The organism is Kitasatospora sp. GP82, from assembly GCF_029892105.1.
Taxonomy (GTDB): Bacteria; Actinomycetota; Actinomycetes; order Streptomycetales; family Streptomycetaceae; genus Kitasatospora.
Genome location: NZ_JARZAJ010000016.1, coordinates 1 through 56389 on the forward strand (window position 1 = coordinate 1; position 56389 = coordinate 56389).

Annotated in this window: 50 protein-coding genes, 1 tRNA gene and 3 pseudogenes (1 of these 54 cut by a window edge); 30 read left to right on the forward strand and 24 right to left on the reverse strand. The window is 70.8% G+C overall.

Translation table 11 applies throughout. The features are described from left to right. Positions 1 to 322: 322 nt before the first annotated feature. Complete coding sequence (locus tag P3T39_RS18290; protein WP_280698975.1) at positions 323 to 898, forward strand: TerD family protein; 576 nt, start codon at positions 323 to 325, stop codon at positions 896 to 898. Positions 899 to 937: 39 nt separating this feature from the next. After that, positions 938 to 2017: a DUF475 domain-containing protein gene (locus tag P3T39_RS18295; protein ID WP_280698976.1), complete on the forward strand. Its 1080-nt coding sequence runs from the start codon at positions 938 to 940 to the stop codon at positions 2015 to 2017. Positions 2018 to 2113: 96 nt separating this feature from the next. Here P3T39_RS18295 and P3T39_RS18300 read toward each other — a convergent pair whose 3' ends face one another. Continuing rightward, complete coding sequence (locus tag P3T39_RS18300; RefSeq protein WP_280698977.1) at positions 2114 to 3193, reverse strand: DUF2637 domain-containing protein; 1080 nt, start codon at positions 3191 to 3193, stop codon at positions 2114 to 2116. A 286-nt stretch (positions 3194 to 3479) separates the two neighbouring features. Between P3T39_RS18300 and P3T39_RS18305 the strand changes: the two genes are divergently transcribed. Next, entirely contained in the window at positions 3480 to 4235 is a 756-nt protein-coding gene (locus tag P3T39_RS18305) for a Tellurium resistance (RefSeq protein WP_280698978.1), read from the forward strand. 9 nt (positions 4236 to 4244) lie between these two features. Here P3T39_RS18305 and P3T39_RS18310 read toward each other — a convergent pair whose 3' ends face one another. Then, positions 4245 to 5312, reverse strand: a complete 1068-nt coding sequence (locus P3T39_RS18310; RefSeq protein WP_280698979.1) for a TerD family protein — start codon at positions 5310 to 5312, stop codon at positions 4245 to 4247. Between the two features lie 319 nt (positions 5313 to 5631). Between P3T39_RS18310 and P3T39_RS18315 the strand changes: the two genes are divergently transcribed. The 3 genes and pseudogenes from P3T39_RS18315 to P3T39_RS18330 all read left to right on the forward strand — a co-directional run bounded on the left by P3T39_RS18315 (position 5632) and on the right by P3T39_RS18330 (position 10405). Beyond that, complete coding sequence (locus P3T39_RS18315) at positions 5632 to 6804, forward strand: HpcH/HpaI aldolase/citrate lyase family protein (protein WP_280699339.1); 1173 nt, start codon at positions 5632 to 5634, stop codon at positions 6802 to 6804. A gap of 18 nt (positions 6805 to 6822) precedes the next feature. Next, positions 6823 to 9554: pseudogene (locus P3T39_RS37580) on the forward strand (phosphoribosyltransferase domain-containing protein). Beyond that, a complete protein-coding gene (locus P3T39_RS18330; protein WP_280698982.1) occupies positions 9554 to 10405 on the forward strand; it encodes an HAD family hydrolase in 852 nt (283 codons plus the stop codon). The pseudogene P3T39_RS37580 and the gene P3T39_RS18330 overlap by 1 nt, the downstream one beginning before the upstream one ends. A 54-nt stretch (positions 10406 to 10459) precedes the next feature. Here the strand turns inward: P3T39_RS18330 and P3T39_RS18335 are convergent, their stop codons facing one another. Together P3T39_RS18335 and P3T39_RS18340 are read right to left on the reverse strand one after the other, a co-directional pair. After that, positions 10460 to 10684: a zinc ribbon domain-containing protein gene (locus P3T39_RS18335; protein ID WP_280698983.1), complete on the reverse strand. Its 225-nt coding sequence runs from the start codon at positions 10682 to 10684 to the stop codon at positions 10460 to 10462. A 267-nt stretch (positions 10685 to 10951) separates the two neighbouring features. Continuing rightward, on the reverse strand, positions 10952 to 12205 hold the full coding sequence (locus P3T39_RS18340) for a hypothetical protein (RefSeq protein WP_280698985.1): 1254 nt from the start codon (positions 12203 to 12205) through the stop codon (positions 10952 to 10954). Between the two features lie 201 nt (positions 12206 to 12406). Between P3T39_RS18340 and P3T39_RS18345 the strand changes: the two genes are divergently transcribed. Then, a tRNA-Val gene (locus tag P3T39_RS18345) sits at positions 12407 to 12478 on the forward strand. Between the two features lie 97 nt (positions 12479 to 12575). Here P3T39_RS18345 and P3T39_RS18350 read toward each other — a convergent pair. Further along, positions 12576 to 13295: a site-specific integrase gene (locus P3T39_RS18350; RefSeq protein WP_280698987.1), complete on the reverse strand. Its 720-nt coding sequence runs from the start codon at positions 13293 to 13295 to the stop codon at positions 12576 to 12578. 716 nt (positions 13296 to 14011) lie between these two features. On the opposite strand from P3T39_RS18350, the gene P3T39_RS18355 reads away from it, so the two are divergent. The 3 genes from P3T39_RS18355 (at position 14012) to P3T39_RS18365 (ending at position 15858) form a co-directional block, all read left to right on the forward strand. After that, entirely contained in the window at positions 14012 to 14338 is a 327-nt protein-coding gene (locus tag P3T39_RS18355; RefSeq protein WP_280698989.1) for a hypothetical protein, read from the forward strand. Next, on the forward strand, positions 14335 to 15048 hold the full coding sequence (locus P3T39_RS18360) for a terminase family protein (RefSeq protein WP_280698991.1): 714 nt from the start codon (positions 14335 to 14337) through the stop codon (positions 15046 to 15048). The genes P3T39_RS18355 and P3T39_RS18360 overlap by 4 nt, the downstream gene beginning before the upstream one ends. Before the next feature lie 63 nt (positions 15049 to 15111). Beyond that, positions 15112 to 15858, forward strand: a complete 747-nt coding sequence (locus P3T39_RS18365; RefSeq protein WP_280698993.1) for a hypothetical protein — start codon at positions 15112 to 15114, stop codon at positions 15856 to 15858. A gap of 24 nt (positions 15859 to 15882) precedes the next feature. Here P3T39_RS18365 and P3T39_RS18370 read toward each other — a convergent pair whose 3' ends face one another. Together P3T39_RS18370 and P3T39_RS18375 are read right to left on the reverse strand one after the other, a co-directional pair. Continuing rightward, positions 15883 to 16536, reverse strand: a complete 654-nt coding sequence (locus tag P3T39_RS18370) for a hypothetical protein (RefSeq protein WP_280698995.1) — start codon at positions 16534 to 16536, stop codon at positions 15883 to 15885. 36 nt (positions 16537 to 16572) lie between these two features. Next, on the reverse strand, positions 16573 to 17787 hold the full coding sequence (locus P3T39_RS18375) for a Dyp-type peroxidase (protein ID WP_280698996.1): 1215 nt from the start codon (positions 17785 to 17787) through the stop codon (positions 16573 to 16575). A 67-nt stretch (positions 17788 to 17854) separates the two neighbouring features. Between P3T39_RS18375 and P3T39_RS18380 the strand changes: the two genes are divergently transcribed. Then, positions 17855 to 19192, forward strand: coding sequence for a right-handed parallel beta-helix repeat-containing protein (locus P3T39_RS18380; RefSeq protein WP_280698998.1), 1338 nt, complete (start codon positions 17855 to 17857; stop codon positions 19190 to 19192). 18 nt (positions 19193 to 19210) lie between these two features. On the opposite strand, the gene P3T39_RS18385 is transcribed toward P3T39_RS18380, so the two are convergent. Both P3T39_RS18385 and P3T39_RS18390 read right to left on the reverse strand, forming a co-directional pair. Then, positions 19211 to 20023, reverse strand: a complete 813-nt coding sequence (locus P3T39_RS18385; protein ID WP_280699000.1) for a hypothetical protein — start codon at positions 20021 to 20023, stop codon at positions 19211 to 19213. Positions 20024 to 20151: 128 nt separating this feature from the next. After that, positions 20152 to 22899 (reverse strand): SdrD B-like domain-containing protein, encoded by a 2748-nt coding sequence (locus tag P3T39_RS18390; protein ID WP_280699002.1) that lies wholly within the window; start codon positions 22897 to 22899, stop codon positions 20152 to 20154. 306 nt (positions 22900 to 23205) lie between these two features. On the opposite strand from P3T39_RS18390, the gene P3T39_RS18395 reads away from it, so the two are divergent. The 4 genes from P3T39_RS18395 (at position 23206) to P3T39_RS18410 (ending at position 25503) form a co-directional block, all read left to right on the forward strand. Next, the gene (locus tag P3T39_RS18395; RefSeq protein ID WP_280699004.1) at positions 23206 to 24081 is read left to right on the forward strand and encodes an IS3 family transposase; all 876 of its coding nucleotides are present in this window, start codon (positions 23206 to 23208) and stop codon (positions 24079 to 24081) included. Positions 24082 to 24522: 441 nt separating this feature from the next. Continuing rightward, on the forward strand, positions 24523 to 24834 hold the full coding sequence (locus tag P3T39_RS18400; RefSeq protein WP_280699006.1) for a hypothetical protein: 312 nt from the start codon (positions 24523 to 24525) through the stop codon (positions 24832 to 24834). Between the two features lie 40 nt (positions 24835 to 24874). After that, complete coding sequence (locus P3T39_RS18405) at positions 24875 to 25132, forward strand: hypothetical protein (protein ID WP_280699008.1); 258 nt, start codon at positions 24875 to 24877, stop codon at positions 25130 to 25132. A 176-nt stretch (positions 25133 to 25308) separates the two neighbouring features. Beyond that, positions 25309 to 25503: a MerR family transcriptional regulator gene (locus P3T39_RS18410; protein WP_280699010.1), complete on the forward strand. Its 195-nt coding sequence runs from the start codon at positions 25309 to 25311 to the stop codon at positions 25501 to 25503. Between the two features lie 28 nt (positions 25504 to 25531). Here P3T39_RS18410 and P3T39_RS18415 read toward each other — a convergent pair whose 3' ends face one another. Beyond that, positions 25532 to 25891, reverse strand: a complete 360-nt coding sequence (locus P3T39_RS18415) for a hypothetical protein (RefSeq protein WP_280699012.1) — start codon at positions 25889 to 25891, stop codon at positions 25532 to 25534. Between the two features lie 151 nt (positions 25892 to 26042). On the opposite strand from P3T39_RS18415, the gene P3T39_RS18420 reads away from it, so the two are divergent. Continuing rightward, positions 26043 to 26393, forward strand: coding sequence for a holin (locus tag P3T39_RS18420; protein ID WP_280699016.1), 351 nt, complete (start codon positions 26043 to 26045; stop codon positions 26391 to 26393). A 216-nt stretch (positions 26394 to 26609) separates the two neighbouring features. Beyond that, positions 26610 to 26819, forward strand: coding sequence for a hypothetical protein (locus tag P3T39_RS18425; RefSeq protein ID WP_280699018.1), 210 nt, complete (start codon positions 26610 to 26612; stop codon positions 26817 to 26819). A gap of 213 nt (positions 26820 to 27032) precedes the next feature. On the opposite strand, the gene P3T39_RS18430 is transcribed toward P3T39_RS18425, so the two are convergent. After that, entirely contained in the window at positions 27033 to 27299 is a 267-nt protein-coding gene (locus P3T39_RS18430) for a hypothetical protein (RefSeq protein ID WP_280699020.1), read from the reverse strand. 709 nt (positions 27300 to 28008) lie between these two features. On the opposite strand from P3T39_RS18430, the gene P3T39_RS18435 reads away from it, so the two are divergent. Beyond that, positions 28009 to 29481: a hypothetical protein gene (locus tag P3T39_RS18435; RefSeq protein ID WP_280699022.1), complete on the forward strand. Its 1473-nt coding sequence runs from the start codon at positions 28009 to 28011 to the stop codon at positions 29479 to 29481. 348 nt (positions 29482 to 29829) lie between these two features. On the opposite strand, the gene P3T39_RS18440 is transcribed toward P3T39_RS18435, so the two are convergent. The 3 genes from P3T39_RS18440 to P3T39_RS18450 all read right to left on the reverse strand — a co-directional run bounded on the left by P3T39_RS18440 (position 29830) and on the right by P3T39_RS18450 (position 31945). After that, a complete protein-coding gene (locus P3T39_RS18440; RefSeq protein ID WP_280699024.1) occupies positions 29830 to 30186 on the reverse strand; it encodes a DUF805 domain-containing protein in 357 nt (118 codons plus the stop codon). 701 nt (positions 30187 to 30887) lie between these two features. Then, on the reverse strand, positions 30888 to 31160 hold the full coding sequence (locus P3T39_RS18445) for a hypothetical protein (RefSeq protein ID WP_280699026.1): 273 nt from the start codon (positions 31158 to 31160) through the stop codon (positions 30888 to 30890). A 23-nt stretch (positions 31161 to 31183) separates the two neighbouring features. After that, positions 31184 to 31945: a peptidoglycan-binding domain-containing protein gene (locus P3T39_RS18450; RefSeq protein ID WP_280699028.1), complete on the reverse strand. Its 762-nt coding sequence runs from the start codon at positions 31943 to 31945 to the stop codon at positions 31184 to 31186. A 512-nt stretch (positions 31946 to 32457) separates the two neighbouring features. Here P3T39_RS18450 and cutA point away from each other — a divergent pair. Further along, positions 32458 to 32781 (forward strand): divalent-cation tolerance protein CutA, encoded by a 324-nt coding sequence (gene cutA, locus P3T39_RS18455; protein WP_280699029.1) that lies wholly within the window; start codon positions 32458 to 32460, stop codon positions 32779 to 32781. Positions 32782 to 32872: 91 nt separating this feature from the next. On the opposite strand, the pseudogene P3T39_RS18460 reads toward cutA, so the two are convergent. From P3T39_RS18460 to P3T39_RS18475, 4 genes and pseudogenes are all read right to left on the reverse strand, one after another. Then, positions 32873 to 33525, reverse strand: a pseudogene (locus tag P3T39_RS18460) (carboxylesterase family protein); the annotation flags it as partial. Between the two features lie 170 nt (positions 33526 to 33695). Then, positions 33696 to 36197, reverse strand: a complete 2502-nt coding sequence (locus P3T39_RS18465) for an ATP-dependent Clp protease ATP-binding subunit (protein ID WP_280699031.1) — start codon at positions 36195 to 36197, stop codon at positions 33696 to 33698. 176 nt (positions 36198 to 36373) lie between these two features. Further along, positions 36374 to 36698 (reverse strand): annotated as a pseudogene (locus tag P3T39_RS18470) (NAD(P)-dependent oxidoreductase); the annotation flags it as partial. A gap of 71 nt (positions 36699 to 36769) precedes the next feature. Continuing rightward, positions 36770 to 37984, reverse strand: a complete 1215-nt coding sequence (locus P3T39_RS18475; RefSeq protein ID WP_280699033.1) for a lactate 2-monooxygenase — start codon at positions 37982 to 37984, stop codon at positions 36770 to 36772. A 282-nt stretch (positions 37985 to 38266) separates the two neighbouring features. On the opposite strand from P3T39_RS18475, the gene gcl reads away from it, so the two are divergent. Next, complete coding sequence (gcl, locus tag P3T39_RS18480; protein WP_280699035.1) at positions 38267 to 40045, forward strand: glyoxylate carboligase; 1779 nt, start codon at positions 38267 to 38269, stop codon at positions 40043 to 40045. Here the strand turns inward: gcl and P3T39_RS18485 are convergent. The 3 genes from P3T39_RS18485 to P3T39_RS18495 all read right to left on the reverse strand — a co-directional run bounded on the left by P3T39_RS18485 (position 40029) and on the right by P3T39_RS18495 (position 42012). Continuing rightward, positions 40029 to 41186 carry a chitinase gene (locus tag P3T39_RS18485; RefSeq protein ID WP_280699037.1) on the reverse strand — a complete coding sequence of 386 codons (1158 nt, stop codon included), beginning with the start codon at positions 41184 to 41186 and terminating at the stop codon, positions 40029 to 40031. The two genes, gcl and P3T39_RS18485, sit on opposite strands and share 17 nt — an antisense overlap. A 241-nt stretch (positions 41187 to 41427) precedes the next feature. After that, entirely contained in the window at positions 41428 to 41745 is a 318-nt protein-coding gene (locus tag P3T39_RS18490; protein ID WP_280699039.1) for a DUF4190 domain-containing protein, read from the reverse strand. Between the two features lie 30 nt (positions 41746 to 41775). Next, the gene (locus P3T39_RS18495; protein ID WP_280699041.1) at positions 41776 to 42012 is read right to left on the reverse strand and encodes a hypothetical protein; all 237 of its coding nucleotides are present in this window, start codon (positions 42010 to 42012) and stop codon (positions 41776 to 41778) included. Positions 42013 to 42075: 63 nt separating this feature from the next. On the opposite strand from P3T39_RS18495, the gene P3T39_RS18500 reads away from it, so the two are divergent. The 5 genes from P3T39_RS18500 to P3T39_RS18520 all read left to right on the forward strand — a co-directional run bounded on the left by P3T39_RS18500 (position 42076) and on the right by P3T39_RS18520 (position 46989). Next, positions 42076 to 42699, forward strand: a complete 624-nt coding sequence (locus tag P3T39_RS18500) for a TetR family transcriptional regulator (RefSeq protein ID WP_280699043.1) — start codon at positions 42076 to 42078, stop codon at positions 42697 to 42699. Positions 42700 to 42819: 120 nt separating this feature from the next. After that, positions 42820 to 43662, forward strand: a complete 843-nt coding sequence (locus P3T39_RS18505; RefSeq protein WP_280699045.1) for a serine protease — start codon at positions 42820 to 42822, stop codon at positions 43660 to 43662. A gap of 108 nt (positions 43663 to 43770) precedes the next feature. Then, on the forward strand, positions 43771 to 44439 hold the full coding sequence (locus tag P3T39_RS18510; RefSeq protein ID WP_280699047.1) for a TetR/AcrR family transcriptional regulator: 669 nt from the start codon (positions 43771 to 43773) through the stop codon (positions 44437 to 44439). Between the two features lie 47 nt (positions 44440 to 44486). Next, positions 44487 to 46115 (forward strand): acyl-CoA dehydrogenase family protein, encoded by a 1629-nt coding sequence (locus P3T39_RS18515; protein ID WP_280699049.1) that lies wholly within the window; start codon positions 44487 to 44489, stop codon positions 46113 to 46115. Beyond that, positions 46108 to 46989, forward strand: coding sequence for an amidohydrolase family protein (locus tag P3T39_RS18520; RefSeq protein WP_280699051.1), 882 nt, complete (start codon positions 46108 to 46110; stop codon positions 46987 to 46989). Before P3T39_RS18515 ends, P3T39_RS18520 begins: the two co-directional genes overlap by 8 nt. A gap of 102 nt (positions 46990 to 47091) precedes the next feature. On the opposite strand, the gene P3T39_RS18525 is transcribed toward P3T39_RS18520, so the two are convergent. Beyond that, positions 47092 to 47574 (reverse strand): DUF2269 family protein, encoded by a 483-nt coding sequence (locus P3T39_RS18525; RefSeq protein ID WP_280699053.1) that lies wholly within the window; start codon positions 47572 to 47574, stop codon positions 47092 to 47094. A 601-nt stretch (positions 47575 to 48175) separates the two neighbouring features. Between P3T39_RS18525 and P3T39_RS18530 the strand changes: the two genes are divergently transcribed. From P3T39_RS18530 to P3T39_RS18545, 4 genes are read left to right on the forward strand one after another with little or no spacing between them, the layout of a single operon-like run. Then, complete coding sequence (locus P3T39_RS18530) at positions 48176 to 48550, forward strand: CU044_2847 family protein (protein WP_280699056.1); 375 nt, start codon at positions 48176 to 48178, stop codon at positions 48548 to 48550. Between the two features lie 29 nt (positions 48551 to 48579). Beyond that, the gene (locus tag P3T39_RS18535; protein WP_280699058.1) at positions 48580 to 50586 is read left to right on the forward strand and encodes a trypsin-like peptidase domain-containing protein; all 2007 of its coding nucleotides are present in this window, start codon (positions 48580 to 48582) and stop codon (positions 50584 to 50586) included. 21 nt (positions 50587 to 50607) lie between these two features. Further along, the gene (locus tag P3T39_RS18540) at positions 50608 to 51627 is read left to right on the forward strand and encodes a MoxR family ATPase (protein WP_280699060.1); all 1020 of its coding nucleotides are present in this window, start codon (positions 50608 to 50610) and stop codon (positions 51625 to 51627) included. Continuing rightward, positions 51617 to 54628: a TIR-like protein FxsC gene (locus tag P3T39_RS18545; RefSeq protein ID WP_280699061.1), complete on the forward strand. Its 3012-nt coding sequence runs from the start codon at positions 51617 to 51619 to the stop codon at positions 54626 to 54628. The genes P3T39_RS18540 and P3T39_RS18545 overlap by 11 nt, the downstream gene beginning before the upstream one ends. Before the next feature lie 7 nt (positions 54629 to 54635). Here P3T39_RS18545 and P3T39_RS18550 read toward each other — a convergent pair whose 3' ends face one another. After that, positions 54636 to 55466: a tryptophan 2,3-dioxygenase family protein gene (locus tag P3T39_RS18550; RefSeq protein ID WP_280699063.1), complete on the reverse strand. Its 831-nt coding sequence runs from the start codon at positions 55464 to 55466 to the stop codon at positions 54636 to 54638. A 186-nt stretch (positions 55467 to 55652) separates the two neighbouring features. On the opposite strand from P3T39_RS18550, the gene P3T39_RS18555 reads away from it, so the two are divergent. Beyond that, positions 55653 to 56087: an Lrp/AsnC family transcriptional regulator gene (locus P3T39_RS18555; protein WP_280699066.1), complete on the forward strand. Its 435-nt coding sequence runs from the start codon at positions 55653 to 55655 to the stop codon at positions 56085 to 56087. A gap of 7 nt (positions 56088 to 56094) precedes the next feature. Here P3T39_RS18555 and P3T39_RS18560 read toward each other — a convergent pair whose 3' ends face one another. Then, positions 56095 to 56389: the final stretch of a MarC family protein gene (locus P3T39_RS18560; RefSeq protein ID WP_280699068.1), read on the reverse strand. It continues 338 nt past the right edge of the window; only the last 295 of its 633 coding nucleotides appear in the window; its start codon lies beyond the right edge, outside the window; it ends in the stop codon at positions 56095 to 56097.

The window sequence follows — 56389 nt, forward strand, 5'->3', positions numbered from 1 at the left end:
CCTGGTCCCCCCCCGGGGGGGGGCCCTTCCCCCGGGCGGGGGGGGGGGGGGGGGGGGCCCGGGGGGGGGGGGCCCGCGGGGGGGGGGGGGGGGGGGGGGGGGGCCCCCCCCCCCCCCCCCGGCCTCTGCTGTTCCCCGGTCCGGTGCCCCGCTCGGGCGCCGGGCTCGGAGTTCAGCAAGTTCAGCGGGTTGGAGGCACCCGCTGAGGGCTGCGAGGGCGTACACCTGAGAGGCGCCCTGCTGCGGCCCTTTGCGCTGTGCGAAAGACGTACAGCGCGCCGGACGGAGCCCCGGGGACGGGGACGAGGGAGGAAGAACAGCCATGAGCGTCACGCTCGCCAAGGGTGGCAACGTCTCGCTGACCAAGGCCGCGCCGAATCTGACGCAGGTGCAGGTCGGCCTGGGCTGGGATGCCCGCTCGACCACCGGCGCGCCCTTCGACCTGGACGCGAGCGCCCTGCTCTGCGCCAACGGCCGGGTGATGGGCGACGAGTACTTCGTGTTCTACAACAACCTCCGGAGCCCCGAGGGCTCGGTCGAGCACCAGGGCGACAACCTGACCGGTGAGGGCGAGGGCGACGACGAGGTGGTCGTGGTCAACCTCGACCTCGTACCGCCGCAGGTGGACAAGGTCGTCTTCCCGGTCTCGATCTACGACGCCGAAGCCCGGTTGCAGAACTTCGGCCAGGTCTCCAACGCGTACATCCGGGTCGTCAACGTGACGGACGGCCAGGAGATCGCCCGTTACGACCTGACCGAGGACGCCTCCACGGAGACGGCCATGATCTTCGGCGAGCTCTACCGCTACCAGGGCGAGTGGAAGTTCCGCGCCGTGGGCCAGGGCTATGCCTCCGGCCTGCGCGGCATTGCTCTCGATTTCGGCGTAAACGTAGAGTAAAACCCGCTACGTACATGCATTTGAAAGGTAACTGACCTCGTGTTCCTCCGCACATTCGGATGGTCATTCGCCATCACGATCGCCGGTCTGATCGCTGCCGGCCTGATCTGGGGAGCCGAGGGGTTCGGCGTCGTGCTGATCCTCTCGATCCTGGAGATCTCGCTGTCCTTCGACAACGCGGTCGTCAACGCCACCGTCCTGAAGCGGATGAACCCCTTCTGGCAGAAGATCTTCCTCACCGTCGGCGTGCTGATCGCCGTCTTCGGTATGCGACTGGTCTTCCCGCTGGCGGTGGTTGCGTTGACCGCGCATCTCAACCCCGCCACCGTCGTCGAGCTGGCGCTGGACTCCGGCAAGACCTACGACGGCCACACCTACGGTCAGTTCCTGGAGTTGGCCAACCCGGCCATCGCGGCCTTCGGCGGCATCTTCCTGTTGATGATCTTCCTCGGCTTCATCCTGGAGGAGAAGGAGTTCAACTGGCTGCACTGGATCGAGAAGCCGCTGGAGAAGATCGGCAAGCTGGACGCGCTCTCCTCGGTGATAGCCCTGGTCGCGCTTGCCCTGGCTGCCAACTTCTTCGCCGGTGACCGCGCCGAGACGGTGCTGCTGGCCGGTCTGCTGGGCCTCGCCACCTACCTGGCCGTCAACGGGCTCTCCGGGGTCTTCGAGTCCGGGCTCGAGGAGCAGGAGGAGGCCGAGGAGAGCGCCCAGCGCAGCGGCAAGTCGATCGTCCAGGTCGGCGGCAAGGCCGCGTTCTTCCTCTTCCTCTACCTGGAGGTGCTGGACGCCTCGTTCTCCTTCGACGGTGTGGTCGGCGCCTTCGCCATCTCCCAGGACATCTTCCAGATCACCCTGGGTCTGGGCATCGGCGCGATGTACATCCGCTCGCTGACGGTCTACCTGGTCCGCAAGGGCACCCTGGACGACTACGTCTACCTGGAGCACGGCGCGCACTACGCGATCGGTGCGCTGGCGCTGATCCTGCTGGCCTCGATCCGGTACCACATCCCGGAGATCGTCACCGGCCTGATCGGCGTTGCCTTCATCGGCGCAGCGCTCGCCTCCTCGATGGTCCGCAACCGGCGTGAGCAGGCTCTGGAGGGCAGTTCCGCCTGACGGACTGCCGACCCGGGCGATGTGCGAACGGCCCCCGCGCCTCGGGCGCGGGGGCCGTCGTGCAGTTCGGAGCACAGTGTCCGGCTGTGGGCCGGATCAGCCGAGCTGCTTCTCGATGGCGCGCAGCTTGCGCTCCAGCGAGTCCAGCTTCGGCATGGCCAGGGTGTCGTCCTCCGCCGTCAGGTCGACGGTGGAGGCTGCGAAGCCCGAGGCGCTCTCGACGGCCGCGCGCGGGCGGCGGGCCGCGCCCAGCGCGGCGGGCTCGGGCGAGGAGTGGGCGGCGGCCCTGGCGAACGGGTCCCCCGCTGGCGCAGGCTCCGTAGCGGACTGGCCGTCTCCGGCACCGGCGGCGGCGATGGCGGGCACCTGGCGGCCGCCCCGGGGGCGACCGAGCAGGCTGCCCTGGCGGGCAATGGCCTTGAGCTCGGCCCGCTCACGGCGATCGGCGCTGCGGGCACGCGACTTGGCGTCCAGCCTGGCCTGCCGCTCCTCGCGGACCTCCTCGACCGCCTCGTCCAGGCTGCGGACGTTCTCCAGCAGCATCAACGACCAGGCCGCATAGGTCTCGCGCGGTGCGCGCAGCCAGCGGACGATGCGGATCTGCGGCAGCGGGCGCGGAATGAGACCCTGCTCGCGCAGCGCGGCCCGGCGGGTCTGCTTGAGCGCGCGGTCGAAGAGTACGGCTGCCGAGATCGACATACCGGCGAAGAACTGCGGAGCGCCGTCGTGTGCGCTGCCGCGCGGGGCGTGCACCCAGTTGAACCAGGCCGAGGCGATGGCGAACAGCCAGACCAGCAGCCGCGAACCGAGCGCCGCGTCACCGTGGCTGGCCTCGCGCACCGCCAGCACCGAACAGAACATGGCCGCACCGTCCAGACCGAACGGGACGAGGTACTCCCAGCCGCCGGAGAGCCCGAGGTTCTGCTGACCGAAGCCGACCAGGCCGTGGAAGGAGAGCGCGGCCGCGACACCCGCACAGCAGAACAGCAGCACGTACGAGGCGATCCCGTACACCGCCTCCTTGCGGCGGCGGCGCTCCTCGCTGCGCTCCCAGGAGTCGTTGTTCCCGCCGGACTTGGTGCCCCTGAAGCGCAGGACGCCCACCAGGACGGCGGTGAACAGCAGGGCTGCGCCGCCGATCACGGACCAGGCTAACTGTATGGAGGAGAGGTTCATCGCGGCGTGGGCCTCGGCTTTCCGCAGTTCGGTACAGCGGTGGGGAAGGGACAGGGAAGGTACACCTGTGCGGAGAGACGATATCGCGTCCTGGGAGTGCGCATGGTACGGGAGATGACTTCCCGTCCGATGTCGTGACACGCCGTACTTCTGACTGTGACTCCGGGATGACGCGGCGGGGTAGGGGTGTATGGCACGGCGGGGTCCGCTTCGGGCACGATGGGGCCCGTGCGTGGCGGATCGTTCAGCTGAGTCCGGGCTTTGCCGGGGTGTGGGGGAGGACGCGATGGTCTCGGTCTGGGAGTTTCTGCGCGGGGAGCGCGGGGCCTTCGACTCCGGTGTTCAGAACAAGGTCACGCTGACCAAGTCCCAGCCGCAGCACGCGATCACCGGCTCCGCCGCCACCACCGGGTACCTCTACGTCAACCTGCACTGGACGGCCAGGTCCGCCGACCGTGCCGCCAGCGCGAGGGGCGCGCTGCGCAGGCTCTTCGACCCCCGCATCCTGCGCCCGATGGAGCCCACCAGCAACCAGGGCCAGCAGGTCAACGTGGACCTGGACCTCGCCTGCATGTACGAACTCACCGATGGCACCCGGGGCGTGGTCCAGCCGCTCGGCAAGTACTTCGGCGATCTCCAGCACCCGCCGTACATCAAGCTGAGCGGTGACGACGTCTACGGGGCGCCGTCCGGCGAGACGATGTACGTCAACCTGGAGAAGAAGGACCAGTTCCGGCGGTTGCTGATCTTCGTCTACATCTACGACGACACGCCCGCCTTCGACCGTACGCATGCGACGCTCACCATCGTGCCGCAGAGTGGGCCGCGGATCGAGATCAGCCTCGACGAGCGGGCGCCGCAGGCCCGTTCGTGTGCGGTGGTGCTGATCGAGAACGCCGGGGACGGACAGCTGACGGTCCGTCGGGAAGTGCGCTATGTGCACGGCTTCCAGTCGGACCTGGACCGGCTGTACGGCTTCGGGATGCAGTGGCAGCGCGGCTACAAGACGCCGAGCGCGCCGGGCTCCGGCGGGGCGGAGTAGCGGATCGGATCAGCGGGGCTGGAACTGCGGCCCCTGGGGCGGCAGCGCGAACGACTGGGGCGGGGCGGGTGGTTGCGGCTGGTACGGAACCTGCTGAGGCGGCTGGGTGGGGGCCTGCGGGTGGCCGTACGCGTTCGGGTGGGGCGGCTGGGGCTGGGGTTGCGGGGGGTAGCCGTACCCGGGCTGCGGTTGCGCCTGGGGCGGGTAGCTGTAACCGGTGGCCGTAGGGGCGGCGTAGGGCTGCTGCTGATAGCCGTATGTGGGCTGGGGGGCGTGCGGCGGTGGCGGCGGGTAGCCGTAGCCCGGCTGCTGCTGCGGTGCCTGCTGCTGGGGTGACTGCTGAGGCGGCAGGGGCGGCATCGGGGGCGCGGTGGGCGGCACCGGGGGCGCGGCCTGCGGGAGGGGGGTGGCGGGGGCCAGCGTGTAGGTGCCCGGTTCGTCGCGCGGGTCGGGCCGGGTGGTGGCCGGGGAAGCCTCGGGTGCGGCTGGTGCGGTGTGCTGCTGATCGGGCTGTGCGGCGTCGTCGTCCTCCACGGTGACGCCGTACTCGGTGGCCAGTGCGCCGAGGCCGGTCGCATAGCCCTGGCCGATCGCGCGGAACTTCCAGGCGCCGTTCCGGCGGTACAGCTCGGCGGCGATCAGTGCGGTGACGTCCCCGGTGTCGGTGACGGTGAACTCCGCGATCGGCGGCACCGCGTCGCCGGCCCCGGTCCCGGCCTCGTACAGCACCACGCGCAGGTCGCGTACGGCCGGGAAGGAGCCGCCCTCGGCCGATCCGGCCAGTACCACCCGGTCCACCTCGGGCGGCAGCTGGGCGAGATCGACCTCGACGGTGTCCCAGACCTCCCCGCCGTCCGGTGTCTGTTGCTTGGGCTGGTGCCGCACCGTCCCCGAGGGGTGGAGCGGCTGGTTGTAGAAGACGAAGTCGACATCCGAACGGACTTTGCCGGCGGAGCCGAGCAGCAGTGCGGAGGCGTCCACGTCGGGAGTCCCCGGAGCCGCGCTCCAGCGCAGCACGGCGCGCACGGCGGCGGCCGTCAGCGAGATGTTGGCGCCCTTGGCCATCACGTGCGTCATAGCGCACCATCCTGCCGCTTCGCCGCCGCTTCGGACAACGCGGCTGCGGCGCGCCGCCGGATCGCCGGGTTCCCCGAGCGGGGCAGCCCGGGCGAGGGCCGGGTCGTGTGACGATCACGGTAAGGTCCCGAGAACTCGAGGTTTCCCAGCCGGATCTGGCCGAATCCGTCCATACGATGGGCCGCTGTCCGGGCTCCGGCCGATCTGCGATCGCCGACCCGCAGTCGCGAACTTTCCGGACGGGTGGACCGTCTATTAGATGCCAGTACCACTACCGCCCTCGGCGCCGTCGCCGCTTTACCAACCGATGGAGAGCACTTTGCGCCATTTCGGCCACCTCGCTGACGACGTACGCAGTCGGCTCTTTCTGGAGCAGCCGGTCGCTTTCGACCTGCACAGCGACGCGTCCGTGCTCGCCACCGCGCTGGGCGCGACCCTGTACAGCCCGGCCACCAGGCCCACGCTGGCGGCCGACATCCGCAAGCAGGCGGCCGGCGGGGTGGTCTCGATGGTGCTCTGCCTGGAAGATGCGATAGCCGACCACGAGGTGGCGGGCGCCGAGGCCAACCTCGTACGGCAGCTCACCGATCTGTGGGCGAGCGGACCGTCGGACCTCCCGCTGCTCTTCGTGCGCGTTCGCACCCCCGGGCAGATCACCGACCTCACCCGAAGACTCGGCCCGGCGGCCGGACTGCTCGCCGGCTATGTGCTGCCCAAGTTCACCGAGGAGTGCGGCGGCGCCTTCCTGGAAGCGCTCGACGAGGCGGAGGAGCACTCCGGACGGCGACTGTTCGCGATGCCGGTCCTGGAGTCCCCCGAACTGGCCCACCTGGAGACCAGGCGTGGCCAACTCTTCGACATCGCAGCCCTGTTGGACAAACACCGGGAAAGGATCCTGGCCGTCCGGCTAGGGGTCACCGACCTGTGCTCCGCCTACGGGCTGCGCCGCTCGCCCGACCTGACCGCCTACGACGTGGCGCTGGTGGCGGGCGTGATCGCCGACGTGGTCAACGTCCTCGGCAGGGCCGACGGTACCGGATTCACCGTGACCGGGCCGGTCTGGGAGTACTTCCCCGTCCAGGAGCGGATGTTCAAGCCGCAGCTGCGCCGCACCCCCTTCCTGGCGGCGGACCCACCGGCTGTCGGCGTCCGTCGGCGGATCATCGAACACGACCTGGACGGGCTGATCCGCGAGATCGAACTCGACCGCGCCAACGGCCTGTTGGGCAAGACCTGCATCCACCCCAGCCATGTCCCCGCCGTCCACGCGCTCTCGGTGGTCACGCACGAGGAGTACTCCGACGCCCTCGACATCCTCGACCGCCACCGGGGAGGCGGCGGAGTCTCCCGCTCGGCGTACACCAACAAGATGAACGAGGCCAAGCCGCACCGCGCCTGGGCGGAGCGGATCCTGCTGCGCGCCGAGGTCTTCGGCGTGGCCCGGGACGACGTCAGCTTCGCCGAGCTGCTGGGCGCCTCGCTCTGCGGCTGAGCCGGAGTCGCCGCCTCAATGCTCGACGCACCATCGAAAGTAGGAGTCTTGACCGCAGTACCGCATGTCGCACCCGCCCCCTGGACCGGCCAGTGGGTCACCGACCGGCTCGGCCTCGGACTCACCGGCTCGCCGGCGCTCCCCGAGCTGATCGGGCTCGCACTGCGGGCGAACAACCCCAAGCGTGCCCACCTGCTGGTCTCCCAGGTGCTCGGCAAGCACATACCGCAGCGCCCGGCGGTGGTTCACCGGGTCGGCGTCGAACTCGGGCAACGGGTACGGGAGTTGCTCGGTCAGGACGATGCCGGCCGGGCGGTCGTGCTCGGCTACGCCGAGACCGCCACCGCCCTCGGGCACAGTGTCGCCGACGGGCTCGACGCGCCCTACCTGCACTCCACCCGCCGCCCGGTCGCGGGAGTGACCCCGGTCGGCGGATTCGAGGAGGAGCACTCCCACGCCACCTCGCACCTGCTGCTCCCCGAGCACCCAGCCTTCCTGGCCGGTGACGGCCCGCTGGTGCTGGTGGACGACGAGTTCTCCACCGGCACCACCGTGCTCAACACCATCCGTGCCCTGCACGCCGACCACCCGCGTTCGCGGTACGTGGTGGTCGCCCTGGTCGATCTGCGGACCGACGCAGACCGGGACCGGCTGGCCGAGGCAGCAGCCGAACTCGGCGCCCGGGTGGACCTGGTGGCCACCGCGGTCGGTGGCGTCGAGCTGCCCGCCGACCTGCTGCCCCGGGCCCAGGCCCTGATCGCGGCCGCCGAGCCGAGCCCCCTGCTGTCGGACTCCGTGTTGTCGGACTCGGGGGTGCCGAACTCCGGTTCTGTGCTGTCCGGTTCTGCGCTGCCGGGTTCTCCGCCGTCCGGTCCGGCGTTGTCCGGTTCTGCGCTGCCGGGTTCTCCGCCGTCCGGTCCGGCGTTGCCCGGTTCTGCGCCGGTCGTGCGGGTCGAGCCGGACTGGCCCGAGGACCTTCCGGACGGTGGTCGCCACGGCTTCACCCGAGCGCACCGGCAGGTGCTGGAAGCGCTGCTGCCCGAACTGGCCGCCGACCTGGCACCCGTGGTGAGCGGGCGCAACCGGGTTCTGGTGCTCGGCTTCGAGGAGCTGATGTACGTCCCGCTGCGGCTGGCGGGCGCGCTGGCCGAGCTGCTGGAGCGGGAGCCGGGGCGGGAGACGGTCGGCGCGGCCGAGCCTCGCGTACGCTTCTCCACGACCACCCGCTCGCCGGTCCTGGCCGTGGACGATCCCGGCTACCCGATCCGCACCCGGCTCGCCTTCCCGGCCCACGACGCCCCGGCGGACGGTTCCGCCGAGCGCTTCGCCTACAACGTCGCCCCCGGTGCCGACCCGGACCGCCGCTTCGACGCCATCGTCCTGGTGGTGGACGGACCGGCCGACACCCCGGCCCTGCACGAGGGCGAACGGGCCCTGATCCAGCAACTGCGCCGGGTCACCGACCAGGTGGTGCTCGTCGTTCTCCCCTCGTACCGCCCCCGGACACCGCGATGACGTCCCACCGTCCGACGATCAGCCGTACACCCCGTTCGAAGGCCGCCATGTCTACTGCCAGCGCCCCATCCGCCGCCCGTCCGCTCTCCGGCCCCGGGTTCTCCTCGTACCCGGCCGAGGAGGTCACCTGGCTGCTCAAGGACCTCTCCGACGTCGAGCTGGAGGCACCCATCGAGGAGCGGGAGGAGGCCGTCCAGTCGGGCGGCGCGCACTACGCGGAGTCACTGCCGGTCGAGTACCAGCCGAGCCCCGAGTACCAGGAGCTGTTCCGGCAGGCGCTGGCGGTGTCCGCCGGGCGGGTCGCGCTGGCCGTCGGCACGGTCGCCGAGACCCTGGTGCGCGAGCGAGGCCGGGACCTGGTCCTCGCCTCGCTCGCGCGGGCCGGGACGCCCGTCGGCATCCTGATCCGCCGCTGGCTCGCCTTCGCCCATGGCCTGGACACCAGGCACTACACGCTCTCCATCGTGCGCGGCCGGGGCATCGACCAGGTCGCCCTGCGCCACCTCGCCGCCCACCACGACCCGGCGGCGGTCGTCTTCGTGGACGGCTGGACCGGCAAGGGCGCCATCACCCGTGAACTCGCCGACGCGCTGGCGGGTACGCCGTTCGACCCGGAGCTCGCCGTACTCGCCGACCCGGGGCGCTGCGTCGGCACCTACGGCACCCGGGAGGACTACCTGATCCCCTCCGCCTGCCTCAACTCCACGGTCTCCGGCCTGGTTTCGCGCACCGTACTGCGCGCCGACCTGATCGGCCCGGACGAGTTCCACGGTGCGAAGTTCTACCGGGAGCTGGCCGGTGCCGACGTCTCCAATGCCTTCCTGGCCACCGTGGCCGGGCACTTCACCGCCGTCCGGGCCGAGGCCGAGGCTGCGGCGGCGGGGCTCTCGGCCACCGACCGCACACCGGACTGGGCCGGCTGGGCCGCCGTGGAGCGGATCAGCACCGAGTACGGCATCGACAACGTCAACCTGGTCAAGCCCGGCGTCGGCGAGACCACCCGGGTCATGCTGCGGCGCGTCCCCTGGCGGGTCCTCGCGCGGCGCGGCGCCGGGGCCGACCTCGACCACGTACGGTTGCTCGCGGACCAGCGCGGCGTTCCCGTCGAGGAGGTGGACGAACTGCCCTACAGCTGCGTCGGCCTGATCCACCCCCGATACAGCCGCGGCGCAACCGGCGCCGACGGCACGGCGGTCAAGGCCGGCTGCGCGTCGGTCGATGCGGAGCGCGCGTGATGAAACTGATGAACAGTCAATTCCTCGTCGCCAGCGACCTCGACCGCACCCTGATCTACTCCAATCGGGCGCTCGCCCTGGATGTCCCCGACCACCTGGCGCCCCGACTGCTCTCGGTCGAGGTGTACGACGGCCACGTGCTCTCCTTCATGACCGAGCAGGCCGCCCGACTCCTCGCCGAACTGGCCGGGTCGGCTCGCTTCGTACCGGCGACGACCCGCACCAGGGCCCAGTACGAGCGGATCAACCTGCCAGGCCCGACGCCCGGTTGGATCCCCTCGTACGCAATCTGCGCCAACGGCGGGCAGTTGCTGGTGGACGGCGTACCCGATCCCGACTGGCAGGCCGAGGTGCACGCCCGACTCGCCTCCGGCAGCGCACCGCTCGACGAGATCGTGGAGCACCTCGCGATTGCCGCCGACCCCGAATGGACCCACAAGCGCCGCACCGCCGACGGCCTGTTCGCATACCTGGTGATCGAACGGGCCCAACTGCCGGACGGCTGGCTGGCGGAGCTCACCGGCTGGTGCGCCGAACTCGGCTGGACGGTCTCCCTCCAGGGCCGCAAGGTGTACGCCGTCCCCGCCCCGCTCACCAAGAGCGCCGCCCTCGCCGAGGTCGAGCGGCGGACGGGCGCCACGACGGTCCTCGCCGCCGGCGACTCGCTGCTGGACCTCGACCTGCTGCTCGCCGCCGACCACGCCTGGCGCCCCGGCCACGGCGAGCTCGCGGACACCGGCTGGACGGCCCCCGGTGTCACCGCACTCACCCAGGCCGGGGTGGCGGCGGGGGAGGAGATCGTCCGTCAGTTCCTTCACCACGTGCGGGCGGGAGTGTCCGGCAGGGCCTGAGCCTCGCCCGTGGTGCGGGGTGCGGGACGCTGTGGTGCTGTGGTGCTGAGGGCGTCAGCCGCAGCAGCCACCGCCGCAGCAGCCACCGCCTCCGCCCCCGGCGGACGGCCTGGGGGCTACGGCGGCGGCCGAACCGCCCGTCATCGCAACGGTGGAGAGCAGCTTGACGGTGTCGGTGTGCCCGTCCGGGCACGTAGCAGGGTCGTTGGCCTGCGCCATGGCACGGCGGAGCTCGAAGGTGGCTCCACAGGAGCGGCAGCGGAAGTCGTAGCGTGGCATACCCCGCAGCGTACCCAGCCCACCGTTCAGGTTGAAGGCAAGTCCGCCACCGCGCCGGACGTCTGCCGTGCCCGCACGCTCCCTGTACCTGTACCTGTACCTGTACCTGTACCTGTACCTGTACCTGTACCTGTACCTGTACCTGTACCTGTACCTGTACCTGTACCTGCTTCCGTACCCGCGCGTCTGTCCCACGCCCGCAGCGTCCGTCCCATGTCCGTCCGTCCGGGCGGGTGCCGCGTCGGCCGTTCACGGCCGGGCCCTGGGTCAGTGGCTGCCCCGGATCATCGCCACCACCTGCGCGGCAGTCTCCCGCACCCCCGCCATCTCGGTGAGGAAGAGCCAGTAGTCGGGGTGCCGCCCGGACGCCTCCAGCCTCTCGACTGCACCGTCCAGCCGCGTGACCGCCGCGTCCAGCGGCCCGGCGTGCCGGGGATCCGGCGCCTTGCGTCCGGCCATCGCCAGCCGCTGGGCGTCGCGGAGCGCGAAGCGGGTCCGTTCGATCTCCTGCTGCGGATTGACCGCCACCTCGTTCAGCTGCCGCAGCCGCTCGTGCACCACCGCCACCGAACCGTCCGCCGTCTCCAGCAGGGCCCGCACCGTGCCGATGGCGCCAGTGGCATCCGCCCAGCGCTGCTCGTCCCGGGCCCGGGCGGCCTCGTTCAGCTTCTGCTGCGCCGTCCGGACCGCCTCGGCGGTCTGGGCCGGAACCCGCTGAAGGTCCTGCCAGCACGCCGTGCTGAACCGTCGCCGCAACTCGCTCAGCACCGGCTCGACCGTACCCGCCCTGGTCTCCAGCGCCTCGATCCTGGTGCGCAGACTGGCCACCCGCCGGTCGATCTCCCGTGCCTTCTCCGGTCGCTGCTCCGCCGAGGTCCGGATCACGTCCGCGCGCTGCGCCACGTCCTCCGCCCGCCGCAGCGTCGCCGCCACACCGTGCCGCGCCGCACCCTCGTTGAGCCGGGTCAGCTCCGGAGCCAGCTCGGCGAGGTGCGCCGCCAGATCGTCCGCCCGCAGCCCGGCCGCCCGTACGGCCTCCAGCGCGGTGGTCGCCCCCAGCAGCGCCCGCTTCGCCTTCTCGACGGCCGGGGTGACGCGGATCAGCTGCGATTCGGCGTGCTGGAGCAGCGGCTGCAGTCGTTCGAGGAACCGGCCCAGCTCGGTCTGCTCGGCCGTCAGGCGGCGCTGCGCCTGCTCCAGCTCCTGCCGGGCCCGCGCTGCGGTGCCGGCGTCCAGCTCCTCGGCGTCCAGATCGTGCGCGTCCAGCGCGGCCAGATATCCGACGCTCGCCTCGTCGACCCGGGCGGAGATCTGCTGGTAGTCGGCGAGTGCCTGCCGCGCGGCCGGGCCGTCCTCCGCCGCCCGCACGGTCTCGACTGCCAGCTCGGCCTCACGCTGGGCCGAGTCCAACTCGTAGAACGCCTGCTGAGCTGCGTCGCGGGCAGCCTTGGCCTCCTCGCGCAGGTTCTCGCTCCGCCGCCACCAGCCGCCCCGCCCGCCGCCACCGCCGGCCACCCTCACGCCACCGCTCCCTGCTCAGCACCGAACGCCCGATCCCACCCATTCTTACGGATCACCACTCCTCCCCGGCACCCCTCCCGATCCCCGCCCGATCCCACCCATTCACCCACCCACCGGAAGCATGCGGCGAACCACCCCCAGGACCAGGTAGTGTTGTCCCTCGTCGTACGCCACCGGGCCTCCCGGCAGGCGCCACGATGGGGGCGCATAGCTCAGTGGTAGAGCGCTGCTCTTACAAAGCAGATGTCGGCGGTTCGAAACCGTCTGCGCCCACCCCCTCTGACCAGCATCAGAGCATGAAGAAGGGGCCCTCCAGTGATCCACTGGAGGGCCCCTTCTCGTCTGTTGGGGACATTTTGGGGACGCTGCGTCAGGTTGCCGATTCTCCGGGGACACGGCCGGGGACACCCGACTCCGCCATGCCCTGATCGGAGGTCTCGGGGGCAAGCTCGCGTGCCACTGCGGTGGCACGCGGAACGAGCAGCAGGGGAGCTTCGGCCTGAGCCTGCTCGAACTGCGGGAGAACCGAGGTGTAGGTGTCGGCGGTCAGCCCGTAGGAGGAGTGCCCGAGCATGACCTGGATCGCCTTCATGTGGATGCCGGCGGCCAGGGAGAGCGTCGCGGCGCAGTGCCGCAGATCATGCAGGCGGACAGGGAGAAGCCCGTGCTTGTCCAGGAGGCGGCTGAAGACCTGCGAGAGGTAGTTGGGGTGGTAGGAGGTCCCGTTCTCCCAGGTGAAGACGAGGCCGCTGTTGGTCCAGGCGTGGGCCTGCTCCTTCTCCCATTCCCCGCGCTCCACCTGCTGACGGGCTTGCCACAGCTCCAGGAGCTTCTTCGTCTCCGAGTCCAGCACGATGGTGCGGGCGCCGCTGTCGCTCTTGGGCGTGTCCTCCCAGACCTCGTAGTCGGAGGTGACCAGCTGCTCGGAGATGTGCGCGACCCCCAATTCCAGATCCGTTTCGGCCCACGGCAGGCCGGCGGCTTCGCCACGCCGAAGGCCGCGGAAGACCATCAGGTGGAACATCGGGTAGAGCCGGTGCTTGGCCACACAGTCCAGGAACCTCCCGGTTTGCTCGGGAGTCCACACCATCACCTTGCCCGGCTTCACACCGGGTCTCGCGGTACGCCTTCACCCGGGCTGGCGTCCAGACGAGCGGCTTCGGCGGCGTGTATTTGGGAAGGGTGACCTGCTTGGTCCAGTTCTCCGAGATGATCTTTTCGGTGACGGCGTCCTCAAGAGCTCCGCTGAGGGTGTTCCTGAACTTCAACTGGGTGCCGGGGCCGGTGATGTTCCGGGGCATCGCGCGAGCTTCGCGCAGGGCTGCCTTGGCTGCGTTCCAGGCGGCGCGCAGTGCAGGGTCCTTGCGGCTGCGGTCGGCTTCCTTCCACGCCTTGTGGGCGACGCGTTCGGCGGCGTACGCCTGTGCCGCCAACACCCGGTTCTGCGCGTGGAGTTCGTTGTTCTCCCAGATCTTGGCGAACATCTCCTGGATATGCCGAGCCCGGAGGTCGATGAGCTTGAGATGCCCCAGCGTGGGGATGAAGACACGCTTGAAGTTTCCCCTCGAGGTTGGACACCCGGATCTGGCCTGACCGTGCCAGCGCCCGCGCGGAGGTCTTCGCGTTCATCGAGACCTTCTACAACCGCAGGCGCCTACGCAGGCACCCCGAGTGGGGCTACCTCACGCCACTCGAGATCCGACAGCGACACCAGCAAGGTCACGCCTTGGCGGCGTAGACGGACAGTGTCCAACCGCAGGGTGGAACTTCACCCGTGCCACCGCCTGGGACCGCGAGCAGGACCGCGTGTTCCTCGCCGAGCAGCGCCAGGCCCGCCGGGACCTGGCCCGCCGGCACGCCCGCCTCGCCCAAGCCTTCCTCTCCAAGGCCGTCGCCCGCCTCCAGACACTCGACCCCCGCGAGCTGTCGCCCGGTGACCTCCTGCGCTGCTTCCAGGTGGCCACCGACATCGAGCGCCGAGCCGTCGGCGACGAACCCATCTGGACCCCTGGCGACCAGGACCCCGAGGCCATCGACATCGCCGAGCTCACCGACGAGGAGCGTCGCGCCCGCATGGAGCAGCTGCGCCGAGAACTCGAACGCCGAATCGCAGCAGAGGAGACCGCCTCGTGAGCGCCCGCCCCGGCAAGCCCAGCAGTGGACGGGCAGGCTGGTCTCGTCGGCGCGGCATCGAGGCGTTCACCAGCCCATCGGTGATGAGCTTTCAGCAGCTGCAGGCCGAGGTCGCCGCGCTCGTACGAGCCGACGAGATATCCCGGCGCCGGTGGGCGTGCGATCGCCCCGACTGCGACGGCCTGCCGCACACTGGCTGGCTGCACAACCACGCCCGCGCCGCCCAGCGAACCCCATCGTGGGCGTGGACGGTGTGGATGCCGCTCACCGGCCGAGGCTGGGGCAAGACGAGGACCGCAGCGGAGACCGTCAGGGAGTGGGCCAAGGCACCCGGCCTGCAGATCGCCGTCGTCGCCAAGAACGCCACCCTGGTCCGGGACATCTGCTTCGACTCCCCGAAGTCCGGGCTGCTCGCGGTCATCCCGCCCGAGGACATCGCCCGGTACAACTCCAGCCTCGGCGAGACCAGCATCCGGCTGCGCAACGGCACGATCATCAGGGGCTTCGGCGCGGAGACCCCCGACAACCTGCGCGGCTGGGCGTTCGACAAGGCGTGGTGCGACGAGTACGCCGCCTGGTCCCGGAACACCGCGCAGGACGTCTACGACATGCTGTGGTTCTGCCTGCGCGAGGCCGACACCCCACAGATGCTGATCTCCACCACGCCCAAGCCGCTGCCGCACATCAAGCGACTGGTCGAGCGCGGCTGACGCCAGGAGCAGCGCCAAACGGAAGGCGGAGACAAGCCGCGCGTCGTGCTAACCCGAGGGCACATGCGCGACAACGACGCCAACCTGTCCCCGGCTGCCCGAGCGGAACTGGACGAGCAGTACGCCGGCACGCGGCTCGGCCGCCAGGAGCTGTCCGGCGAGCTGCTCGAAGACGTCGAGGGCGCGCTGTGGCAGGGCTGGATGCTGGAGGTCGAAGGCTTCCGCCAGCACCGGGAGAACCTGCCCGACATGGAACGGGTCGTCGTCGCCGTGGACCCGGCCACCAAGAGCCACGAGAACGCCGACCACACGGCGTTCACCGTGGCCGGCCGGGGCTGGCCGCTCACCACCGCCTACGGGGATAACCGGCCCCGCGGGTACGTCCTGCACGCCGAGCAGGACCGGTTCACGCCGACCGCCGCGATGCGCCGCGCCGCCGAGCTGTACCACGAGTACCAGGCCGACTGCGTCGTGATCGAGGCCAACAACGGCGGCGACTACCTGCCCGCCCTCCTCCAGGAAGTCGACCCGCGGGTCAGCTGGCGGATCGTTCACGCCACCCGAGGCAAGCGAGCCCGAGCTGCTCCGGTGGCGCAGCTGTACGAGCAGTCCCGCGTCCACCACGTCGGCCCCGCCCAGCTGTTCGCCGAACTCGAAGAGCAGATGACCACCTTCGTCGGCCAAGGGGAGACCGAGGACTCGCCAGACCAGCTCGACTCGATGGTCTGGGCGCTGTGGGACCTGTTCCTCGACCCGACCATGCCGGTACCACGCAGGGGCGACGACCAGCGGCTGTCGGGGCGGCGATGAGCGCGATCAACCGAGCAAGGCACTTCAGCGTTTCGGACAGTCAGGGAGAGACTCCGCTTGCTCGCACAGGGCGCGAATCGCGGCGCTGCTCCAGAGCTGGCCCAGCGAGCTTCTATCTCGCAGGAGTTCACGCGCAGCGTTGACCTGCGAGGGCACCACGCAAGCTTGGCGCATCAGTGCTTGCGGGTCATTGTTGGCCACGGCGTATGCGCGGTAACCGTGTTGGAGATCCTCTTCAAGCTGCTCCAGGTTTACCGGACCGATCGGGTCGCATGCCGGGAGGAGCGGCCTCTCAAGGTGTTCGGCCTGCCAGAGCACCCGGCCGGTTGAGAGTTCCACAGCCTCCAGCCACTCGGCTTTGGGTATCGCTCGGGCCACGATGTACCAGGTAGCCGGGTCCGAGGCTCCAGCTTGCTCAAGCGGTGCCGAGATCCCGTCGCTGGCCCCGGTCTCATATTTGTGCAACGCCCAGGGGACCACCCCGCGCTCCAGCCGGATGGTCAGCCGGATCGTGGTTCTCGTTGCCAGGAGCCCGGTGGTGACGCTGTGCCCTTGGCCGTGTCCCATCCGGCGCCGTCCGCATCGCCCTGCGGCATGGCGAACTCCGGCTTGCCGTCTGCACCCACCCTGGCCGCACTGCTGCACCGCCATGTCGAGGCGGGCGATGTCGGTCCGCACCGCCGTCCCGCGGTACTCCCGCCGCAGCCGGCGGCTTCATTCCCAGAGTTTCTCACCGAGGGTGCCGCCCTGGGTGGCGCCGGGCAGTACGTAGACCACGGCTGAGGCCCGGTGCTCCAGGAAGGGGGTCAGCGCGTCGCGGGTGGCCAGACGGTTCTGGACGCGGGTGAAGGCGGCGGGATCGCGCATGAAGGCGCAGAACAACAGGCCGCGGTCGTCTGGTCCGTCGTCGTAGCTGTAGCTGCGGCGGAGCATGCGCGCGCCGCCATCGAGGCGGGGGCTGGTGAGGCGGACGTGGGCCGTGGCGGGGATGACGTAGGAGCCGTCCGGATTCTTGGCGTAGATGTCCGGGTCGTCGTGCTCGGCGGTGCCGGTGAGCGGAACGCCGTTGTCGGCTTGGCGGCCGATCACCAGGTTCTGCCGCTCCTTGGGGAGAGCCGCGAAGCCGGCGACGTCCATCCGGATCCTGCGGTAGACCAGGACGGTTCCGTTGTGGTGGGGGCCCGGTGGGCCCCAGACCCACTGTTCGGCGGCCGCATCGTCGGGGTTAGCGGTGCCGTCCTTGAAGCCGAACAGGTTGCGCGGGGTGGTGTCCGGGGCCGTGTGGGGCAGGAGGCCGGACTGGGTCCAGCGGGGGACGGCGCCGGCGGCGTGGGCGGCCGTGCCGGCGAGCTCGGCGACGACGGTAGCAGTCCAGCGGTCGGAGGCGCACAGCTGGATGAGCAGGTCCCCGTTGCTGCGTGCCGGGTCGAGGCGGTCGCCGTGGAAGGGCGGCAGATCGGCCAGTTCGGCGGGAACGTTGAGGCCGAGCCGGGCTGCGAGTGCGGGGCCGACGCCGACCAGGGAGGTGAGCCGGGTGGTGCCGGCGCCCTGTAGACGCGGGTCGGGCGGCGTCTCGGAGGCTGCGGTGGACAGGACGCGGGTCAGGGCGCCGAGGACCTTGCGCAGCGTCTCCCGGTCGGTGGCGGCGGAGGTTTGCGGGAGGTCGAAGGAGATCAGCTGCGTGGCGGGTTGCTGGGAGAACATCGCGCCTGCCTGCCGGGCGCCGTGGAAGGGGATCGCGGGCGCGGGCGGCAGGGCGTTGGAGGCGGTGCTCCGGCTGGACGCCCGGTCGCCGTTCGTCAGTTCGTCGGCTGCCGCGCCGATCCCGGCGGCGAGCACCGCCCCGGCCGCGAGCAGTGCCCTGCGCCGCCCGAACCCGGTTGCGGCGAGTCCCGCCGGCTGCTGCGTATTTCCCGGTTCGGTAGACATGGACGCTATTGGAGACGATAGAACACTTGCCATGCAAATCATGCTTCCTGACGATCCATTGGCCCGGTTGGCAGCTCCACCGGCGGTGTTCCGGGCCGCGGCGCTGCGGCGCTTGTCGGTGCTGGTCGTCTCGGTCGCGATGGCGGTCGCCGGGTGCTCCTCGGCCGCTTCGAAGTCCGCTGACGCGCGGCATCCGGCTGGGAGCGTGCTGCGCGTGCCGGAGGACTTCCCCACGGTGCAGAAGGCGCTGGACGTCGCCCGCGAGGGCGAGACGGTGCTGATCGGCCCGGGTGTCTACCGCGAGAGCGTGTACGTCGCCAAACCCCGTGTGGTGGTGCGCGGAACGGACCGCAACGCGGTGGTCTTCGACGGCGGTGTGCGCCTGGTCAACGGCATCACCGTGACCGGTGCCGGTTCGGTGGTGGAGAACCTCACCGTGCACGGTTACCTGGCCAACGGCGTGCTGTTCACCGGCGTCACCGACGAGCGGCTGCAGCAGCACGGCGCCGGCGGCTCCGCGTACAACCCGCTGGATACCGCCCGTTTCCCGGCCGTCCAGGGCTTCCGTGCGACCCGGGTGACGGCCTACGACAACGGCCTGTACGGCATCTACGCGTTCGATGCGCGTGGCGGTGTGATCGAGGACTCCTACACCTCCGGGCAGGCCGATTCGGGCATCTACGTCGGCCAGTGCCGGCCTTGCGACACCGTCGTGCGCGGGAACACCATGGAGCACAACGCAGTCGGCATCGAACTGACCAACGCCTCCGAGGGCCTGTTGGTGCTGGGCAACCGGGTCGCCGGCAACCGGGTCGGCGTCACGGTCAACTCCAACGACCAGGAGGCGCTCGCGCCGCAGCACGGCGCGGTGATCGCGGGCAACGTGGTCGCCGACAACAACGCCGCCGACACGCCCGAGCAGGCTGACGGGGGCTTCGGGATCGGGATCGGCATCGGCGGCGGCACCGGGAACCGCGTCCAGCGCAACCTGGTCCAGGGCAACAAGGCGGCCGGAGTGATCGTCACGGATCCGCCAGGGCACCCGGCGAGCGGCAACCGCGTCGAGGGCAACCGGGTCACTGGCAACGGCGCCGACCTGGTACTAGCCGCGGCCGATCCCAGCAACTGCTTCAGCGGCAACCAGCCCGCAACCCAGAGCCCGGACGGTCTGGAGGGCCTCGCGGGCTGCGGGGCCGGCGGCCGGAGCGCACTGCCGCCGGGCCAGCCGGCGCTGGTGCAGGCTCCGCCCGGCGTTCCCTTCAGCCAGGTGCCAGCTCCGTCCACCCAGCCGTCCATGCCGGACCCGGCGGTCCCGGCCAGCGCGGCAACCGGCCTGCCGGGGGCCGTCGACCCGGACGCGTACCCGCTCCCGACGGACGCCGGTGCTGTGCCACAGCCGCACTGAAGACATGCCGTGCGGCGGTCAGTCCGTGGCCCATGGCGCCTCGGGGAGCTTGGCGCCGCCGTCGTGTCCGGAGAACTCCAGGGTGGTGGGGGTCCCCAGGCCCGGCATCCGCATCGTCACCCGGAGCAGGCCGCCGTTGCTGTCGAGCCAGTACGTCAGGGGCGACCGCCCGCCATCGGGTCCCGTACCGGGCGTGGTGCCCTCGGCGCGCGGTCCGGCTATCCGGTCGTAGTCGCGGCCGTCGATCCGGTCGCGGCCCAGCCAGCGGGCTCCTGACTGGGCGAGCAGCATTGGGTTGTCGGGCCGGTCCGCGCCGAGCTCGATCAGCAACTGGAGCCCGGCATCCAGGGGATCGGTCGTGTAGGAGCGCGGTGACCAGCCCGAGCGCGGGATGTGTTCGGCCTGCTGCCAGGGAGGGCTGTTGTCCAGCGCGGGAGCCAGGCCGAGGCCGTCGCTGTCCCAGACGACCAGGCCGTGGTCGAGCTGCCACGCGGGGAACGCGGATGACCTGGCGGGCCCGGTGGTCTGGTAGCTCCCCACGGCCCGGTGGGTTCGGTAGTCCACGACTCCGCTGACCCGCAGCACCACGCCGCCGCCCTCGGTGGCCGTGAGGGTCAACGCCACGGGGCTGGCCTGGTACAGGTTCAGCCGCGACAGGGCTAGCCTTGATGCCTCGTCCATCGTCACCGGCCGCTCGGTGCTGTGGCCGGAGAGGGTCCGGTAGGCGGCTACGCCGCCCACCGCGGTGCCGCCCACCGTGATCGCGACCAGTGTTCTGAGCCAGCGGGTCCGACGCGGCGTACGGCCGTCGGTCCTGGCCTTCGTAGCCATGCAGTCGCCTTCTCTCGTTGGTCTCTCTCGTCGATCGGTCATGCAGTCGGGCGGGTTCGCGGACTGCCGGTCCGCGAACCCGCCCGTTCCGGCCCGGGGTCACCGGTGCCGGCTGCCCCGCTCGGGAGCTAGCGGTGCTGTGCCCTGCGCCTGCGCATCAGCACGAGCAGCGCCGCGCCGAGGGCGGTGAGCACGGCACCACCGGCCAGTGCCATCGGGACCAGCTGGTTCATGCCGGTGAACGCCAGGTGTGAGCCGGGCGCGGAGCCCGGCGCGGCAGGCGTCGGCGGTGCCGCCGTCGGCGGCGGTGCGGTCGGTGTCGGCGTGGGCGTGGGCAGCAGCCGGTTGACCGCCGTCACCGAGACCCCGGCGTCGAGGTTGTCGGAGGTCAGCTCCAGCGGGCCGAACACCGTCGCATCCGGTACGGCGTAGCCAGCGGGCGGGCTGATCTCCTGCCAGTAGTACGTCCCCGGCAGGCCACTGCCCTGGCAGATGCCGTCGGCCCCGGTCGTGCAGGGGCCGCCGATCGCCGTGTCCGGCTTCGTCCCGGCGGTCTGCAGGCCGTCGGTGCCGTTCGTCTCCTTCCACAGCTGGAACTTCGCCCCCGCCAGTGGCTTGCCGTCCTGGTCGTGCTTGACCAGGCGCAGCGCGCCGTCCTGCTGGCGGAACCCGAAGTCGTAGGTGTGGTTGTTTTCGCCCGGTCCGCCGGTGGTCAGCGCCCGCTCGGGGAACTTGGCGTCGGGCGGGACGATGCCCTTGGAGTCGATGAAGTGGTTGTCACCGACGTCGTGATCGGTGGGCACCCAGTGGTACAGCGGGCCGCCCTTGGCGTAGTCGGCCGGGTTGTCGATGCGGATGGTGTACTTGGTCTTCGGCTTGAGGCCGCCGGTGACGTTGGAGTCGTCGAAGTAGTACTCGCCGCGTGCGGTCGTCTTCGTCGTGCCGACGATCTTCCCCGACTCGTCGTACAGGTGGACGGTGGCGCCCTCGACCGGGCGCTGGCCCGGGTTCTGGATGCCCTTGCGCTCGGGGTCGTACCAGACCCGATTGCCGATCTGCAGCGGCGCCTGGTCGCAGAGCACCTCCAGGTCGCCCATCGAGGCGCCCTTGCCGAACGGGGCGCTGGTGCCCTTCGGGGTGAGGCGCAGGCCGAACATCGGGTCCTGCTTGCCGTCGACACGCTGGAGGAACGACGTGCCGTAGCCGACGGGGGTGTGGTCGGGGTCGAAGGCGGAGACCGCGATGGTGTTCTCGACCTTGGAGAGCGCCATGCCGGCGAACGCCGTGTTGTGGTGACCCACCCCGGCCCAGGCGGTGTCGAAGAACCGGGTGCCCCGGGGGGACAGCCCGCAGCCGTTGTTGGTGTCCATCACGTACATGCCGTTCGACGGGCAGGCCTTGTTCAGGTCACCGCCGGACATGACGTTGGAGACCGAGCCCGGCGCGGGGGCGCCCGGCCCGCGGTCGGCGAAGCGGTCGCGGAAGGCCAGCAGCATCGAGCCGTCGGTCTCGAAGGCGACCTCGCCCAACTCCGGTTCCGGATTGGCGATGGTGCTGTTGCCGCACACCCGGCCGTTCTGCGTGGTCGGGTAGGTGCTCGTCCACGGGAACCAGCCCGCGCCGTCGCACGGGCCACTACCGACGGTGGACTGGCGCGGGTAGTCCAGCGGCTGGTCCAGCACGGCTTTGCCGAACACGCCGGTGGCGAGGTCGAACGGCAGGACCACGGCGAGCATGTCCGCGGGCTTGCCCGTGGACTGGCCGGAGCAGACACCGCCGAGGTAGCCGGTGCCGTCCTGGAGGCCGAGGCCGAACGGCCGCCAGTCCTCGGCCGCCGGGCAGCCCGGGTCGGGGATGGCGTAGGCGGCCTTCGGCGCCGAGGCCGTCGGCACGGAGGCGTCGTAGCGGTAGAGCTTGCGGTCGTTCAGGTTGACGACGAAGAGGTCCTTGCCGTCGTCTGTGACCTTGATGCCACCGAGGCTCTCCTTGCCGGGCACGTCGAGGAAGGCGTCGTCCGTCCCCGACCCGTGCACCGTGCTGCCCGCGTTCGGCACGGCGGTGAAGAGCGTCGTCTTCTTCTGCGCGAGGTCGGTGACGTAGACCGCCCCCGCGCCGCCAGGGCCGTAGTCGGTGCCGCGCTTGGCCACCGCCGAGGAGAAGACCCGCTTGTCGGCCTTGTTCCACGCGATGCCGTACAGCGTGCCGGTCTCGGCGTTGGTGGCGATGTTCGTGACGTTGACGTCCAGGCCGTCCTGGCCGCGTGCGCTGTACGGGAAGGACACCAGCGTGCGCTGGGCCCCGCCCTCGCGCGTGGTGGGCTGACAGGTCGTCACCAGCGGCGCGTTCTTCTGGCAGTAGTCACCGGGGTTCCACAGCCCGGTGGTGTACGCCACGTTCTTGCCGCCGGAGAGGTCGACGAACTCCTCGTTGCTGCTCAGCTGGTTCGGCGCGCCGTCCAGGCCCTGGCGCGAGGCGAACGCCGGGAACAGCACACCCGGCTTCGGATTCACCACCTGCACCCGGTACTTGCCGCGAGACGCCTTGGTCGCGGCCGGGGCCAGCGTCACCGTGCCATCGGCCGCCGTCACCCCGTCGATGCCGACGCCGGCGTCGTCCGTGAGCGTCACCTTGACACCCGCGATACCCGGCTCCAGCGCGGGCGTCCACACTCCGCTCGCGTCCACGGCCCGGACGACCCGGACCGTCACCGACCCGTCACCCGTCTGCGGAAACGCTGCCGGCATCGCCAGCGAGCAGCTACCGATCCCGAGGGCGAGCGCCACGAGGCGGGCTACGCCGCGGCGACTGACCACGCCCGGCCGCCGCCGATCCGGCCCGCGTGCGACGTCGTTCACCTGTTCACGTGTACCTGTCATCCCTGCTCTCATCTTCCAGAAGGGCCTGAGGCCCGAGCTCGTGAGGGAGTCCGTGGAGTGGCGGAAAGCCGCCATTCTTAACAAGAGCTTAAAGGGAATTCACGCAAGTTGTGGCAGAATTAGAAATTTTGACGTTACGTCAGACGTTCGACGAGGACGCCGTCGCCGGGGGCAGCCGGTTCCCGCGATCAACCGCTCACCCGCATCAGCACACCGCGTCCAGCCCCAGTGCCGGCCTGTACAGACGAGCAGCGCGGACACGCTTGAAGTTCCACCCTGCGGTTGGACACCTGGAGACTGGGACATGTGAGCCCGGACCACCACGGCGCCTGGGGCGTCAAGCGGATCTGCCGAACCCTGGGCATCGCCCGCTCCTCGTTCTACGCCTGGCGCGCCGGCGAGCAGGCCCGCCGGGCCCGGGAACGGGCCGAGGACCTGCTCGCCGCCGAGATCACGGTGATCCACCTCGCGTCCAAGGGCGCGTACGGCGTCCCGCGCGTTCATGCGGAACTGCGACGCCAGGGCCGGGTTGTCAACCGGAAGAAGGTGGAGCGGATCATGCGCGAGCGCGGCATCATCGGGGTCACCCGGCGCCGGCGCCGCGTGCTGACCCGCCAGGCCCGCAAGCCGGTCTTCGCCCCGGACCTGATCGGTCGCGACTTCACCGCGCCCCGCCCCGGAGTGCGGCTGGTCGGCGACATGACCTTCCTGCCGACCGAGCAGGGCTGGCTCTACCTGGCCACCGCGATCGACCTGGCCACCCGCGAGGTCGTCGGCTACGCGATGGCCGACCACCACCGCGCCGAGCTGCCGGTGGCCGCACTGCGGATGGCCGCCGGCCGCGGCGGCCTGGAGCGCGGCTGCATTTTCCACTCGGACCGCGGAAGTGAATATACGTCGACTGAATTCCGAACCGAGATAAGCAAGTTGGACATGAGGCAGTCGATGGGACGAGTCGGCTCCTGTTACGATAACGCTGCCGCTGAGAGCTTCTTCGCCGTGTTGAAGGAGGAGATCGGCACCCGGATCTGGCCGGACCGCGCCACCGCCCGCGCGGAGGTCTTCGCATTCATCGAGACCTTCTACAACCGCAGGCGCCTGCGCAAGAACCCCCAGTGGGACTACCTCACGCCACTCGAGATCCGCCAACGGCACCAGCAAGGTCACACCCTCGCGGCGTAGACGGAGAGTGTCCAACTGCAGGGTGGAACTTCAGATCCGCCCGCCCGCGACCACTGGTTCGATCGGACCTACGCCTACGACGCCCGCCCTGGCGATTACATGATCGTCCGCTGGCTAAGGCACGAGGAGCACGAGTGCAAAGAGCACCAGCACGAAGACCGCCACGACTACCCATCCGCGCGTGTCCTTCGGCCACCGGCCACCACGGTGATGGCTGTTGCTGAAGATCCCTGCGGCGCTGTCATCGCTGTGGTGATGGTGCCCGTGGTGGTGACCACCGAACCCGTGGTGGTGCCCGCCGTCGTGCCCGCCGCCGTCCATCCCGCACCCCCAGGTGGTAGCCGTACAGCCAGCCTGGCACGCCGAGGCCCCTCACAACCTCAAGACACCCTCTGACGCCCGTCACCGGCCGCCACAACGACCCCATTCTGAAGGAGAACTGTGCCGTCCGACCCGGACATCCTGCTCGACCGCCTGGTCGACCATGCCGCCCGCGGCTTCCTCACCGCCGCCGAAGGCCCCGCGCTCCGCCTCGCCGTCCAAGGACTGCGCGAGGAACTGGAGCAGGCTCGGCGGACCGCCGGCGGACTCGGCGCCAAGGTGCGGAAGCTCGGCGGTGAGCTCAAGCGGGCCGACGCCCTGATCAACGAGCTCGCCGCACCGCCCCGGCGACATCCACCGCGCCGAGCTCAGCGACATCCCCGGCGCCGGCCCCTGGACCATCCACGGGACCGCGCGCCAGCGCCTGACTGAGCACGCTCGCTCGCGCTGGCCGCAGCTGGCCGGTGTCGACGTGCGCTTTCGCGCCGGATTCGCCTACGTCACGGGGACGTTGCCCGGCGGTCAGGCCCTGCCGCTGTGCCGTCTGCGCTTCGGCGGGGTCCTGCACACCTGGGGCTTCGCCATCTACCTCGCCAGCCGCGACGGCTACCAGGACAACGTCCTGCCCAGCGGCTACCCTGCCGGATCACCGGAAGAAGCCCTCGACTGCGCGTGCGGCCTCTACCTCAACGACCCCACTGCCTGGACAAACGCACCCTCAACGATCTAACGCGGTGCAGCACTAGCTCCGCACCGCCCTGAGCCACCGCCAGAGCCGATGCTCCGTAAGGCCTTGCGCAAGATCGCCAGCTGTGTCACGCTGCTGCCGGCACCACACGTGCGCCATCATCACGAAGGGCCCGACCAACTCCGGTCGGGCCCTTCGGCGTTCCCGAGGAGGTCGACATGGACGAGCTGCTGACTGGACCTCAGGCCGCCGCACTCTGCAAGGTCGACACCGCGACCATCCGCCAGTGGAAGCGGCGCGGCAAGCTCGCCCCGGCCGGCCTCGACGAGAAGGGCCGCCCGATGTACCGGCGACTGGATATCGCCCTCGCCGAGCGCTCCACCCGGGAGCGCGCGGGCCGAACGTACGGCTAGCGCGCCGCCAGGTGGCCGGGCGTACTGTCTACCACCAACCCGAGCATTCTTGGGGGTCTGAGTGCGCGTCACAGACCTCCATGTACGCATAACGAGCTCCGGTCCACGACCCGTGATCGCGGTGGACGCGGCGCACGCTGCCGTCAACGTTGACGTAGAACTGCGTGCCGTACCGGGAGAACGTCGTCCACCACTTCCCGTTGTAGACACCCGGGCGCACCCGCCACCACGACTTGCAGAGCGTCGCCTGGACAGCGCCGCCGACGCGCAGGTCGGCACAGACGGTGGTCGCGGGCCGCACGGGCGTGGCAGTGGCCGCGGGGGTTGCGAGGGCGAAAGCAGCGGCTGTCGCCAGGGATACGGCGGCAGCCTTAGGTGCTCTGCGCATAGGTTCCTCCTTGCTCCTTGACTGGTTGGGCAAAGGGAAGCCCTGATGGTGCCGCTTGCACTCTTTGGGCGGACCGTCAGGCACTCCTTGGAGCATGGCAGTTCACTCACTCCAGCGGAGAAGGTTGGCCGAACTGTGATCGGAGGGCCCTGTGACCCGACGCCGGGCCTACACCGTGTGCACCGTCGCCGGATGTCCCGAGTACACGACCGGCGGACGGTGCGACGATCACCGACGTGAGGCCGAGCGGCGACGCGGCACCGCCCGCCAGCACGAGCGCGAGTTCCGCACCGCCGTCCTCGCCCACGATCCGCTCTGCAAGCTGTGCGGCACGGCGCCGAGCAAGCACACCGACCACTACCCGCTGAGCCGCCGCGAGCTGGTCGCAGCTGGCCGAGACCCCAACGACCCGCAGCACGGGCGCGGGCTGTGCGCCTCGTGTCACAGCGTCGAGACTGCGCGGCATCAGCCTGGTGGCTGGGCCGGTCGTGACGGAGGGTGACTGTACCCCAGGGGGTGACCCCCTTTTCGATCTTGCCGGGGACCGCCAGGGACCGCCGGGGACCGCCGGGGATGGCCATCGCCATCGGTGCGGATCCAGTAACCCTCGGGGCGCTCCGAGGGTAACTCTGTGTGACTTTGGCTAAGGGTGATCGCGATGGCTGGGATGGGGCCGGCATCGAAGCCTGCCGGGGAGCGTCGTCTGCGCAATGCCACCGTGGCGATGACTCGTCTTCCTGCCGAGGGCAGGCCAGGGGATCCGCCGAGGTTTCCTCTTGCTCCGCTGGTCGCGAAGGACGATGACCTCGGCATGCTGCGGGAGCGGGAGGCAGAGCTCTGGGCGGACCTGTGGTCGGCGCCGCAGGCCGTCATGTGGGAGCGCACTCACGCCGTTCTGACCGTGGCCAGGTTCGCCCGGTTCAGCTGATCCGTACGACCCGGACACGTCTGCGCCCACCAGCCACAAGACCCCGGACCGATCTTGGTCCGGGGTCTTTGACATCTCACCCTGACATCAGTGGCGGCGCTTGAGCAGCCGGTCCATGTCGCCGAGGGCCTCGCGCTGGGTGTCCTGGGCGACGTGGGAGTAGACGTTCATCGGGCAGGCGCGGGAAGGACTGCGGGGCGCCCGAGCCAGTCCTTACGGGGCGGCTCGGTGACACCCCTCTGTCGCGACCGAGTCCTGGATGCCGAGCTGCGTCAGTTCTTTGACGCACCCGCTCTGGTTGCCCACCAGGCCGTAGTAGCACGCCGTGCGGGCAACGTCTGTGGTTTCGAAACCCCGGCTCTGGAGGTACGTGGTGCAGTCTCCCAGATCCGCGTGGGCGGCCGGGGCGGAGATGACGATGCCACCTGCGGCGATGGCCAGGCCGGCGAGAGCGCTGACGATTCGAGGCGATGGACGCATGGGGATACACCTGCTCTCTCAATCGGGTCACCCGGTCCAGGTCGTGTCTGGCCACGCCTGCGAGGGCTACACCGAGCAAGCCGGTGTCGGACATGTTGCCGCTGACCGCCCTGATCAGCTCGGCACCGATCATGCCTACTGAAAATCTAGAAGCCTTCATGGCCGATCGCCTTCACTGTGCGCCGAACGGGTGAACCACAGGGAAGGACTGGACGGAACAGGTTTAGGAAGAGGTTTTCCCAGGGGAACCTCCTGGGCTCCCTTTGGGAACCAGCGCAAGAAGCCATCCTGCGAGCCTGCCGGTGATCCGCAACGCGAACCACGGGGCTACGCCGTGCGCCACCCGGCCGGTCTCCCCGCCTGTCGGCTAGGGCAGGAGCGGAGCGCATGGCCGGCGGCGGACCGCGGGGGGCAGGAGCGGGCGCGCAGTACATGCCGCCGAACGGGGCCGGCGGCAAGAGCGGGGCGCCGGATCGCATGACTTGGCGTCAGTCCGAGACCATCGACGCACACTTCGCGTTGCGGGAGTCGCCACGCGGGAAGGCTCGGCAGGCGGCGGCACGTGTACTCACGATGCCGCGACGCCTTCGTGTCTTGAGCGTTACTTGAGCAGCCGTTAGCCACTGCTGACTACTTGTCAGTAACATGCCGACGCAGGCGCAGACCTGTTCTGCCTTCCCCGATCCTCACGCCGAAGGTGGCTACCAGCTTGTCCATACGCACCCTCGCGCTGCCCGCGCTCGCCGCATCCACCCTGCTCGCGCTCTGCGCTTGCGACCCTACGACGCCGGCTGCCCCGCCCGCCGATCCCACGGCCGCGGCCGCCCAGGCCGCACCCGCCCCGACCGCCACGGGTCTGCCGGACACGCCGGCCCCCACGGGGATCCCGAAGGTGACTCTGGTCACCCCGACCGCCGGGGGCCCGACCGCCGACCCGACCGCCTCCGGTACGCCGAAGGCGGTCCTGGCCAGCCCGTCCCCGTCGGGGCAGCCCGTCGTGGCCGGCACCCCGGACCTCAAGCTGGCCTCCTACGACCAGCAGACCGGCAAGGCCGTCCTCACCGCCGCCGACGCCGTCGAGGGCACTCCCAGTCCGACAGCCACGGCCACGGCTACCGCCGCCGTCCGCACCGGTCAGTTGATCGACAGCCCCCCGTCCGCCGCCGCGCCGCGTGGCGCGCTGCTGGCGATCACCGACGTCCAGCCGGCCGCAGACGGGAAGGTGGCGGTCAGCACCCGCCCGGCCACCATCTCCGAACTGCTCGGCCGGACCTGGGCCGACATCCGCACCGCCCTCGACCCGCACAACATCAAGGTCACGCCGCAGCTCAAGGACCTCAAGGCCTCCTACGTCCCGAACCCCGACGGAGCCAAGGGCTCCGCCTCGGCCGCACTGAAACTGGACGCGAACACCACCGTCCCGTTGCCGGGCGGCGCCTCGGCCAAGCTCTCCGGCTCGCTCGAACTCGACCCGACCGTCGACTTCACCTACCAGGGCGGCCTTCTCAGCCTGCAGCAGGCCAAGGTCGGCTTCGACCTCGGCGCGCACGCCAACTGGCACGTCACCGCCGGACTCACCGCGTCCACCGGCCCGGTGAAGATTCCGATCGCCAAGCTCACCGCCACCCCCGTGGTGATGGTCGGCCCGGTGCCCGTCGTGATCACCCTCGACCTCACCGTCTACGCCGAGGTCTCCGCCGACGGCACCATCACCGTCGACACCGAACAGAACCTCGCCGGCAACTGGGGCATCCACGCCAACTACACCAAGGCCGGCGGCTGGACCTCTGCCACCGACCCCGGTGCCACCACCGTCTCCCCGGTCAAGGCCACGTTCTCCGGCAACGCCAATGTCCGTACCGGCCTGGTCGCCGACGGCTCGGTCGCCCTCTACGACACCCTGGGCGTGAAGGCCACCGTCGAGCCGTACCTGCGCGCCGCGGTGGAGGGCACGGTCAGCGTCGACACCAGCGGCGCCAAACCGACCGTCGACGGCAAGGCCGGCCTCTACGGCGGCCTGGACGTGAACGGAGCCGTGATGGCCCGCATCGCCATCCTCGGCACCCCGCTCCTCGAGAAGGATCTGCCGTTCCCGATCTACAAGCACGAGTGGCCGATCGTGACCCGAGAGATCGGAAACGCGTCGGCTAGCGCCAAGTCTGGTACCTCATCGAATAACTGACAATCAGTCATGACGAGGCCTGGGGTCCGGCGATCACGCCGGGCCCCGGGCCGCACAGCGTCGTCCCACGCGGAGAGAGCGCAGACGCCGGCGACGATACGACACCGATGAGACGAACTGGCCAGTCACCAGGCTTCGGTGAGATCGCTCAACCTTGGTGCGACAGAGCAGTCCGAGCTCTCGGCCTCCCCGGAGCTGTGCTGGGCGAATCCGATCGAACGGCATTCGGATACCTGAATGCCCAAGGACAAGCCGCGCCGAATGGTGAGGCCCCGCCCATGCGCCATAGGGGTACGCACGCGTGGTGCAGCGTCCAGCCGAAGAGGTCCGGCCACCCGCCATCGGGCGTCAGGCCCGCGCAGGATGGGCCTTCGGGCTCGGGCCGTACCTGTTCGCGTCCGGCTCGCCCTTGCTGGCCAAGTAGACGAGTAGGGCGATGAAGCCGAAGAACGGCAGGAAAATGACGAGCAGCCACCAGGCGGACCGGCCGGTGTCGTGCAGGCGGCGGAAGGTCACGGCGAGCCACGGGATCAGCACGGCGGCCGAGTAGACCCGGGTGAGGATGGGCACGCCCAGAACGACGTCACCGATGCCCAGGGCTATCCACACGACGATGTTCCCGACGAGGAACATCCAGTACTCCTCGCGGCGGGCCCGACCGCTGAAACCGGCGTAGTTCTTCAGCGCCGCCAGATACCAGTCCAATGCTGTGGCTCCTAACTCTCATGAGAACCCGATCGAGGGGCACTGAACGTTACATTGCCAGACTGCCGTGCTGATCAAGTCTGTCAGGGCGACTGAAGCTCAGCCGTGAAGGTCGGCGTCGAGCTGCCGCAGAGCCGCGGAAGCCTGGTCCGGCGCTGTACGGAGCGTCCTTCGCCGGTCAGCGTCCCAGCGTCGAACAGCTGGTGGCTCATCAGGTCAAGCCGATGGTTCATCTCGCCTATGGCGTGGACGTCGTAGCGGCTGCACCCCGAAGCGACACGGATCCGCGGACCAGGTGCTCCGCGGTTTCCGAAAGTCTGGGCGCGGGCTGCCGGATCTGTGGCCGGCCGCAGAGGACGCTTCGGGATGTGCGTACCGGCCGTGTTCCCTTGGGAAGTTGCACCGGCTGCGATCGCCAATGCTGCACGGCCTGGTTATGAGACTTCGGAATGACTGAGCGGCCCCGCTTTCGCGAGGAGAGCGGGGCGGCTTGGCTGCGGGCGCATAAGGGCGCCGAGCGCCGTCAACGCGCCAACCGCAGGCAGGGGCCACCGGCCACGTTTCAGTCGGTCGACGTGCTGGTCGAGATCGGTCAGGGGTCCGTCGGACTGGTCGGTGCTCTGAAGCAGGATCGCCAACTGACCGCGCGTCTCAGCGAAACCGGCCTATCGGGGTGCGCGGCTCGTGCGCCGGGCTCCCTGTCAGGCGCTGGCGCCCCCGTCCGTGGCAGGCGGCGGGACGGTCGAGGTGGGCGGCGGTTGCGCGGGGGCGGTCCGCAGCCACGACGGCAGCAGCCGGTCGACGATCGGCGATGCCATGGCGCGGGTCACGATCGCGGCTACCGCCAGCGCGGTGCCGAGCCCCGGCAGGGTGTCCGGCAGGCCGGCGTTGTGCACCAGCATCGGGAGGCCTGCGGCGAGGCCGAGAACAAGCTGCAGTACGGTGCGGGCAGTGCGGCGGGAAGCATCGGACACGGCGATCTCCTCGTTGTCGAAGGTCAGTTGGTGATGGGAACGGTCCAGGCGGCGTCCCAGGTGACCGGACCGACCACGCCGTCGGGGTCGAGGTTCGCCTCGGCCTGGAACTGGCGGCAGATGCTGGCCGACGCCGGGCCGTACCAGCCGTCCACGGTGATGTTCCAGCCGCGGTCGGCCATGCGCTGCTGCCAGGTGCGCACGTTGTCGTCGTGCAGCATCGGGGACTGGAGCTGCAGGTACTCGCGGGGCCAGGCGGGGCCGGCGGGCGGTTGAGTGGGCCGGTCGAGGATCTGCTGGGCGCGGGCGATGATCTGCGGCCGCTGGGCCTTGATCGGCTCGCCCGGGCAATTGGGATGGCCGCCCCATTGATCGCCTCCCATCCCATGCCACCCGACCCCCTGGCCGTTGGGGTCGTCCGTGCTGACCAGGGGAACACCGTAGGTGGTGTGCAGCCAGGCCAGCAGGTGTGCGTCATTGTCGATCTGAGAGGCCGTCAGCGAATCGCCGGAGTAGCCCTCGTGCTCGACGGACACCCAGTGACGGTTGCCGGCCTGCTCCGTCCAGGCGGCGTCGTCGGTGTCCACGAGCTGCTGCAGTGGGCCCGCCTTCGGGTTGGTGAAGTGGGCGGACGCCTGTGCGGTGGGGTCCTTGAACCAGGTGTCGACGCTGTCGTTGCTGTTGCTCTGCTCGATGTGCAGGACGAGGCCGCGGTGCTCGACCATGCCGCCGGTGTACTGGTTGGGGGTGGGGCCGATCCATTCGGCGCCGGGCATACGGGCCATCTCAGTTGTGCTCCTTGCTCAGGGTGTGGTGCATCCGGAAATCCGGTTCGGCTGGCGGTGGATCAGCAGGTGGTGGGTGATGAACGCGGGAGCGGACAGGATGACGCCGCCGGCGGGACCGGATCGGATCCGAGGCCACGCCGGTCAGAGCCGTCAGTCACTGTGATGCCCTGCGGAGAGGCACTTTGAGCATGTGGTGGTGGATGGCATTCATGCGGATCGCCGTCTCGGCGGCCACCGGCGGGGAGGGGAGAGCGGGCAGTGGTATCCGGTTCTCCGTGAAGGTGGCGCACTGGTGGCCTGCCGCCCCTCCACGCGCATCGGTCCTGGCACGAATCAGCATGCCCAGGGTGGCGGCGGCAAGAACGTGACCAGGCATGCGACAGTACCGGCCGACGGCGGGCGAGAAGTCCGGGCGGGGAGGCGGGCCGTAGTCCCCTTTCGGCGGCCGGGGCTTCACGGTTTCGAGCGGTGTTCAGGTGTTCCCTTCGGGGGGCCCTAGGCTGGTATTCATGACGAACCGTGACTTCATCGTTGTGACCACCACCCACGAAGCCGAGGACAAGGCACGGGAGTTGGCCACCGCGGTGGTGCGTGAGCGGCTGGCTGCGTGTGCGCAGGTGTACCGGATCCAGTCGGTGTACTGGTGGGAGGGGGAGGTCCAGGACTCGGCGGAGTGGCGGGTGGACTTCAAGACTCGCGCCGATCTCGGTGATCGGTTGGCAGCGTTCATCGGAGCGCAGCACGAGTACGGGACGCCGGAGATCATCGGCGTCCCCGTGGTCACGGGTAGCGCCGCCTACCTGGACTGGGTGAACGCCGAGACAGCCCGCTGATCTGCGGCGCGGCGGGGGCCGTTGCCTCAGCCGAGGTCGAAGGGCCCGATGGGATGGCCGGACCAGATGCGGTTGCGAAGGCCGGGGTGCAGTACATCCCGGGGACGGACTGGGCGATGGCCCGCCGGAAGAGACCGGCGGCGCGCGGCATGGCCGGCATGGTCGCGATCGAACCGGCGCCCGCCGACTGTCCGCAGACCGTGACCCGGTCCGGGTCGCGGCCGAAGCGGCCGATGTTCTCCCGGACCCATTCCAGGGCGGCGACCTGGTCGAGCAGGCCCCGGTTGGCGGGTGCTTCTGCGTCGGCGAAGAGGGCGAAACCCTCGGCACCCGTACGGTAGTTGCAGGTGACGAGGACCACGCCCCGCTGGGCGATCAGGGAGCCGTCGTACGCCGGGGCGCCGGAGAACCCGGCCAGGTAGACCCCGCCGTGGATCCACACGATCACCGGCAGGCCGGAGTCGCCGCCGAGGTCCGGGGGCCAGATGTCGAGGGTCGGCCAGCCCCCGCCTTCCGGCGTGCCGGCCGGCCGGGCCGGGCCGGTCCGGACTGCGGCGGGGGCGGCCCGAACCGGGTGGCATCGCGGATGCCGCCCCAGGGCTCTGCGGGCCGGGGCGCGCCGAAGCGGAGCGGGCCGACGGGCGGTTGGGCGTACGGGATGCCACGGAAGACGGAGATGCCGTCCTCGCTGCTGCCACGGACCATTCCGGCGGTGGTGCCGACCACGGGTGATTGGTTGGACATGCCTGCCAGTATGGGTGTCTGACTCATAATCAGTTCGAGCTTCTGGAGCACGGGGCATGGGGTGACCCTGGGCCGGGCCCCGCCAGTCGCGTGATCGCCCCGGCCGGACGGTCGGGTCGGGGCGATCGCGTCGCGTGTCGCGAATGGAGCGAAAAGCGTGAATGGAGAGGTCAGCCTGTTTCGGGGCGGGCGAGCGAGACCGTGAGACCGCCGTCGGACACGTCGGCGACCAGGGTGTCGCCCTCCCGGACGCTGCCGTCCAGCAGCAGGTTGGAGATCCGGTTGTCGAGCTCCGACTGGATGGTGCGGCGCAGCGGCCGTGCGCCGAACTCCGGTCTGTAGCCCTTGTCGACCAGCCACTGCCTGGCCGCCGGCGTGATGTCGAGCTGGATGCCCTGGGCCTTGAGCAGGCGTTCGCTGCGGGCCAGCAGCAGGTCCACCACCGACAGCAGGTCGTCCCGGCCGAGCGCGTGGAAGACGATGATCTCGTCGATCCGGTTGAGGAACTCGGGCTTGAACTGGAGCCGCAGGTCCCGCATCAGGTCCTCGCGGATCTCGTCCGCATGGCCCGAGTGGTCGAGGATCCGCCGGGAGCCGATGTTGCTGGTCATGATGACCACGGTGTTGCGGAAGTCGACGGTGCGGCCCTGGGCGTCGGTGAGCCGGCCGTCGTCCAGCACCTGGAGCAGGATGTTGAAGATGTCGGGGTGCGCCTTCTCGACCTCGTCGAAGAGCAGCACGCTGTACGGCCTGCGGCGGACGGCCTCGGTGAGCTGTCCGGCCTCGTCGTAGCCGACATAGCCGGGCGGGGAGCCGACCAGGCGGGAGACGGTGTGCTTCTCCTGGAACTCGCTCATGTCGAAGCGGATCAGCCGGTCCGGGTCTCCGAAGAGCAACTCGGCCAGGGCCTTGGCGAGTTCGGTCTTGCCGACGCCGGTCGGGCCGAGGAAGAGAAAGCTGCCGGTGGGCCGGCGGGGGTCGCCCATCCCGGCCCGGCTGCGGCGGACGGCCTGGGCGACGGCGGTGACCGCCTGGTCCTGGCCGATCACCTTCTGGTGCAGGTGCTCCTCCAGTTTCAGCAGCCGTTCGCGCTCGGTCTGGCTGAGCTGGGAGACCGGGATCCCGGTGCGGGTGGAGAGCACCTGGGCGATGTCGTCCACGGTCACCTCGACGACGCCCTCGCGTTCTGCGGCGACTGCCGCCAACTCCTCCTCGACCTGCCGGAGTTCGGTCTTCAGGTTGGCAGCCCGTACGTAGTCCTCGTCGGCGACGGCCTCGTCCAGTTCGCGGCGCAGCTTGGTGCGGCGTTCCTGGGCCTCGACCGCCTGGCCGCTGCCGGAGAGGCTGCGCAGCCGTACCCGGGCACCGGCCTGGTCGAGCAGGTCGATGGCCTTGTCGGGGAGGAACCGGTCGCTGACATAGCGGTCGGAGAGGGTGGCGGCGGCGTCCAACGCCTCGTCGGTGAAGCGGACTTGGTGGTGCGCCTCGTACGAGTCCCGCAGGCCGTGGAGGATCTGGACGGTCTCCTCCACGGTCGGTTCGGGTACCAGGACGGGCTGGAAGCGGCGTTCGAGTGCGGCGTCCTTCTCGATGTGCCTGCGGTACTCGTCCAGGGTGGTCGCCCCGACGACGCTCAACTCACCTCGCGCCAGTGCCGGTTTGAGGATGTTCCCGGCGTCCATCGAGCCCTCGCCGCCGGCCCCGGCGCCGACCACGGTGTGCAGCTCGTCCAGGAAGAGGATGACGCTCTGCTCGGCGGCGGTGACCTCGTCGATGACGTTCTTCAGCCGTTCCTCGAACTCGCCCCGGTACTTGGATCCGGCCACAAGGCCGGTCAGGTCGAGGGCGACGACCCGTCTGTCCTTGAGGCTGCTCGGGATGTCGCCGGAGACGATCCGCTGGGCCAGTCCCTCGACGATGGCGGTCTTGCCGACGCCGGGCTCGCCGATCAGGACGGGATTGTTCTTGGTCCGGCGGGAGAGGATCTCGACGGTCTGCTCGATCTCCTCGGCCCGCCCCACCACCGGGTCGAGCCGCCCGGCGCGGGCGTCTTCGGTGAGGTCGCGGCCGTACTCGTCCAAGGTGGGGGTGTCACCGGCGGCGCCGGCGGGGCCCGTGCGCTCACCGCCGATGCCCCGGCCGTCCAGGACGGTGCGCAGGGCGCTTTCGGAGGGAGCGGTGTTGCGCAGTGCCTGGGCGGCGCCCGAGCGGTCCTCGCCGATCAGCGCGCCCAGGATGTGCTCGGGGCCGATGTACGAGGCACCGGCGGCCTGCGAGCGGGTATGGGCGGCGAGCAGGGCGCGCTTGGCGGCGGGGGTGAGCGAGGGTTCGCCGTCGGTCGAGGTCCCGGAGGCTTCGGACGTGCCGGTGGGGAGCGTCGTGCGGAGCTCCTTGGCGAGCTGCTCGGGGTCGATTCCCGCACGTTCCAGCAGATGCCGGGACTGCTCCACCTGGGTGGCGGCCCAGAGCAGGTGGCCGGTGTCGAGGTCGCTGCTGCCGTCCTCGGTGGCCCGGTCGGAGGCGACCGAGAGCAGGGTCCTGGCGGAGTCGCTCAGCAGTCGGCCGATCGGCACGCGCTGCACGGCGGGTGGGGAGGAGAGCGGGCTCATTCCGAAGAAGCGGCTGAGCAGGTCGGAGAACGGGTCGTCGGAGCCGAAGGGTGGCAGCGTCACGCGGGATCACCTCTCCCGGTGGGGAGTTCGTGGGACAGCCGGGTCAGTGCTGTCCACACAAACACACCCCTCGGGCCGTCGCCTGCCGAGCCCGTCCCCCCGGCGGACGGCGGGCCGGAGCGAGTCGGGGCCCGGGCGGCGTGCGGGCTCAGCAGCAGGCCCGGGCGGCGTGCCGCTCAGGAGACGACGTCGCGCGGCGGACGCCCCGCCAGGTGCTCGATCACGTTCTGTACGGCGGCCAGCGCGATCCGGCCGACGGTCTCCCGGGTCACCCCGCCGACGTGCGGGGGACAGTACGACCCCGGGTGCCCGCAGCAGGCGCAGTCCGTCGGTCGGCGGCTCGGGGTCGAAGACGTCGAGGCCCGCTCCGGCCAGCGCACCGGCCTCCAGGGCGTCGGCGAGCGCGTCCTGGTCGATCAGCGCGCCGCGCGCGGTGTTGACCACGAAGGCGGTGGGCTTCAGCAGCGCGAGCCGCTCGGCGTTCAGCAGATGGCGGGTCTGTTCCGGCATACGGGGCTCTCTCCTGGAGGCGTGGCAGTTCATGGCTTTCGGTGGCACCGGTAGCGCTGTGCTCAGACCGATCGGCTGAGCGCGTCGGGTGTGAGCCGGGCGGCCGAGGTGTGGCCGGAGAGCGCGAGCGTGAGGTCGAACTCGTTCAGCAGTGCCCGGATCACATGCTCCACCCCGGCCTGCCCGTCGAGGCCGAGCCCGTACACGTACGGGCGGCCGAGCAGTACGGCGCGGGCGCCGAGAGCGAGTGCCTTGAAGACGTCGTCGCCGGTGCGGATGCCGCTGTCGAAGAGCACGGCCAGCCGGTCACCGACGGCCGCGACCACGTCCGGGAGCGCGTCGGCGGCCCCGATCGCGCCGTTGACCTGTCGCCCGCCATGGTTGGAGACCACGACTCCGTCCATGCCCGCGTCGGCCGCCTGCCGGGCGTCGTCGGGGTGCAGGATGCCCTTCAGCACGATCGGTCCCTCCCAGTGCTCGCGCAGGAACGCCAGGTCGGCCCAGGTCTTGCCCGGGTCGGAGAACATCCCGAGGAAGTGCAGGACGGCGGCGTTCAGGTCCTCGTGCACCGGCCTGGCCAGCCCGGCCCGGAACGCCGGGTCACTGAAGTGGTTGGCGGTGCCGACACCGCGCAGGAACGGGAGGAACCCCTGGTCCAGGTCGCGCGGGCGCCAGGAGAGCATCGGGGTGTCCAGGGTGACGAACAGCGCGCTGAAACCTGATGCCTTCGCCCGCCGCAGAAAGCTCAGGGTGACCTCGCGGTCCCTGCCCCAGTACAGCTGGAACCAGCGCTCGGCGTCCCCCATCTCGGTCGCCACCTGCTCCATCGGCGTGCTGGAGACCGAGGACAGGATGTAGGGGACGCCCTGCGCGGCGGCGGCCCGGGCCGCCGCCGGCTCGGCTTCCGGGTGCACGATCGACAGCACCCCGACCGGCGCCAGCGCGAGCGGGGCGGGCAGGCTCACGCCGAGGAGTTCCACCGCCAAGTCCCGTTTCCCGACGTCCCGCAGCATCCGGGGCACGATCTGCCAGCGGTCGAGTGCGGCCCGGTTGGCCGTCACCGTACGGCCGTTGCCCGCGCTTGCGGCGACATATCCGACCGGTCCGGGCGCCAGCCGCTCGGCGGCCATCTCCTCCAGCCGGGTGAGGTCGGTCGGCATCCGCGGAACGGTACCGGCCACGCCGTCGAGGTAGATCTCGAACTGGTACGCCGACCACTCCCTCGCCGCGTCCGTCCCCTTGCCCGCGCCTTCGCTCCTGCCCGTCTGCGAACCCATCCCCGAGCCCCTCTCCCGCGCTGCTGCCAGGTGTGTTCAGAGTCCATCACTCCATTGGTCCGGAACTCCAGACCCGGGCGGCGATCCGCCCGGTCCGGCTCCCGCGTGCTGGACGCCCCTTGACGGCTGCGCGGGGGTCGGCTTACTTTGCTTTCGCATGCCAAAACTATTCTTCCGTATCGTGGAATTGGTTGCCGGTGGTCGCAGTGCCACCCGCAGCATCCGGTCGCCACGGAGCGGAAGAGCCCCCGACCACCACCGGGCCGACGCAGGAGAAACCCGATGCCTCGTATGACAGCCGCCCGCGCGGCAGTGGAGATCCTCAAGCGCGAGGGCGTTGAGATCGCGTTCGGTGTGCCGGGCGCAGCGATCAACCCCTTCTACGCGGCGCTGCGCGCCGGCGGCGGCATCGAGCACAAGCTCGCCCGTCACGTCGAGGGCGCATCCCACATGGCCGAGGGCTACACCCGAACCAAGCCCGGCAACATCGGTGTCTGCATCGGCACTTCGGGCCCGGCCGGCACCGACATGATCACCGGCCTGTACTCGGCCGCCGGTGACTCGATCCCGATCCTGTGCATCACCGGCCAGGCCCCGACGGACCGCCTCCACAAGGAGGATTTCCAGGCGGTCGACATCGCCTCGATCGCCAAGCCGCTCACCAAGGCGGCGACCACCGTCCTGGAGGCCGCCCAGGTCCCCGGCGTGTTCCAGCAGGCGTTCCACCTGATGCGTTCCGGCCGTCCAGGACCGGTTCTGATCGACCTCCCGATCAACGTCCAGCTGACCGAGATCGAGTTCGACCCGGAGACCTACGAGCCGCTGCCGGTCTACAAGCCGACCGCGACCCGTGCCCAGGCCGAGAAGGCGATCGCCCTGCTCAACGAGTCCGAGCGCCCGCTGATCGTCGCCGGTGGCGGCATCATCAACGCCGACGCCTCCGAACTGCTGGTCGAGTTCGCCGAGTTGACCGGAATTCCGGTCATCCCGACCCTGATGGGCTGGGGCACCATCGCGGACGACCACGAGCTGAACGCCGGTATGGTCGGCCTGCAGACCTCGCACCGCTACGGCAACGAGAACTTCCTCGCCTCGGACTTCGTCCTCGGCGTCGGCAACCGCTGGGCCAACCGTCACACCGGTGGCCTGGACGTCTACCGCGAGGGCCGCAAGTTCGTCCACGTCGACATCGAGCCGACCCAGATCGGCCGCGTCTTCGCACCGGACTACGGCATCGCCTCGGACGCCGGGGCCGCGCTGGAGCTGTTCGTCGAGGTCGCCCGCGAGCTGAAGGCCGCAGGCCGGCTGAAGGACCGCACCGAGTGGGCCGCCTCCACCCAGGCGCGGAAGGCGACCCTGCAGCGCAAGACGCACTTCGACAACGTGCCGATCAAGCCGCAGCGCGTCTACGAGGAGATGAACCGAGCCTTCGGCCCGGAGACCCGCTACGTCACCACCATCGGTCTCTCGCAGATCGCCGGTGCGCAGATGCTGCACGTCTACAAGCCGCGCCACTGGATCAACTGCGGCCAGGCCGGCCCGCTCGGCTGGACCGTCCCGGCCGCGCTGGGTGTCGCCACCGCCGACCCCGAGGCCCAGGTCGTCGCCCTCTCGGGTGACTACGACTTCCAGTTCATGATCGAGGAACTGGCGGTCGGTGCCCAGTTCAACATCCCCTACATCCACGTCGTCGTGAACAACTCCTACCTGGGCCTGATCCGTCAGGCGCAGCGGGTCTTCGAGATGGACTACCAGGTCCAGCTCTCCTTCGAGAACATCAACTCGCCGGAGCTGGGCGTCTACGGTGTCGACCACGTCAAGGTCGCCGAGGGCCTGGGCTGCAAGGCCATCCGCGTCACCGAACCGGAGAACCTGCTGCCGGCCCTGGAGGAGGCCAAGAAGCTCGCCGCCGAGTTCAAGGTCCCGGTCGTCGTCGAGGCCATCCTGGAGCGCGTCACCAACATCTCGATGAGCGGCAACGACATCGACAAGGTGAACGAGTTCGAGGAGCTCGCGACCCGGCCGGGCGACGCCCCGACCGCGATCAGGCCATTGGTCTGAACCGGCCGACAAGCGGTACCGCCGCAGGAGCGCCTGTCTGATCCAGCCGCTCAAACACCGGCTGCCAGACGCAGGTCCAGGCCGTCTGGTTGGTGCAGCGCGGCGACCACCAGTCGGGTACCGTCCGCTCGGGCTGCGTGGGCCGGTTCAGGATACGGGCGAACTCGTGCTGGTTCTGCGGTGTGCCGCTGCACCCCTCGGAGAGGGAGCCGTCGGTCGGGCAGGCCCTGTCGCGGCCCAGCGACCAGTAGGCGAGCAGCTGGATGCCCTTGGCGGTGGCGAAGTCCGTCAGCGTCGTGGCGTCCTTGGTGGAGAAGATCTCGTTGGTGGCGTCGTTGACGCCGATCATGGGGGTGTTGCCCTGCATCCCCCAGAGTTGCTGGGGGGTCTTCTCGGGCCAGATCCGGGCCATCTGCTTGTGCAGCTCGGCGGCGGCCGTGGTCGCGGTCTTGCCCATGTCGAGTTCGGGACCGTAGTCCATGGTCATGATGTTGACCACGGAGACGTCGAGCCCCCGGTCCCTGGCGTTCTCCAGCAGCCGGACCGCGTTGGGCGACAGGCCGTAGGGGTTGACGGGGAGCGTGTAGTGCACGCCCAGCCTGCGGCCGGCCGCCGCGTACTCCCGCTGGAGTTCGGCCAGCGCCTGGTTGCGCCGGTCGACGGCCGGGGCGTTGTCGAGGGTGGGGCCCTCGATGTCGAAGTCGATCCTGGTCAGGTTCAGGGTGTCGACGACCCGCCGGTACTCGGCCTTCAGCGAGTCCACCGAGTTGCAGACCAGGGCGAGTTCGGCGCCGGCGCCGCCGCCGAAGGAGGTGATGACGTCTCCGCCGCCCGCCCGCAGCGCGTTCACGGCCGACTGCCAGTCCTTGTTCTCGACGGGGACGGTGCCGTCGAAGGCGCCGTTGCAGCTGCCGTTGCTGATCACGAAGGCGAGGGTGAAGTACTTCAGTCCGGTGGCCCGGTTGGCCTCGGTCAGCGAGGCGCCCGATCGCCAGGTCTCGATGTACGGAGCGGTGTAGTGGGCCGGGAAGCCCGGTCCCGGGATGGCGGCGGCCTGCGCGGGCGGCGCGGCGGCGAGCAGGGTCCCGGCGGTCAGGGCGAGCGGGGCAAGGGCCGAAGTCAGGCGGAGCGGGCGGAGCATCGGTGTCCTCGTGGTCGGACCGGGCGGGGCACCGGTCGCTCGGAGGTCTACCGTTCCGTCGCTGCCCGAATCTGATGCTCCGTCGGCTGACTGATCATGTGCCCATATCTGAATGAGAGCGGTCCGGATCACACTATTGACGCTCCGTCGCACCCGATGCTCGAATCGCTGCGCGCGGGCGCCGCTTCGCCCGTTCGGTCCACGTCCACGGGCCGGGGGCTGGGGGCTGGGGCGGGGACGTTCAGGCCCCGAGCTGCCAGATGGTGCCGTGACCGGCCAGGACGGTGGTCGCGAGGACGGCCAGGTCGGCCAGGCCGAGGGCGATTCCCAGCAGGGCTCGGCCCCGGCGCCGGGTCTGCCGGACCAGGGCGAGGGTGCCGAGGGTCAGAGCGAGCGGACCGAGCACCAGATTGAAGATCAGCAGGCCGGGCAGGCCGAGGATGAAGGAGGCGACGGCCATCTGGTCGGCGTTCTCCGCCTTTTCGGTGCTCGCGCTGCTCGCGGTGGTCCCGGTGTTCTGGGTGTCCCGGACGACGCGTTGGGTGCTGAGGAGGTACATGGCAGGACTCCTGAGGGGTGCCGACGGGTGTCAGTTCCGGCGTGCGCGGGCGAGGCGGGAACGGCTGAGGTGCTCGCGGACGCCGAAGGCGAGCAGCCAGGCGGTGATCGCGGCGGAGGCGGTCAGAAAGACCGGGAGGGAGGTGTGGATCGCGGCTCCGGCCAGGAGACCCATGGCGATGATGACGACGAGGAGCATGGCCAGCCCTTCACGGACGGTCGTTGCGGCAGTGGCGATCTCGCATTCGGCGAACAGTTGTGATGACAAGTGTTCGCCGACTTCTCCACTCTACGCTGGTGCAAGTCGGCAAACAGTTGTTTACTGAATGATGTGAGTCACACCGTGGGGGTCAGACAGGCCCAGAAGCAGCAGAGTCGCCGCGCCCTCCTGGATGCGGGTCTGCACCTGCTGGAGCATCAGAACCTCAGCAGCCTCGGTATGCGCGAGGTCACCCGGGAGGCGGGCATGTCGCCGGCCGGGTTCTACCGGCACTTCCGGGACTTGGCCGAGCTCGGTGTCGCCCTGGTGGAGGAGTCGCTGGCCAGTCTGCACGGGATGATCCGGGCGGCGCTCGCCGAGAAGGGCGACGCCGAGGAGTTGATCGACCGAACGGTCGAGCTGATCGCCGGCCATGTGGCCGGTCATCGGGCGCATGTCCGCTTCCTCGCCCGCGAGCGGCACGGAGGAGTGCAGCCCGTGCGGGAGGCGATCGCCGCCGAGCTGGCGCGGTTCGCCGACGAGGTGGCCCGGGCGCTCGGTGCGCAGCCGGAGTCGGCGGGCTGGAGCGGGGCGGACGTGCGGATGCTCGCGGAGCTGTACGTCGATCACATGGTCGCGACCGCCGTTGCCTTCCTGGATGCCGACGGGCCCGCAGCGGAGCGGCGGATCGCCCGGACGGCGTGCACCCAGTTGCGGCTGATCAGTGTGGGTCGCCGCCACTGGCGCGATGCCTGACGGAAGTTCAAACGCCTTTCGCGGACCGACGGTCCGGCACCAGGCAGTTCCTTGCACTGTATTGACAACTAACCATGCCCACGCCAATTTTGGAGGACCCCCACACCGAGAGGCACTCGCATGAAGAAGCCGCTCATCGGAGCGTTCTCCGCTCTCCTGCTGGCCGGGGCATCCGCCCTGGCCGGCGCCGTTCCCGCCGCTGCCGCCCCCAACGCCAAGGCGCCCGCCGTCACGGTGGACTTCTCCGGGACGGTGGCGCTCAGCGACTGTTCCGGATCGCTGGTGCGGATGCCCGACTCCGCCGCCGCCGACCCGGCTCTGATTCTCACCAACGGGCACTGCCTCGAAACCGGAATGCCCGCTGCGGGTGAGGTGATCGTCGATCAGCCCTCCAGTCGCAGCTTCACCCTGCTGAACTCCACCGGCGGCCGGCTCGGGACGCTGCGGGCCACCAAGGTCGTCTACAGCACCATGACCGACACCGACGTGACCTTCTACCAGCTCAACACCAGCTACGCCTCGATCAAGTCCCGTTACGGCGTAAGCCCGTTGACGATGTCGACGACGCATCCGGCCGCGGGTTCCGGGATCAAGGTGGTCTCCGGCTACTGGAAGAAGATCTACTCCTGCAACGTCGACGGCTTCGTCTACCGCCTGAAGGAGGGTGACTGGACCTGGAAGGACTCCGTCCGGTACACCTCCAGCTGCAACACCATCGGGGGTACCTCGGGCTCGCCGGTGATCGACACCAGTACCGGGCAGGTCGTCGCGGTCAACAACACCGGGAACGAGGACGGTGAGAGCTGCACGGTCAACAACCCGTGCGAGGTCGACGAGAACGGCCAGGTGACGGTGCGCCAGGGCATCAACTACGCCGAGGAGACCTACAACATCCCGGCCTGCTTCACGACCGGCAACAGGCTGGACCTCACGCTGGACACCTGCACGCTGCCCCGGCCGTAGCCGGCTGCCTGCGGTTCCTTCCGCGCTGAACGGGTCGCCTTCGGGCGGCCCGTTCTTTCTGTCCGCGCCCTCTGGGCGAAGTTCTGAATCAGTGCTTCAATTCTTGGTATGGCATACCGACGCACCCCCGCCGTCCAGGCCAGGCTGGACGCCCAGCGCGAGACGGTGCTGCAGGCTGCCGTCGCGCTGCTCGCCGAGCGCGGCTACGGCGGCTGCTCGATGGCGGCGGTGGCGCACCGGGCCGGGATCGCCACCGGCAGCATGTACCAGCACTTCGCGGGCAAGGCCGAACTCGCGGTCGAGCTGTTCCGCGCCGTGGTCGGCCGGGAGGTCGCGGCCGTGGCGCAGGCGGTCGCTGTGGCCGCCGCCCGGGGGGACGGCCCGCACGGCCGGGTGGCGGCCGTGGTCGAGACCTTCGCCGCACGGGCCCTCAAGGCTCCCCGGCTCGCCCATGCCCTGCTCGCCGAGCCCGCCGACGCGGTGGTGGACGCCGAGCGCCTGGTCTTCCGGCGGGCGTTCCGCGACCTGATCGCCGACCAGATCCGCTCGGCCATCGCCACCGGCCGACTTCCCGACCAGGACGCCGAACTGACCGCCGCCGCGCTGGTCGGCGCGGTCGGCGAGGCACTGGTAGGCCCGCTCGCCGCCGGCGCCGGTCCGGGCGAAGTCATCCCTGCCCTGGTCACCTTCGCCCTGCGTGCCCTGGGGCCCGTTTCGGAAGTCCGGCCGGCTGTGGCATCCGGGGCTGCCGCCGCGGGCCCGGCGGAACTTCGGTAACAGGTCCCAGGAGACCCACCCCGCTACTCGACCCTTAGGAGGACGCAATGCCGTCCACGCACGAGGTCACCAACCAGGTGCCCGACCTGTACGGCCATGACGTGGCCGCCGATCCCACCCTGCTCGCCGCGCTCGGCCGGGCCGGTGCCGACTGGGCCGAGCCCGAACTGCACCGGCTCGGCCTGCTGGCCGGTACCGAGCAGGCCGCCGGCTGGGGCAGGCTGGCGAACGAGTACGAGCCGGTGCTGCGCACCCACGACCGGTACGGGAACCGGATCGACGAGGTGGAGTTCCACCCCGCCTGGCACGAGCTGATGCGCGTCGCCGTCTCCAACGGCCTGCACGCCGCACCCTGGCGCGACGACCGGCCGGGGGCGCACACCGCCCGTGCGGCCAAGTTCTACGTCTGGGGCCAGGTCGAGGCGGGCCACAGCTGCCCGATCTCCATGACCTACGCCTCGGTGCCCGCGCTGCGATCCACACCCGAACTGGCCCGGCAGTTCGAACCGTTGCTGGCCTCGACCGAGTACGACTTCGGGCTGCGCGAGCCGAGCGGCAAGCGCGGGCTGATCGCCGGAATGTCGATGACGGAGAAGCAGGGCGGCTCCGATGTCCGCACCAACACCACGACGGCCGCGCCGCAGACGGACGGCACCTACCGGCTGACCGGCCACAAGTGGTTCACCTCGGCCCCGATGTCCGACCTCTTCCTGACGCTGGCGCAGGCGCCGGGCGGTCTCAGCTGCTTCATGCTGCCGCGCGTGCTGCCCGACGGCGGCCGGAACCGGATCCTGCTGCAACGGCTCAAGGACAAGCTGGGCAACCGCTCCAACGCCTCCGCCGAGATCGAGTACGACGGCGCCGTGGGCTGGCTGGTCGGCGAGGAGGGGCGCGGGGTGCCGACCATCATCGAGATGGTCAACATGACCAGGCTCGACTGCACCCTGGGCGCCGCCTCCGGAATGCGACTGGGCGCCGTGCGGGCACTCCACCATGCCACCCACCGGCGGGCGTTCGGCAAAGCGCTGGTGGACCAGCCGCTGATGCGCAACGTACTGGCCGACCTGGTGGTGGAGTCCGAGGCGGCGACCGCGGCCGCGCTGCGGCTGGCCAACTCCACCGACCTGGCCCTCGCGGGTGACGAACAGGAGTCGCTGGTCCGGAGGCTGGGGCTGGCCGTCACCAAGTACTGGGTGTGCAAGCGCGGTCCGGGGCACGCGGCCGAGGCCCTGGAGTGTTTCGGCGGCAACGGGTACGTCGAGGAGTCGGGCATGCCCCGGCTCTACCGGGAGGCCCCGCTGGTCTCCATCTGGGAGGGATCGGGAAACGTCGCGGCACTCGACGTCCTGCGGGCGATGGCCAGGCGCCCCGCCACGGTCGAGGCCTTCCTCGGCGAGCTCGATCCGGCGGCGGGCGCGGACCGTCGGCTGGACGCCGCGGTCGCCGAACTGCGCAAGCAGCTGGGAGACCTGAACGAGATCGAGTACCGGACGCGGCGACTGGTCGAGCTGATGGCGCTGGCCTTCCAGGGCTCGCTGCTCGTCCGGTACGGGGACCCGGCGGTCGCCGAGGCATTCTGCGCCTCGCGTCTCGGCGGGGACCACGGTGGCGCCTACGGCACCCTGCCGACCGGAGTGGACACCGAGGCGGTCCTCGCCAGGGCACGGCATGAGTGATGCGGCGGAAGTCCGGCAGTTCTGGCAGGACCTGGGACTGCCGGGGCTGATCGACATCCACACCCACTTCATGCCGGAGCGGGTACTCGCCAAGGTCTGGGCCTACTTCGACGAGGTCGGCCCGCTGACCGGGCGGACCTGGCCGATCGCCTACCGCGAGGAGGAGCAGCAACGGATCGACCGGCTGCGGGAGTTCGGGGTGCAGGCATTCACCTCGATGCTGTACCCGCACAAGCCGGGTATGGCCGCCTGGCTGAACTCCTGGGCGGCGGACTTCGCCGCCCGGACACCCGACTGCCTGCACACGGCGACGTTCTTCCCGGAGGACGGCGCCGAGAAGTACGTCGGCGCGGCGCTGGAGCAGGGTGCGCGGGTCTTCAAGGCACACCTTCAGGTCGGCGCGTACGATCCCGCCGATCCGCTGCTGGACGGTGTCTGGGGCCGACTGGCCGACAGCGGCGTGCCCGTGGTCACCCACTGCGGTTCGGGCCCCGCGCCCGGCAAGCACACCGGGCCCGGGCCGATCGGAGCGGTCCTCGCCCGGCACCCCCGGCTGCGGCTGGTCGTGGCCCATATGGGGATGCCGGAGTACGAGGAGTTCCTCGACCTGGTGGAGCGGTATCCGGCCGCCCGCCTGGACACCACGATGGCGTTCACCGGGTTCAGCGAGGAGATCGCGCCCTTCCCCGAGGACGAGTTGCCGAGGCTGGCGGCGCTCCGGGACCGGATCCTGCTCGGCACGGACTTCCCGAACATCCCCTACCCCTACATCGAGGCCCTGCGCGGGCTGGCCGGACTCGGGCTGGGGGAGGAGTGGCTGCGGGCAGTCTGCTACGGCAACGCGGCCGAACTGTTCACCCTGGACCAGCGGTGACCCGCCCTGGGCACATGCCGAGTTCCCCGGGGGCACGGGGAACTGCGCGGCCCGCGATCGTGGCGCGGGCGGTCAAGCGGGCGGGCGTGGTGCTGCCGGAGCTCAGACGCCGGTCGTGGAACCCGGGCGGACCACCATCAGCACGACCACCACGGCCCACAGCAGGTTGAACACCCCGGCGGTCATCGGCAGCAGGCGCAGGCTGCCACCGGCGCGGGTGTGCTCCTCGCTCCCGGGTGCCGCGTCGAGCGCGTCGACGGTGGCCTGCTGCGCGGGCAGGACGAAGAGCAGCAGCGAGCCGGCCGCCAGCACGGTCAGGACGATCGAGACGATCAGCCAGGGCTGGCCGATGATGCCCATCACCTGCGCGGTCCCCACACCCATCACGGGCACGGCGATTCCGAGCAGCGCGTAGACCTGGGTGATCCGGTGCAGCAGTCGGACGGAGGCGGCGGCCGAGACCTGGTCGGGACCGGCGGCGAGTGCGGCCTTGGCGCGGGGCGGGAACATGCTCACGGCGACGGCCACCGGGCCGATGAACAGGACCGAGGCCAGGACGTGCAGGCTCAACAGGAGCTTGGCCATGGGAGGAGACACCCTTCGCGGACGGCAGCCGGTCCCACGGTCGAGCGGACGGCGGGCAACCGGTGGGGTCCGGTCGGCGGAGCCCCCGGCACGCTAACACCCGCAGGCCGCAGGCCCGGCGGGCGGGGTCCGCCCGTTCCGTGCGAGCGGGCGCTGCCGAGGTCCCCGCGCGGGTGGAGTCTCGTTCGGGGGAGCGGCGAGGGACCGGAACCAGCCGATGGGAGCCTCATACGACAATCCGTACGACTGAGGTTCGGGTCCGCTGTATGCGTGGTGCCGCAGCAGGGGGCGGGGGCGGTTCTTGAACGGCGCGCGTCAGCCGCCCGGAGGGCCCGCCCCTTCCGGCCGGGCCTGCCGCAGGCGGGCCGCTCACCGTCGGCGGCGTGGGTGCACGGCCGGTCCCGTCGTCGCGGGCATCACAGTCGACGGGTGGTCACAATCTCCGTAACTATGGCGAATCGCCCTCAGCCACCCGATAACCCGATGAATCGGTCACCCGCTCGGGGGGATCCGTCGGGAACCGATGCGCTGCGAGCGACGCTGTGCGACGATCGCGTCAGACTTCGTCGGATGACCTGAAGTGACCGCTGAGGGGGAAGTCTTGCCTGAGTACGCGGAGTTCGTGACCGCCGACGGCGCCGTTGTGCGGGTCGAGGGTGCGGAAACAGGGGTGGGCGTCGAGGAGTCGTACGGCATGCAGCCGGTCGGCCGCAGCTCGACGGTCGTCGCGGCCGGGGTGGAGCGTGCCGCGGCGACCTTCGAACAGGCGCTCGCGGGTGTCCGGATCGCCGCGGAGTCGGCACTCGCGGCATTCCGGGACGGCAGTCTGAAGCCGGACGCGGTGGAGATCGCGTTCGGCGTCAAACTCTCGGCCGAGGCCGGAGCGTTGATCGCCAAGACCGCCACCGATGCCCATCTGACCGTCAAACTCGTCTGGTCGCCCGAGCGAATTCCGGCCGCCCGCGACGAATCCTGATGACGGGCTCCCGGACACGGGACGAGCCGATGTGCGACGAGACGGCCCACTGTCCGCCTGTGCAGGGCGTACCCGAACAGCCGGCACAGCCCCGGGGCATACCCGGGCCCGACCGGCCCGACAGTGCGGATGCGGACGCCGAGTCGGCCCGGCGGGACGTCACCTGGCTCACCCGGATCAGCAGTTGCGGCCCGCTGGCGACGGCGGGTGCCGGGGTGCTGATCTCCGAGCGGCGGGTGCTCACCTGCGCCCATGTGGTGCAGGGCTGTACCCGTGTCGTCGTCCATCTGGCAGCCCGCCCCGACCATCCGCCGATCGGTGCCACCGTCGCCGTGCGCGGTCCATGGGGGGAGCGCACCGGCGGGACGGGTGACGTGGCGGTGCTGGAGCTGGACCGCCCGCTGCCGCCGTACATCGCCGTTCCTGCGCGGTTCGCGCCGCTGCACGGCTGGAACGGCCTGCACGCACCGCAGTTGGCGGCGTACGGCTTCCCCGAGGGGCACGACGGCGGCCTGAGCAGCGAGATCCGGCTGACCAGGGGGGCGCTGCGGATCGGAGGCGAGCTGGTCCAGCTGGAGCACGAGGGCACGGGTATGCCGCTCGCCCCCGGATTCAGCGGCGGCCCGGTGGTGATCGCGGCCACCGGCGAGGTGGTCGGTATCGTGACGGCCGCTCAGGACACGCTCTGGCGGCCCGCGGAGGACCGGGCCAGGCGGCCTGCCGGGGTCCCGGCCGTCCGGCTCGGGCAGATGCTGCCGGCTGAGGCGATCGCGCGGTACGCCCCTGAGCTGGCCGACCGGCTGCCGGGTGCAGCGGTGGACCGCGATGCGGTACGGGAGTTGCGGCTGCTGCTGGAGAGCGCGGAGGTGGCCGCCGACCCGCTGGAGCTGTACCGTTCGGCGGCAGGTCCGCTCGGCTGTCCCGACCCGCCGACCCGCCCGCGCAGTCTCTGGGAGGCGGGCTGGTATCTGCTCGCCGAGGTTCCGCAGCCGGTCGGTCGTGTGCACCCGGTTCTGGAATTCGCCACCATAGTCGCCGAGTTGGTCGAGGGTACGGAGCTCAGGGTCGGACTGCACCACTGGCGTGCCGCAATCGCCGACCACCCCGCTGCCCGGCCGTCCCCGGTCGCCCAGCCGTACCGGCCGGCCCCCACTGCCCACCTCCACCCCCGTCCGGAGCCGGTGCACGGCCCGCGCCGCGAGAAGTGGCGCCCGATCCTGGTGGACATCCAGCCCAGCGGTGCCGGGACCAGGATGTTCCATGTGGCGGTCTCCACCATCAGGGACGGCACGCTGGGCGAGCCGCACTCCAGGACGATGCTCAGCTCGATGCTGCCCGGTTTCGTCCGCGAGCGGATCGAGGAGGAGATCGGCCAACTGGAGCCGGACGGCGCAGAGTTGATCATCTTCGCGCTGCCGAGGAAGTGGCTCACCCAGCCCGTGCACAGCTGGGCCAGGCGCAAGGACTTCGGCCCGCTCGGCGCCGACCACGCCGTGGTGGTGGTGGACCAGCAGCGCCGGGGGAACGCGGCCGACCGGCGCCACCTGGAGATGAAGTGGTCCAGGATGCGCGAGTACCGGGGCGCAATGCTGTACCCGATCCTGTGCACCGCCGTCCCGGACAGCAGGCGGTTCTACCAGCGGCTGCGCCCGGTGGGCCGGGCCGAAGTGCCCATGCTGCCGAGCCCGCCCAAGGGCAACCCGTTCGAGCCGCTGCTCGCCGCCGCGCTCAAGGCCGGTGCGCCCGCCGTGCTCTGGCCCCAGTACGCCTGTACCACCGACCATGCGCACGCGCAGACCTGCCGCAACACGGCTTTCCTTGCCAGACTGGCAGCCGAGCTGGCGGACGTTCCGCCGGACGATCTTCCCCGCCGGGTAAGGGAGTTGCGTCATCAGGCGGAGGAGAGCGACGACCCGGCCGGGCACTGGTCGGCCGGACTGGTGCTGCTCTGGGAGGACCCGCAGGTGGTGCCGAGCCCGCACCGGCCCTACGGGGTCGCCCCGACCGCCCAACCACCCCGCCACCTGGCGGACTAGCAGCAGGAGAGGGTCCGCAGCATGCCGCTGAAGCCGATCTACCGGGGCGTCGAGGAACCCCATGACGCCTTCGCCGAACTGCCCCCGCCGCCGCCCTGGCGCGCCTTCGACGGCGGACCGCCGCTGGACGGCCCCCTCGCGCAGCCGGACGGCCCCGACGAACCCGGCGCCGCCACCGCAGGCCACCGGGCGGGGACTTTCCGCCCCACCCCCGAGACCGTCGAACTCGTCAACGCCGCCCTCTACCTGCGCCGTCCGCTGCTGGTCACCGGACCGCCCGGCAGCGGCAAGTCCAGCCTCCCGTACGCCGTCGCCCGCGAACTCGGCCTCGGCCCGGTGCTGCGCTGGAACATCAGCAGCCGCTCCACCCTGCGCGACGGCCTGTACCAGTACGACCCGCTCTCCCGCCTCTACGCGGCCAACCAGGCCGGGCCCCAGGCCCGGGGCGTCGGTCTCGACGAGCACCTGAGGCTGGGACCGCTCGGCACCGCGCTGCTCCCCTACCGCCGCCCCCGGGTGCTGCTCATCGACGAGATCGACAAGGGCGACCTCGACCTCCCCAACGACCTGCTGCACGTCCTGGAGGACGGCCAGTACGAGATCGACGAACTCGTCCGTGCCGCGCCGCGGCAGCTCGGGGCGGAGGTGCTCACCGCCGACGGGCACGGCCGGGCACCGATCACGGGCGGCCGGGTGCGCTGCCGCGCGTTCCCCTTCACCGTGCTGACCAGCAACGCCGAACGCGAGTTCCCCGCCGCCTTTCTGCGCCGCTGCGTCGTCCTGGAGCTGCGCCGCCCCGAGGGCGCCGAGCTGGAGGAGATCGTCAAGGCGCATCTGCCGGAGTCCGACGCCCGGTTGGTGGGCGAGATCGTCGAGGTCTTCCTGGGCCGCCGGGAGGACGGCGAACTCGCCACCGACCAGTTGCTCAACGCCATCTACCTGACCTCCCGTCCCGAACTCGCCGAGGCCGCCGACCGGGCAGCCCTCGCGGCCCAGGTGATGCCGTACCTCAGCAGAGGCCAGGACGACGATGTCTTCTGACCGTCCACCAGGCCCGGTGGTGGCCACCACCGGGCCGCTCGACCAGCTCGCCTTCCTGCTCACCGAACTGGGACTGGCCGATCCCGGACCGGTCGAACTGGCCGAGCTGCTCTGGCTGGCCGCCCGCAGCGGCGAGGGCGCGGCGGAGACGGGCACGGGGGAGGGTGCGGCCGGGAGCGGCGTCCGCCGCCCCGACCGCCGGACCTCGGACCCGGGCCAGGCGGACGGCCGGAGGGCGGGCAGCGCCACAGGCGAGGGACAGAGCGTCCGCACCGCCCTCCACCTGCCCTCCGGTGACCCGGAGGACGCGGTGGCCGCCGTGGCGGCCATCCCCACGCCGAGCGCCCCGATGCTCGCCCGTCCGCTCACCCTTCAGCGCGCGCTGCGCCCGCTCAAGCGGCGAGTCCCGGACCCGAGGCACTCGCACCTGGACGAGACGGCGACCGCCAACCGGCTGGCCGAGGCGCTGCGCGAGCCGGGCCAGGTGCACTGGCTGCCGGTGCTGCGGCCCGGCTCGGAGCGGTGGCTCGACCTCCACCTGGTCTTCGACTGCGGCCCCACGATGGCACTCTGGCGCCCGCTGGCCGAGGAGCTGCGCACCCTGCTGGTGCAGACCGGCGCCTTCCGCCAGGTGGTGCAGTCCTGCCTGAACCAGAGCGGCCGGCTCCTGCGGCGCCCGCTGGCCAACGCCCGTACGGCGGTTCTGGTGCTCAGCGACTGCATGGGCCCGCAGTGGCGGCCAGGAGCGGCCGGCAGGCGCTGGTACCGGACGCTGCACGCGCTCGCCGGCCGCGCCCCGGTCGCCGTGGTGCAGCCGCTGCCCGAACGCCTGTGGCCGCTGGCCGCGCTGGCGCCGGAGGTCGGCCTGTTCTCCGCGCCGGAGGCCGGGGTGCCGAACTCGGCCTACCGCTTCGCCTCCTTCGGCGAGGTGCCGTCGGGGCGGGGTGAGGTGCCGGTTCCGGTGCTGGAGCCGGGCGCCGGGTGGATCGCCAACTGGGCCCGGCTGGTGGGCAGTCCGACCGGGGGCCAGGTGATCGGCTCGGCGCTGCTGGTGGGAGACGCCCCGGCGGAGTGTCCCGGCGATACCGGGCCACTGCCAGAGCCGCACGAACTCGGCCCGGAGGAGCTGGTGCTGCGCTTCCGTTCGGTGGCCTCCCGGGAGGCGTTCACGCTGGCCGGGCTCACCGCGCTCACCACGCCCGCGCTGCCCGTGATGCGGCTGCTGCAACGTGCCAGCTTCACCAGGCCCCAGCCCCAGCATCTGGCGGAGGTGGTGGTGAGCGGGCTGCTGAAGGAACGCGAGGGCCGTCGCGACCACTTCGAATTCCGCGCGGGGGTACGGGAGTTGCTGCTGCACACGCTGCCGCGCTCGACCACCCACCAGGCCGTCGGCCTGCTAGCCCGGGTCGGCGAACAGATCGCCGACCGCGCGGGCCGGGTACCCGGCGAGTTCGCCGCGCTGGCGGCCACCGGCAGCGGGGGAGCGGTGGTCGCGGTCGAACGGCGCGCCTTCGCGCTGATCAGCCCCGCCGCGCTGCGTCTGCTGGACGGCCCACCCGCCCCCGTGACCCAGCGGATAACGCAGCCGGAACGCCAGCCGGTGCCCGTCCCCCAGGCGCCGCCCGGCCTGCCCGACCCCGAGCGCTCGCGGGCCGTGCTGCTGGTCGCCACCTCCCGGGCCTCCGCCGCCGACCCCCTGGCGGACGACGAGGACGTCCGGGCCCACGGTGACCTCACCGGCCTGGCCGCAGCGCTGTCCAGCCGCGCGCTGGTCGGTATCGCCCCCGAGCACGTCTGGCTGGGGGTGGACGACACCGCCGGCTTCCAGCGCGCCCTGCGGGCGGCCGTGGGCGAGGCCGAGGACGCCCTGGTGGTCTATGTCGGCGGCACGGTGATCCGCCCGCCCGGCGAGGGTCTGGCACTCGGCTCCGGGTCCCGTCCGGGGGAGCCGCCCGTGAGCTGGGCCGACGTCCTGAGTGCGGTGTCCGCGGGGCGGGCCCGCAATCGCCTGCTGGTGTTCGACGGATGGCAGGAGGAGGCGGAGACGGTCGTCGGACGGGAGGAGAGCGATCCCGAGGTCCACACGGTGATCAGCGTCCGGCACCGCGGCGGCCCGTTCTTCGCCGCCGGTCTCGGCCAGGTGCTGCGGGCCGGACAGCCCGGTGGGACGAAGGAGCTGACGCTCAGTCAGGTGCTGCAGAACGTGGTGGAGCCGACGGCCGCCGATCCGCGCTGGTCGCTCAGTTCGATCAGGGGGCCCGAGCGTCCCTTCCTGTTCTCCCGCAATCCCGCCGTCACCGGTGAACCGGCCTCGGCCCCGTCGCGTTCCTCCCAGAGCCCGACCGCCTCCCGCCGTCCGCCCGCCCCCTCGCACTCGCGGCCGCCCCGGGCGCAGACGCAGCCAGAGGGGCCCGCGCGGCCGTACTTCTTCCTGAGCTATCCGGTGGCCTCCCGGCCGCAACCGCTGGTGGAGCAGCTCTTCGCGGACCTGGCCGAGGAGGTGCTGCAACTGACCACCCTCCCGAGCGGGGTGCCCGCCGGATTCATGTACCGGGAGGAGCCGGCGGACCCGGCTGCCGAGCAGCAGGCGGCCGAGGCGCTGGCCAGCTGCCGGGCGCTGGTCCCGCTGTACTCCCCGACCTACTTCCGCAGCGAGCGGTGCGGTCGCGAGTGGTCCGCCTTCGAGCGGCGGGGACGGCTGACGGGCTGGTCGAGCGGAATCGTCCCGGTCCTGTGGTCGCCGGTGCCACTGCCCGAACTCCCGCCCGTGGCAGCCAGGTTGCAGTACGTGGAGAGCGGCCTCGGTGCGGCCTACACGGACGAGGGGCTGTACGGCCTGGCAAGCCTGCGCAAGTACCGTCAGCAGTACGAGATGGCGGTGCACCGGATCGCCTGGCGGATCGTGGACGTGGCCGAGCGGACCGGAGTCCCGAGGCGACCGCCGCTACGGCTCGACTCGCTGCCGAACGCGTTCGCCCCCGCGCCGCCCTCGGTGGACTGACGGTACGTCAGAGACGGGTGCGCACCGTCCACAACTCGGGGAAGACGTCCTGGTCGGCGGACTGCTTCAACCAGCTCAGCCCGCTGGAGCCGCCGGTGCCCGGCTTGTCCCCCATCGAGCGCTTGACCGCCGACAGGTGCCGCTGCCGCCAGCGCGTCACCCGTTCGGCGGTGTCGAGCAGCGCCTCTCCCAGTCGCGCCAGCTCGGCGTACTCGGGTTCGGTGTACGCCCGCTGCCAGGCCGCCCCCACCTCCTCGCTGGGCCGGTAGCGGCCGGTGCCGCTCTCATGGGGGACGGCGAGTCCGCGACGGTCCAGCAGGGCCAGCACCTCGTCGTACAGGCTGGGCGCCTGGAGGGCGGCGGTGAGCTCGGCGTGCACCGAGGGGGCCGTCTCGTACATCCGCAGCAGGGACTCGCTCTTGTTGCCGAGCAGGAACTCCAGCCGCAGGAAGGCCGAGGACTGGAAGCCGGACGCCTCGCCGAGCACCGGCCGGAAGGCGCCGAACTCCAGCGGGGTCATGGTCGCCAGCAGGTCCCAGGAGGAGTTCAGCACGTCCTGGACGTGGGTGCCGCGCCGCAGCGCGGCCAGCGCGGCGGTCACCTCGTCCTCGCGCAGGGCCTGCCGGGCGGCCGTCCACTCGTGCCGCAGCAGGTCGAAGAGCAGCTCCATCACCTGGGTGGTGATGATGAACGACAGCTCGGCGTCCACCTTGCTGCGCGGGTGCTGCAGGCTGTGCAGGGTGTCGAGGCGGACGTACTGGGCGTACGGCGTGCCGTGTCCGGACTCCTCGTCCGGGCTGAAGGAGAGCCTGGGGGTGCTGATGCCGTTCTGCGCCATGCCGATCCCTCCTGGGTGCCCGGGGAAGAGCCGCCGTCACCGCCGATCACTTGGGACACTATTGTGCGGCGGTCCGGGGCGCGTCTTGAATGGGCGGCGGACACCGGATCGGAGGAATCGGCTTACGTTTGAAAGCCATTCATCCGGTTCAGGCTTATGACTCCAAAACCTCTTCCCGGAGCTGCCATGGACGCCGTCGACCGCCTCCTGCTCGCCGAGTTGCAGGGCGACGCCCGGCTCTCCTTCAACGAGCTCTCCCGCCGGGTCAAGCTCTCCCCGCCCGCCGTGGCCGAGCGGGTCCGGCGGCTGGAGGCGGACGGGGTGATCGGCGGCTACCACGCGCACATCGACCTGGCCAGGGCGGGGCTGGCCGTCACCGCGCTGGTGCAGATCCAGTGCTACGGACCGCGGTGCGTGCTGCGCGACCCCGAGGTGACGTGCTGGCCCGAGGTGCTCCAGCTGCACCGGGTCACCGGCGGCGCGTGCTGCGTCCTGCTGGTGGCGGCGCCGGACATGGGCTCGTTCGAGCAGCTGATCGACCGTCTGGCGGCCTACGGCCAGCCGTCCAGCTCGATGATCCTCTCCAGCCCGGTGCCCTGGCGGCCGGTGGAGATTCCCTGACGAGCGGTCAGTGCGAGGAGGAGAACTCCACGCCCAGGCTGGCCAGACCGTTCAGGAACAGCTCCACCCCGACCGCCGCCAGCAGCAGCCCGAGCAGCCGGGAGAGCACTTCGAGCGAGGTCTGGTGGGTGAGCCGGAGCAGCCGGGAGAGCAGCAGGACGGAGAGCAGGTTGATCGCCACCACCGCGACATAGGCGCTGGCCATGGTGGAGTGCCAGCCCCAGGTGTCCTTCTCCAGCGACCCGACCAGCACGGCGGTGATCGCCAGCGGGCTGGCCACGTACGGCAGCAGCAGCTCGCGC

Excerpts from the sequence above, each read along its gene's own strand:
- P3T39_RS18290 (WP_280698975.1), top strand. The coding sequence starts at position 323 with ATGAGCGTCACGCTCGCCAAGGGTGGCAACGTCTCGCTGACCAAGGCC.
- P3T39_RS18300 (WP_280698977.1), bottom strand. The coding sequence starts at position 3,193 with ATGAACCTCTCCTCCATACAGTTAGCCTGGTCCGTGATCGGCGGCGCA.
- P3T39_RS18305 (WP_280698978.1), top strand. The coding sequence starts at position 3,480 with ATGGTCTCGGTCTGGGAGTTTCTGCGCGGGGAGCGCGGGGCCTTCGAC.
- P3T39_RS18310 (WP_280698979.1), bottom strand. The coding sequence starts at position 5,312 with ATGACGCACGTGATGGCCAAGGGCGCCAACATCTCGCTGACGGCCGCC.
- P3T39_RS18330 (WP_280698982.1), top strand. The coding sequence starts at position 9,554 with ATGAAACTGATGAACAGTCAATTCCTCGTCGCCAGCGACCTCGACCGC.
- P3T39_RS18335 (WP_280698983.1), bottom strand. The coding sequence starts at position 10,684 with ATGCCACGCTACGACTTCCGCTGCCGCTCCTGTGGAGCCACCTTCGAG.
- P3T39_RS18350 (WP_280698987.1), bottom strand. The coding sequence starts at position 13,295 with ATGGTGTGGACTCCCGAGCAAACCGGGAGGTTCCTGGACTGTGTGGCC.
- P3T39_RS18365 (WP_280698993.1), top strand. The coding sequence starts at position 15,112 with ATGCGCGACAACGACGCCAACCTGTCCCCGGCTGCCCGAGCGGAACTG.
- P3T39_RS18375 (WP_280698996.1), bottom strand. The coding sequence starts at position 17,787 with ATGTCTACCGAACCGGGAAATACGCAGCAGCCGGCGGGACTCGCCGCA.
- P3T39_RS18385 (WP_280699000.1), bottom strand. The coding sequence starts at position 20,023 with ATGGCTACGAAGGCCAGGACCGACGGCCGTACGCCGCGTCGGACCCGC.
- P3T39_RS18390 (WP_280699002.1), bottom strand. The coding sequence starts at position 22,899 with ATGACAGGTACACGTGAACAGGTGAACGACGTCGCACGCGGGCCGGAT.
- P3T39_RS18410 (WP_280699010.1), top strand. The coding sequence starts at position 25,309 with ATGGACGAGCTGCTGACTGGACCTCAGGCCGCCGCACTCTGCAAGGTC.
- P3T39_RS18415 (WP_280699012.1), bottom strand. The coding sequence starts at position 25,891 with ATGCGCAGAGCACCTAAGGCTGCCGCCGTATCCCTGGCGACAGCCGCT.
- P3T39_RS18430 (WP_280699020.1), bottom strand. The coding sequence starts at position 27,299 with ATGCGTCCATCGCCTCGAATCGTCAGCGCTCTCGCCGGCCTGGCCATC.
- P3T39_RS18450 (WP_280699028.1), bottom strand. The coding sequence starts at position 31,945 with ATGGCCCGTATGCCCGGCGCCGAATGGATCGGCCCCACCCCCAACCAG.
- cutA (WP_280699029.1), top strand. The coding sequence starts at position 32,458 with ATGACGAACCGTGACTTCATCGTTGTGACCACCACCCACGAAGCCGAG.
- P3T39_RS18475 (WP_280699033.1), bottom strand. The coding sequence starts at position 37,984 with ATGGGTTCGCAGACGGGCAGGAGCGAAGGCGCGGGCAAGGGGACGGAC.
- gcl (WP_280699035.1), top strand. The coding sequence starts at position 38,267 with ATGCCTCGTATGACAGCCGCCCGCGCGGCAGTGGAGATCCTCAAGCGC.
- P3T39_RS18485 (WP_280699037.1), bottom strand. The coding sequence starts at position 41,186 with ATGCTCCGCCCGCTCCGCCTGACTTCGGCCCTTGCCCCGCTCGCCCTG.
- P3T39_RS18490 (WP_280699039.1), bottom strand. The coding sequence starts at position 41,745 with ATGTACCTCCTCAGCACCCAACGCGTCGTCCGGGACACCCAGAACACC.
- P3T39_RS18505 (WP_280699045.1), top strand. The coding sequence starts at position 42,820 with ATGAAGAAGCCGCTCATCGGAGCGTTCTCCGCTCTCCTGCTGGCCGGG.
- P3T39_RS18510 (WP_280699047.1), top strand. The coding sequence starts at position 43,771 with ATGGCATACCGACGCACCCCCGCCGTCCAGGCCAGGCTGGACGCCCAG.
- P3T39_RS18515 (WP_280699049.1), top strand. The coding sequence starts at position 44,487 with ATGCCGTCCACGCACGAGGTCACCAACCAGGTGCCCGACCTGTACGGC.
- P3T39_RS18520 (WP_280699051.1), top strand. The coding sequence starts at position 46,108 with ATGAGTGATGCGGCGGAAGTCCGGCAGTTCTGGCAGGACCTGGGACTG.
- P3T39_RS18525 (WP_280699053.1), bottom strand. The coding sequence starts at position 47,574 with ATGGCCAAGCTCCTGTTGAGCCTGCACGTCCTGGCCTCGGTCCTGTTC.
- P3T39_RS18535 (WP_280699058.1), top strand. The coding sequence starts at position 48,580 with ATGTGCGACGAGACGGCCCACTGTCCGCCTGTGCAGGGCGTACCCGAA.
- P3T39_RS18540 (WP_280699060.1), top strand. The coding sequence starts at position 50,608 with ATGCCGCTGAAGCCGATCTACCGGGGCGTCGAGGAACCCCATGACGCC.
- P3T39_RS18545 (WP_280699061.1), top strand. The coding sequence starts at position 51,617 with ATGTCTTCTGACCGTCCACCAGGCCCGGTGGTGGCCACCACCGGGCCG.
- P3T39_RS18550 (WP_280699063.1), bottom strand. The coding sequence starts at position 55,466 with ATGGCGCAGAACGGCATCAGCACCCCCAGGCTCTCCTTCAGCCCGGAC.
- P3T39_RS18555 (WP_280699066.1), top strand. The coding sequence starts at position 55,653 with ATGGACGCCGTCGACCGCCTCCTGCTCGCCGAGTTGCAGGGCGACGCC.